This window comes from Paracoccus sp. J56 (genome assembly GCF_019633685.1).
GTDB classification, from domain to species: domain Bacteria; phylum Pseudomonadota; class Alphaproteobacteria; order Rhodobacterales; family Rhodobacteraceae; genus Paracoccus; species Paracoccus kondratievae.
On record NZ_JAFL01000005.1, the window covers coordinates 1 to 56,700 of the forward strand.

Genomic DNA, 56,700 nt, shown 5'->3' on the forward strand with positions numbered 1-56,700 from the left:
TCCAGGCTCAGCGATCGAAGGCTTTGGCCAAAAAATCGCGCTCGACGACGAGCTGGCCGATCTTGGCGTGCAGCTTCGTGACCTCGGCCTCCCGGCCGACCTGTGCGTCGGAAGCCTTGTCGTCGAACGCCTTGGCCAGGTTCTCGATGGCCTGCCGCTTCCACTGCGTGATCTGGTTGGGATGAAGCTGGTGTTTCGTGGCTAACTCCGAAATCGTCCGCTCGCCGCGGATCGCCTCAAGCGCGACCTTGGCCTTGAACTCGGCCGTAAACCGTCTGCGTGTCTTCATGCTGGATCGTCCTTTTCATCGGTCGATCCACCTTATGCCCCTGTCTCAGAAACCGGCACCACCTCACCAAGCTGCATCATCATTGGAACAAAGACCGGCGCAAAGACCAGATAACGCGCCGAACCGCTGATGATAAACATGTCCGCAACCGCTTCCAGCAGAAAGAACAGTATTAGGACAGCCACAACCGGCACCGCCAGCTGGGTCAGTGCCTGCCCGCCCCGAATGGCCAGTACCGCGCCCAGGTTCGATTCATTGAAAAGATACAGGAACTGGCTGACCACGATGGCGATGACAATAAAGGGAGAGACCGTCTTGACCGCCTCGGTCATCAGCCGCGCAAGATCGCTTAGGTTGCCGATCTTGCCGGTGCCAACCCCGAACACCGTCCCGGCCAGGAAAAAGACCATCAGCAGCAACGGAAAGATCAGTCGCATCAGCGGTGCATCGACCACCAGCGAACCCGAGGGCGAACGCAGAAAGCTGTTTTGCGGAATCGCTGCGACGATGACGGCCAAAAGGAACAACCCAACCGCCAGATAGCTGCGCCGCAGCGCCCGGCGCTCGACATCCGTGACCACGATATCCGGCGTCCCCGCCAGTTCGCCTTCGTATTTTCCAAAGCGCGGCTCGACAAAGACCACCGTCACGAAGGTGGCGATGGCAGCAACGACGATGGTGCTGGTCGCGAGCAGGTAATAGCCGTTCAGAATGTTCATGTCGAAGCTCTCATCATAAAGATGCGCCGACTGAACGCTGATCGGGGTCAGGATCACATCGAAACCGCCCGGGATAACGCTGACGCCAAAGGCGCCTCCGACCACGGCATAGCCAAGAAACAGGCCGACCAGCGGGTGCCGGCCCATGCCCAGAAAGACGCTAGCCGAAAGGGCCGGAATGATGGCAAAGGACACATCCCCCGCCACATTGCCGATGGCAGCGATGCAGGCGATGGCAAAGACAACATAAATGCCGCGGACATTGCGCAGAGATTGCTTAATCGCGACGGTAAAGAAGCCGACCTGTTCGGCAATACCGGTTACGGCGGCCATCACGATGACCACTGCCAACACCGGAAAGTTTTGCAGGTTCGCCGTCAGCCTGCTCATCCAGGTCAGAATACTGTCGATTGTCAGCATGCTGCGGACAGCGATCACCTCTCCTGACTGGGGGTGGGTGGCGGTGACACCCGCCCATGACAAAAGCGCCGAAAGCAGCAGTACCAGCGCGATAATGCCCAGAAATATCGCCAGAGGATGGGGGATCTTGTTGCCGATACGCTCGACCGCACTCAGAAACCCGCGCTTTTCGATGATGACCGCATCACTCATTAATTAACCCTTTACCGCCCGAGAGGCATTCGATCGCGTATTGCGCATGCAGCGCCGCACCCAGAACCAGTGAGTTTTCGTCGATATTGAAATTCGGATGATGATGCGGAAAGTCCGAGCCCAAAGAGGGATCTCGGATGCCGATAAAAGCAAAAACCCCGGGATAGCTGTCGAGGTAATCGGCAAAATTTTCAGACGCCATCAGCGTGTTGAACTTGGTCATTGACGAGGACAGGCCCAGATTGCGGACCGCCTGTTCGGCAATGCGGCTGAAGGTGGGATGGTTCTCAACAATCCCGCAACCCAAACCCCATTCAACCGTCGCCGTCGCCCGAAAGGTCTCGGCCGCGGTAATGGCCATACGCTCGACCGCCTGCACCATCTCAGCCTGAATCCGGGGCGAGGTGGTGCGCAAGGTCCCCTCGATCATCACTTCTTCGGGGATGATATTCGCGCTTTCGCCACCGGCGATTTTGCCAAAGCTTAGCGAAACCGGGGCAAGCGGGTCGATCTCACGGCTGGTGATGGTGGCGCAGTTCATCACGATCGCAGCCGCGGCGATGATCGGATCAACGCCGCGATTGGGATAGGCGCCATGGGTGCCGCGCCCCTTGACCCTGATCGACAGCTTTTTCCCGGACGCCATCCTTGGTCCCGCCTCGACCGAGATCTTGCCGGTCTCAAGCTCTGACCAAAGGTGAATCCCAAAGATGGACTGAATGGGGAATCGGGCCAGCTCGGCCTTGATTTCGGCGGTGCCCATTCCGACCTCTTCGGCCTGCTGGAAGCAAAGCTTTACCGAACCCTGCAGCGCATCGCGATTGGCCCAAAGGATGCGCGCCGCAGCCAGCAGCATGGCGACATGTCCATCATGGCCACAGGCGTGCATGACGCCAGGCACGGTCGAGATATAATCCAGATGGCTATTCGCCTCATGGATCGGCAGCGCGTCCATATCAGCACGCAGGGCGACCATCGGCTCGGCCCGCGCGCCGCTGATCGTCGCAACCAGCCCGTAATCCCCGACCCGGACATAGGGGATGCCGATCCCCTCCAGCTCTGTGGCGATCAGCTGCGAGGTCTTTTCCTCTTGCAAGGATAGTTCGGGGTTGGCGTGCAGACGTCGCCGGATAGCAATCATGTAGTCATGCTGAGCCCGAGCCCCTGCAAGAATATTCATCCGCTTCTCCTCCTGCGCGATCAGCGCGATTGCCTACCGCAGCAGGAACAGAATTCTGGCAGACCTCTTACAAAGCCGGACCACAGCAAAGACGCCCGTCAGAGGTGACCAGGCGTAATGCTAACCATCTGGTTTCATACCCAGAAATACCTTATAAAGATCGCATCCATGCTGAACGGATATGGCAATGAAGCTAAGACAGTTGCGATATTTCCTGTCAGTCGTGGAATGCGGCAGCATCACCGCCGCCGCGCAGTCGATCCGCGTCGCTCAACCCGCCCTGACCCGGCAGATCCAGGAGCTGGAGACGGATCTTGGCACTCAGCTGTTCACCCGCACGGCCCGGGGAGTGACGCTGACGGATGCCGGGCTGCAACTTCAGCGCGACGCTGTGCGCCTGCTCAGCGATTTTGAACAGGCACGCCAGAATGCGATCCGCGCCGGACGGGGCGAGCTTGGGACCCTGTCGCTGGCCCTGCCCGTCATGCAGATCATCCCGGCCCAAATCAGCGAGCTGTTGCGTTCGCTGCGTGACGCACTGCCCGATGTATCGATGACCTTCAGCCACCTGCTGTCCGAAGCGCAGTTGCCTTTGCTGCGAAAAGGTCGCCTGGATGCCGGCCTGACGCTGTTTCGTCCGCCAAACGACCCCGAACTGGCCGGCATACCCATTTATTCCGCAGGGCTTGGCATCGGCTATCCCAGCGACTGGCGCTGGCCCGAAGGCCAGCCGAAACGACTAAAGGACCTCATAGGTCGCGATTTCGTCTGGCTGCCGCGCCATGTTGCGCCATTATGGCACGATTGGGTTATCCATGCCTTTCACGAGGCAGGCTTTGTGCCACAACCCGCTACACTGGCCGCCAATGGCTCAATGATGCTGTCGCTTGTGGCGGCGGGTATGGGTTGCGCCATCATGCCGATGGATGTGCATGTCCCGCCCAATGTCTCGCTGACGCGGCTTGAAGACCTGACTCTGACGCAGGATTGGGAGCTGGTCTGGCGCACAGACAACCCCTCGTCTGTTCTGCACCACGTGATAACGGTCGTCCGCACAGCCTATGAAATCAAGCTCGGAAACGTGACATAACCTTCCCGACACCCCCCCATTGCATTCACCTGCGCAGAGGCGCAGTTATCGGGAGATTTTGTGGCCGGGAGTGTGGAATCAATGCAATGGTCTGATGTGTTTGCGACGCGGAACGCCCGGATGAAGGCGTCCGAAATCCGCGAATTGCTCAAGCTGCTGGACCAGCCCGACATCATTTCCTTTGCCGGCGGCATTCCCGACCCCGAGCTTTTCCCCGCCGAGGCGTTTTCCAAGGCCTTTGCCACCGCCATGCAGCCCGGACAGGCCAAGGTCGCATTGCAATATTCGGTGTCCGAAGGGTATCGCCCCTTGCGCGAATGGATCGCCGGGCGCATGGCCGATCTGGGCGTCTCTTGCGATGCGGACAATATCCTTATCACCTCGGGTTCGCAGCAGGCACTTGATTACCTAGGAAAGCTTATGCTGTCGCCGGATGATACGGCGCTGGTCACATGGCCCAGCTATCTGGGTGCGCTTGGTGCGTTCAATGCCTATGAGCCGCGCTATGCCCGCCTTGATCCGTTCAGCAACGAGTCCCCCGAACTGCTGAAGGCGCAGGCCGGGGCCGCAGGCGGCGCAATCAAATTCGCCTATCTTTCGCCTGATTTCGCCAACCCCACCGGGGAAACCCTGTCCCTGGCCGGGCGTGAGGCGCTTCTTGATCAGGCCGAGGCTCTTGGCATCGCGATCATCGAGGACGCGGCCTATCAGTCCCTGCGGTTTGACGGCGATTCAATTCCTCCGATCCTTGCTCTCGATGTCGCCCGCAATGGCGGGATCGAAAAGACCCGCACCATCTATTGCGGCACCTTCTCAAAAACCCTGTCGCCCGGCCTGCGCGTCGGCTGGGTTTGCGCAGCCAAGGACGTGATCGGGCGGCTGGTGCTGATGAAACAGGCTGCCGACCTGCATTCGCCCACACTGAACCAGATCGCGACGAATGACGTGGCCCGTGCGCTGTTTGACGAACATGTCAACCGCCTCCGCACGGTCTATTCCGCCCGCCGTGACCGGATGATCGCGGCGCTTGCGCGCGAAATGCCCGCAAATGTTCACTTTACCCGGCCCGAAGGCGGGATGTTCATCTGGGTAACGCTGGACCCGTCGATTGACGCGGCAGAGCTGCTTGCCCGTGCCGTCCGTGACGCCCGGGTGGCCTTCGTGCCGGGGGGCGCGTTCTTTGCCGATGGGTCGGGGCGCAACACGCTGCGACTAAGCTTCTCTTGCGCCAGCGACCAGCAAATCGACGAAGGCATCCGCCGGCTTGGCGAAATGCTGAAGGCGCCGGCAGCAAGGTAAAGCTGCCGGGGTGGGCACCATTTAGCCTCTACCTCAGCCCAGCCGCACGGCGACAGCAGCGTCATCCATCGATTCGGCTGCCCGAACCTGCGGCTGGGGCATCGCGGGTATGAGCGGACAGAACCGGATCACCGACAAGACCAGATCAGAAACTGGCGCGATCAGTTCGCCATCATACTGCGCGACAATGCGGCTCTCTGTATCCGAACCGCTCCGGTCCCCGGGGTATCCTTTGGGCCAAACCCTGTTGCACTGATTGATCAGCCCCTGATGCATGCACGGCACGTACTTTCGCGGCCAGTGGCTTAAGTCGCGATAACGGCCCCAGTGTCCGCCTGCATCCTGTTTCGGACCGGTCTTGCCAACCGCCGCACCGTGCCTGGGTCCTTCGGTGTCCGACGAGGGGCAAGGAAGACAGCACTGAACCGGGGCGTTTCTGCAATGGCTTCTCCCTGATCGCGATGTGGTCGCCGCCCCCGCCGCCAGCATCAGCAAACCGGCAAGCAGACCCTGCCCCCTTTCGGGGCTAAGCCGGGCTTGTCATCCGACCACCTCTGCCGGGTTGCTTTCCGGGCCAAGCGCCCCCGTCATCAGCCCGACCACATCGGGCATACTGCAATTCTTTGGCCTGACGGTGCAAAGCCGCTTTCCCAGCCGGTGTATGTGGATGCGGTCCGCGATCTCGAACACATGCGGCATATTGTGCGAGATCAGGACAATCGACAGCCCCCTGGCCTTCAGCTCGGCAATCAGGTCCAGAACGCGCTGTGACTCCTTGACCCCCAGCGCAGCGGTCGGTTCGTCAAGGATGATGACCCGGGACCCGAAGGCCGCAGCCCTTGCCACGGCGATGCCCTGTCGCTGACCGCCGGACAGGGTCTCGACCGGCTGATTGATGTTCTGGATGGTCATCAAGCCCAGCTCATTCAGCTTTTCACGAGCGAATGCGCGCATCCGCCCCCAGTCGAGCATCCGCAATACCGATCCGGCGAAACCCGGTCTGCGCAACTCGCGCCCCATGAACATATTGTCGGTGATCGACAGGGCCGGAGACATGGCAAGCGTTTGATAAACCGTTTCGATCCCCGCCCGCTGCGCCTCTTTGGTCGAGTTGAACTGAACCGGTTGGCCCTGAAACCGGATTTCGCCCGCGTCGGGCCGAACCGCGCCAGACAAGGCCTTGATGAGCGAGGATTTTCCGGCACCGTTATCGCCGATCACGGCAAGAATCTCGCCAGGATACAGGTCGAAATCAGCACCATCCATCGCGACGACATGGCCGTAACACTTGACCAGCCCACGGGCCTGCAGAATTGGTTGGGTCATGATGTTACCTTTCTGATCCACTGATCGACCCCGACCGCCACGATGATCAGCACGCCAATCATCAGATAGGTCCATTGCGCGTCAGCCCCGAGCAGGCGCAGGCCAAGGGTAAAGACCCCGACGATCAGGCCGCCGAACAGGGTGCCCATGATCGAGCCACGCCCCCCGAAAAGCGAAATCCCCCCGATGACGACAGCGGTAATGCTTTCGATGTTCGTCAGCTGACCAACATTGGGTGAGACAGACCCGATCCGCCCGATCATCACCCACCCGGCAAGAGCGCAGATCAGCCCCGCCACTGCATAGACCGAGATCAGCGTGCCCCGCACATTCACCCCGGAAAGCTCGGCCGCGCCCGGATCGTCGCCCACGGCATAGACATGCCGTCCCCAGGCCGTATGGCGCAGCACAAAGGCCAGAAACAGCACCAGCGCCAGCATGAAGATGGTGCCAAGGGTGAAATCGGTCCCGGCGATGTTCTGTTTCGCGGCAAAGAGATGCAGCAGCGGTGCTTCTGCCGCGATATCCTGCGCCCGGATCGTTTCATTGCGGGAATACAGGAAATTCGCCGCCATCAGGATCTGCCACATGCCCAGTGTCACGATAAACGGCGGCAGCCGCATGATCGACACGAGCAGCCCGTTGATCGCACCAAACAGCGCACCCGCCGAAAGCCCGCACAGGATCGACAGACCAGGCGGCAGGCCATAGCGGAACGTGAACTGCCCCATGATAACCGAGCTTAGCACCATGATCGCCCCAACACTCAGGTCGATTCCCGCGGTGATGATGACAAGGCTTTGCGCCGCGCCGACGATCCCGACAATGGCGACCTGTTGCAGGATCAGCGTCAGCGCGAGCGGGGAAAAGAACCTCGGCCCGATCAGGATGCCAAAGACCAGGACCGAAACGACAAGGACCAGCAGCGGCACCAGCGAAGGGTTGGTATGCAGCGCATGCTGAACGCGATCCAGCATCGAGCGCCCGCCCCCGTGCCGGAAGCTGTCGGCCGAGACCGACTTTTCTGTAGATGTCATGAATAGTCTCCCAGGTGCTTCTGAAAGGCAAAGAGGCAGCAGCGGCCTCTTTGCCCGATGAGCTTAGCCCCAGCAGAGCTTGGCGCCTTCGGCAGAGTCGATCGACTCCAGCCCCTCGACCGGCTTGTCGGTAATCAGGGTCGTACCGGTGTCAAAAAAGTCTTTCCCGGGCTCCAGTTCAGGCTTTTTCCCGGTTTCGGCATATTCCTTGATCGCATCGATACCCATTTGCGCCATGCGCATCGGATATTGCTGCGCTGTCGCGCCGATAATGCCTTCGGCAATGTTCTTGACGCCCGGACAGCCCCCGTCCACCGAAACCAGCAGCACATCTTTTTCACGACCAGCCGCAACCAAAGCCTCATAGGCGCCCGCCGCAGCCGGTTCGTTGATCGTATGGACAACGTTCACGTCCGGATTGATTTGCAGGATGGTTTCCATCGCCTTGCGGCCACCCTCTTCGGCACCGTCGGTATAGGCATGGCCGATGATACGACTGTCATCCTCATCCCCGATCACCCTGGGATCCTTGACGTCGATACCAAAGCCGGACATGAACCCCTGATCGCGCTGGTAATCCACTGCGACCTGACTTGCGTTCAGATCCAGAAAACCGATCCGTGCCTCGGCAGCCTTGTCGCCCAGTTGGGCTGCCGCCCATTTGCCGATCAGTTCGCCCGCCTTGAAGTTATCGGTCCCAAAGGTCGCATCCGCCGCATCAACAGGATCAAGCGGTGAATCCAGCGTGATGAAAAGGATCCCCGCATTCCTTGCCTGTTCGACCAGAGGGACGATGGCCGCACTGTCGTTGGGCGACATCAGGATTCCCTTTACACCTTCGAACATGCAGGTTTCGATTGCCGCGACCTGCGCCTCATGATCGCCGTCATATTTGCCGGCAAAGGTTTTCAGCTCGATCCCGACTTCTTTGGCGCGTGCGACCGCCCCTTCACGCATCTTTGCGAAAAAGGGGTTGCTGTCGGTCTTGGTGATCAGGCAGGCACTGATCTCGGCGGCACCTGCGGAGGCAGCAAAAGCGGCGCAAAGGCCAAGAAAAGCCACGGTTGAAAGGATGGGTTTCATTATTCATCTCCACTGTTGGACAGGCGTGCGAAGGCAGCGGGCAAAATGCGCAACCGCACCCTTGCCCGTACCGGTTTGCTTCAGAGGCGGGACAAATCAGCCGGTGTGGTAACCACCGTCGACGGGCAGAACCGCCCCGGTAACAAAACCAGCCGCGTCAGAGGCCAGAAACAGCGTGGGGCCAACCAGATCCTCGACAGTGCCCCACCGCTTGGCCGCCGCGCGCTGCGCGATGCGGTCTGCGGCCTCGGATTCGGACCACAGCGGCTTGGTCATCTCGGTCTTGTGGTACCCGGGCGCAATGGCGTTGACGCGGATGCCGTCGGCACCCCATTGATGGGCAAGCGCACGGGTCAACCCGACGATCCCCGTCTTGGAGGCGGTATAGGACGGGACCGTCGGATCCGCGAGATAGGACAACATTGACGCAACATTGATGATATTGCCGCGCCGGGCCTTCAGGCCGGGATAGGCCGCCCGCGCAAGCCGCATCGCGCTGTTCAGGTTGATGTCCATGACTGCGAGAAAAGTTTCCTCGTCCCATTCATCGCCGGGACGCGCGACACCCTGACAGTTGACCAGAACATCCAGCTCGCCCAGCTTTTCAAACCGCGCCCGAACCGCGTCATGGTCCCGGACATCCAGCCGCTCAAAGGACAGGTTCGGCCTTGCCTGGGCTTGCGCCCCGGCTAGCCGCTTTTCCGAGCCCCCGGTCGCAATCACCGTTGCACCGCAATCGGCAAACCCCTTGGCCAGGGCAAGGCCGATACCACCAGTGCCGCCGGACAGCAAAACGGTCTTGCCGGCAAAGGTAGTGCCGAAGACCTCCTGATAACCCATAACGTCACTCCTCCTCTGAGTTTTCACCATCTACACCGAGGCGCGGCCTTAAAGGCCGGGATCGGTTCGTCATTCCTGCGGCAGCAGACCCAGCCGTCCGAACAGGCCCGCAAGTTTGCCAGGGCTGGCGATCAACGCCCCCGCAGGCGGCTTTAACGTGGGAATCTGCGGACAAAAAATCGTCGTCATTCCGGCTGCCAGACCGGCGGCAGCACCCGTGGGACTGTCCTCAACGACGACGCAGTCGGCTGGCGGAACCCCAAGGCGCTCTGCGGCCAGCAGATAGCCTTCGGGATCGGGTTTGCCGCGGCGAACATCGTCACGGCTGACCGTCACCGGAAAATAGCGGGCAAGGCCGGCGACCGACAGATTATGTTCAACCTCGGCACGCGTCGAATTCGAGACAAGGGCCATGTCCCGACCGGCATTGGCCAGCGGTGCCAACAGATCCGCCTGCGACAGCCTCGTGATCCGGTCCGCCGTCTCGCGGTAATGCCGCCATTTCACCGCGCGCCAGCCTGCACGATCCAGCGTGATGGCGGTTTGAGCCACCAAAGCTTCATGCACGCGGTCCTCGCTCGCACCCAAAAGCCGGTCGTGAAACTCTGCCGGTACCGACAGGCCCAGCTCGGCAATCGCCGCATAAAAGGCCAGTTCGTGAGCAGGCTCACTATCGACCAGCGTCCCGTCGAGATCCCACAGAACCGCCCTCATATCAGCGCATCCAGTTCAGCGTAAAACGGCTGCGCAGCGGCGTATAGCTTTTCATAGATCGGCATCATCCTGTCATAGCAATCCGCCCATTCCGGTTCGGGCAGGATTTCACGATCAAAGACCACCATACGCCGGACTGCCTCGGCCAGATCCGGCGCATCGCCGACAGCGACCGCCATCATCGCAGCAGCCCCGATGACGCCGCATTCCAGCTCGCGCGGGACCAGATAGGGGACGCGATACATGCTGGCCTTGATCCGCAGCCAAAGGTCGGATTTTGCACCGCCGCTGGCCGCAACGAACCGCTCAGGGCGCCGGCCCTGCGCCTGAAGCGCCCCAAGCCTGAGGCGCACGGAAAAGGCCACGCCCTCCAGCACGGCCCGATGCAATTCGGGCAGTCCATGCGCGGCGGTCAATCCAAAGAATTGCGCGCGCGAATTGCGGTATTCGCCAAAGCGTTCCCCCGACAGATAGGGCAAAAAGAACAGCTTGTCAGAACCCGGCAAAGCGTGCCGTGCAGCATCGGCAATCTCGGCATAGCTACGGCGATTTTCGTGAAAAGCGCGCCGTGCCCATCTCATCGCATCACCACCCGCATCAAGCAGGGTCAGGCTGCCCCAATTTCCCTCGACCGTCGCGACATTCGAGACCTCGGGGTCGATGACCGGGGCGTCGTGCAACAGCGTCACAATCGTCGAGGTCCCCGTGACATCCGAAGCCATGCCGGGCGCCATGACGCCCGACCCAAGCAGGGCAACGGGATAATCACCGCCTCCGACCAGAACTGGCAGCCCTTCGGCAAGGCCCAGCCGCGCGGCGGCCTGCGGCGTCAACCCGCCCAGCACCTCGACCGGATCACGAAGCGGCGGCAGCAGATCGCGCGAAATCCCGGCCAGAGCCAGCAGTTCGCCGGACCAGTCGCGGGTCGCAGCGTCCATCAGAAAGCTCATCGACCCTTCGGTGCGGTCCTGTGCGCGAACGCCGGTCAGCTTGAAGTTGATCCAGTCCTTGGGCATCAGAACGGTCCGGGTGGCCGCCATGGCCGCCGGGTCATGGGCCGCAAGCCAGCGCAGTTTGAAAGCAGGCCAGGCCGGGCTTGGCGGGTTGGCCGTCCGCGCAAGGTATTCCCCCGGGGCGTGGCGGGCAGCAAAATCCCCGACGTCAGCCAGCGTGCGCTTGTCGTTCCACAGCGGCACCGTCTCACGCGTAAGCTGACCGTCCGCGTCGATCAGAACCGTCCCGTGCATCTGTCCGCAGGCACAGATCGCCGAGACACGGGCCGGCGCGTTCTCGACCCGGGTCAGCACGTCACGGATCGCCTCGACCGTGCCTGCCCACCAATCCGCCGGGCGCTGCTCGGACCAGCCGAACTGCGGCACAATCTGTTCATGCTCGCGGCTGCTCATGGCAAGGATCGTACCGCGACGCTCGACCAGCGCCGCCCGCAGGCTGCCGGTGCCGACGTCAATGGCAAGATACAGGTCACGCATGGCAGGTTCCCTCAGGTATGAACGCCTTGGACGTCATCTCAGCCGTGCCAGAGCAGCAACGACCATCGGCGAAGTGACGGGCATCGGCTCGTTGTGAATGATTTCTCCGGGGCGGCAAGCCCGTTCGGCAATACGGAAAAGATCATCATCGCTTGGCGCGACAAGCCCGATATCGCCCAGTCGTACTGGCAGGCGGACCTTGGCGCAAAAATCGCGCACGCGGGCGAATTCAGCCTCATCCCCCTGAATCAACAGGCCCGCCAGAACCCCAATGGCAACCTTTTCGCCATGCAGATGGCCATGGACCGCATCAATTTCTGTCAGCCCATGATGAATGGCATGGGCAGCAGCGACACCGCCGGATTCAAACCCGATCCCGGACAACAGGATATTCGCCTCAACCACCCGCTCGATCGCCGGGCCTGCGGTATCGGCATCACATTCGGCCAAAGCTGCAGCACCATGTTCAAAAATCGTGTCGCGGCAAAAGCGGGCGATTTCATAGGCCAGCGGCAGGCCGGGCATGCCAAGGCAATTCGCCGCCCCGCTGCGCCTGCAAGCCTCGGCTTCATAAAAGGTCGCAAGTGCGTCACCGATGCCCGCCGCCAGAAATCTTGCAGGCGCACGGGCGATCAGCCCCGTGTCGACCAGCACCAGATCAGGGTTACGGGGCAGAAAGCGGTCATAAGCCACCGTTCCATCATCATGATAGACGACCGCAAGGGCGCTGCACGGTGCATCTGACGCCGCGATGGTCGGCACGACGATGACCGGCAAGCCAGCCTCATGCGCCGCAGCCTTGGCAGTATCCAGCGCCTTGCCCCCGCCGATGCCAACCAGCACGCCAGCACCCTTGTCGCGCGCAGCCCCGGCTGCCGCAGCAATGGCGGTTTCGCTGCATTCGCCGCCATGGCGCAGGACCAGCGCGTCGGTCTTGTCCAATGCAGAGGCAAGTTCGCCCGCGATCAGCCCATGCACGCCCCCATCCACAAGAACCAGCGCAGATGACCCCGGCGCCAGGCCCTGAATTTCCGCACCCAGACGTGAAAGCGCACCCGGTCCCTGAAGGTAACGACCGGGAAAGCGCATACCGGCAGGCATGATCTTACCAGCAGACATAACCGCCATCCGCCAAAACGATGGAACCGGTCATCAGACTTGCCGCATCACCCGCAAGAAACAGCACGACCGAGGCAACCTCGTCGGGACGGCCCATCCGGCCCATGGGGGTGCCGCCGATCCAATGCCGATGCATCTCGGGGTCATCATAGACATAGGCGTTCATCTCGGTCTCGATATAGGTGGGCGCGACCGCGTTGACCCGCACCCCCCGCCCGCCCCATTCGGCAGCAAGCGAACGGGTCAGATGGTGGACACCAGCTTTCGAGGCATTGTAGTTCGCCTGCTCTTGCGGGCGATTGACGATAAAGCCCGACATCGAGCCAACGTTGACGATGCTGCCCGTCCCCTGTTCCAGCATTGCGCGGCCAAAGGCACGGCAACACCAGAAAACCCCGTTCAGGTTCACGTCGATGACCTTGGCCCAGACCTCATCCGTCATGTCCTCGGCCGGCTTGTTCGAAATGGCGATACCTGCGTTGTTCACCAGGATATCGACCCTGCCGTGTCGTGCGACCACATCCGCCGCCAGGGCCTCGACCGCCGCGACATCGGTCACGTCCAGTGCGGCAGCCTGGGCCCGGGCGCCGGTTCCGGTGATCTTTGCCGCTGCGACCTCGGCTGCCTTGCCATCCATATCGGTCAGGATCACGGTTGCCCCGGCCTCGGCCAGCGCCTCGCTGATTGCCAATCCGATGCCTCGGGCTGCGCCGGTGACAACGGCAACACGGCCGTCCAGTCGGAAACGTTCAAGATACATGGATGTATTCTCCGAAATCAGCGGCGAAAGAAGGAAGAGCCGTATTGCAGCAGCATCGCCCCGATGATGATGACGCCCATAAAGACCTGCTGGTGATAGCCAGGCACATTGGCAAGGTTCATCAGGTTCGCGATGATGCCAAGGATGAACACGCCAACAAAGGTGTTCAGAGCACTGCCACGCCCGCCCATCAGGCTTGCGCCGCCGATCACCACCGCCGCAATGGCGTCAAGTTCAGCGCCGACCCCGATATTGGCCGAGCCGATCCCGGTGCGGCTGGACGAGATGATCCCCGCAGCAGCAGCCAGAATGCCCGAGATGACATAGACCGCGACCTCATAGCGCGAGACCGAGATCCCGGACAAGCGAACCGCATCACGGTTTGAGCCGATGGCCTTAACCAGCCGGCCGAACCGGGTATAGGTCAGCACCAGCCCAGCAACGACGAAAACCGCCAGCATCAGCAACACGGGATAGGGAACTCCCGCGACAAAACCCGTGCCAAAGGCGGTGATGGTTTGCCCCGCCTCTCCCATCCTGATGGGTTGCCCGGATGAGGCGATGAACGCGGCCCCGCGCGCAATGGTCATCACGGCAAGCGTTGTCACAAACGCCGGCAGGCGCAGAAAGGCCACCAGCAGGCCGGAAACCAGCCCGCAGGCCGCGCCGACGACAAGCGTTGCCCCGATCGCAAGCCCCGGTGCCATCTGCTGGACAAGGACGGCGGAAACCACGCTGCCCAGCGCCGAAACCGAACCGACAGACAGGTCGATGCCCCGGGTCAGGATGACAAACAGCATTCCGACGGCCATCAGCCCGGTCGCCGCCACCTGCCGCAGGACGTTCATCAGGTTGCGCTGGGTCAGGAACACATCCGAAAGCATACTGGCAACCGCAAGCAGCACGATCAGGATCACGAAGGTTCCATAGCGATGCATGAGATCACCGAAATCAAGACGGCGAGTATCGGGTTTGGTCACCGTGGACATGGAATTATCCTCATGCAGCGTTCGCGTTACTGGTCATCGCCAGCTTCAGCAGTTTTTCTTCGGAGTAGTCGGGGGGCATAAGCTGACCGGCAAGCCTGCCCTCACGCATCACAAGAATACGGTCGCACAGGCCGAACAGTTCGTGATGTTCGGACGACACCACAAGCACCGCCTTACCCTCTGCCGCGAACCTGCGAATAAGCGAGTAGATCTCGGTCTTGGCACCAACGTCGACGCCGCGGGTGGGTTCGTCAAAGATCAGTACGCGCCCTTCTGCATGAAACCATTTCGCAAGCACGACCTTTTGCTGGTTGCCACCCGAAAGGCTTGAGACCGGAGCATCCTGACTGGAAGCCTTGATCCGCAGCTGATCCGACAGGGCGTCAACGGCCTGCCGTTCGGCGCGGCGGCGGACGACACCGACAAGGTTCGTCAGCGGGTCAAGGCGCGCCATGGTCGCGTTCACGCGGATCGGCATGTCCAGAACGACGCCCTGATCCTTGCGACTTTCCGGCACAAGACCGATCCCGGCCCGCACCGCGTCCCCGGGACGGCGGATGCGCATCTGTTGCCCTGCAACAAAGATACGGCCGGCGTCATGACGGTCAGCGCCAAAGATCAGCCGCACAAGCTCTGTCCGTCCGGCACCGACAAGGCCGCCCAGACCGACGATCTCTCCGGCCCGCACCGTCAGCGAAACGTCCCGCACCACGTTGCCACGCCCAAGACCTTCGGTACGCAGCAACTCACGCCCTATTTCACGCGGGACATCCTCGCCAAAAAGCGCATCCAGCCGACGTCCGACCATCATGCGGATGACATCATCAATAGTCACCGCGCTTTTCTCGACCATGCCGACGGTCGTCCCGTCTTTCATGACCGTCATACGGTCAGCAATGCGGAACACCTCATCAAGGCGGTGCGAAATATAGACCACCCCGACACCCTGATCCCGCAGGTCGCGGATGATCGTAAGCAGCCGCTCGGCATCCTGCACCGACAGCACCGCAGTCGGCTCGTCAAAGACGATGACGCGCGCATTTCTTGAAAGTGCCTTGGCAATTTCAACCACTTGTTGTTGAGCAACAGACAGATCCCGGACCATGGCCTGCGGCTGAATGTCAAAGCCAAGCCGCTGAATGATGTCACGCGCGCGCCGCTTCACCTCGCGCCAGGAAATCAGCCGGGGCAGTTCAGCAAGAAAGATGTTTTCGGCAACGCTAAGGTCTGGAACCAGCGCCATCTCTTGATGGATGACGACGATTCCGCGCTGCATGGCATCTGCGGGCCGGTGAAAGACGGCCGACAGGCCGTCGATACGGATCTCTCCCTCACTCGGCAAATGCTCTCCGCCCAGAACGCGCATCAGGGTGGACTTGCCCGCGCCGTTTTCACCCAGCAGGGCGTGCACCTCGCCAGAGCGAAGGACGAAGTCCACGCCTTTAAGAGCATGGATGCCGCCAAAGGATTTCCGGATACCGGAAAGCTGCACCACTTCTGTCATGGAAGCTTCTCTGCAAGGGATCGGAGGATAAAAGGCGGCAGAGACCATAGCCGTCCCCGCCGCCGTCGATCAGAACACCGCGTCGGGGCGATAGTACTTGCCGACGTTGTCTTTGGTGATCACTGCGGGCTCGGTATAGGTGATCTTGCCCATACCTTCAGGCAGCTCGCCATCGACTGCCTGTTTGGCCAGATCGACCGCCGTAGTCGCGACGATTGCCGGATCGTTAAGGCCGGTGGCCCCGTATTCGCCGGATCTGATCAGCTCCAACGCCTCTTTCTGACCGTCAGCGGCCGCAACCAGCAGCACGTCCGTCTTGCCTGCCGCCTTGAGCGCATTGCGCGCGCCAAGGACCATCGAGTCATTCTCGCCCAGCACAACATTGACGTCCGGATGGGCGACCAGGATGTCCTCCATCGCGTCGAGGCCGCCTTCATTGTTCCACAGACCCCAGCCCTGGCCGACGATCTCAAACCCTGCGGTACCGCTGGTCTGCAACTGACCCTCAAGCAGCCCCGCAAGCACGCCCAGCCGGCGCTCTTGCCCGACTTCGTTGCCCTGATCGCCCGAGATCAGCGCGATCTTCAGCGGCTTTCCCTTGGTCTGATCGGCGATCCAGCGCCCGACCAAAAGGCCGTTGCGACTGTTGGACGACTGCACCAGCGTCACGAAATCCGCGCTGGAATCCAGCGTCGAGTCGATGACGAAAACCTTGACCCCCTGAGCCGAGGCCGCGTTCACGGCAGGGACCAGTCCCTGACTGTCGCGCGGATTGACCAGCAGCGCCTCGACCCCGCGCGCCACCATATCCTCGATATCAGCGACCTGCTTGTTCAGATCATTGCCCGCGTCGGCTGTCATGATCTCGCAGCCGATCTCGGCGGCACGAGCTTTGGCGGCCACCTCTTGCGCGGCAAAATAGGGGGCATCCAGCGTCTTCATCGACAGGCCGATGGTGCATGCGGACGCCTCAGCCGCACTCATGGCCGTAATCGAAGCAACAGCGACAAGCGCAAGCCTTGCAGTGGTTTTCATTGGCAGTTCCTCCCAGACGGTGGTGAGTCCCGGGACATGCGCCCGCTGCTCATCTTTCGTAGTTTTGCAACTTAATATTTTCCGAGTCAACAATAATATTCGCCGCAATTTAGTGTAACCTTGGCAAATAGGGCATAATAATTGAGTATTGATTTCAATCTAGCTATCTTTTACGTAGCAAAACAACCAAACAGAGAGGCCCTGCATGTCCATCCCTACCCCAGCAAGCTGCCGCGTATCCCCCGAGGCCGGCACGATGTCGAACGGAACCGGACATTACGAAAAGCGCCTCAGCGATCTGGCGGGTCTTTATGCAGATCAAACGGCCTTTGCCGCCCTGCTGGCCGAGGGGGACCGGGTCGTCTATGACGTCACCGAGTTTCGCCCCTCGGAAAAAGCAGGGGATGTGATCTTTGGCGTCACCAGAATGAGCCCCGGCCGCATCGGCGATGAGTTCTTTCTGACCCGTGGCCACATTCACGCGAAATCTGACCGCCCCGAAATCTATTATGGCCAGAAAGGCACCGGGCTGATGCAGCTGGAATCGCCCGATGGCGAAACCCGCATTGTCGAGATCGGGCCGCAGACGATCTGCTACGTGCCCCCCTACTGGATTCACCGCTCGGTCAATATCGGCGACGAAGATCTGGTGATGGTGTTCTGCTACCCCGCCGATTCGGGTCAGGACTATGGCATCATCGAACGCTCTGGCGGCATGCGTCACCGCGTCGTCGCAGTGGATGACGGTTGGACCCTTACCGACAATACCAGCTACGTTCCCCGCCCCCCGGAAGTCGCCGCCGCGCTTGTCAGTAATGCCGTCTGAAGTCGAAGGAAATCACGAATGCCCTACGAAGCCGCACGCAAACCGACCTTTTATTTCATCGGCGTAACCACCGCGAAAAGCTCGATCATGCGGGTCTTTCCCGCCTGGGCGCATCATCTCGGCCTGGGCGATGTCGAGATCCGCGGCATGGATTTTCAGCCACATGCCGAACCCGCGCGCTATCGCGAGGCCGTTGAATTCATCAAGGCCGATCCTCTGTCACTCGGCGCACTTGTCACCACGCACAAGCTCGATCTCTTTGCCGCCTGCCGCGACCTGTTCGACGAAATCGACCCGCACGCCGCACTGATGGCCGAGACAAGCTGCCTGTCAAAACGGAACGGACGGCTGATCTGCCACGCCAAGGACCCGATCTCATCCGGTCTTTCGATCGACAGTTTCCTGCAACCCGGGCATTTCGCCAGCACCGGGGCCGAGTTCTTTTCAATGGGGGCGGGCGGCTCGACCATCGCCATGACATGGCACCTGATGCAAGCCCGACGCGGGGCAGACAGACCTTCGCGGATCGTGGTTTCCAACCGCTCGCAGCCGCGCCTTGACCATATTCGCGACATCCACCGGCAGATCGGCGGCGACGTTCCGGTCGAATATGTCCTGGCCCCGACCGCCGCCGAAAATGACAGGGTGCTGGCAGGAATGAAACCCGGCAGCCTGATCGTGAACGCGACCGGGCTTGGCAAAGACGCGCCGGGATCGCCACTGACAGATGCCTGTCAGTTCCCGGAACGCGCCGTGGTGTGGGAGCTGAACTATCGCGGCGATCTGGTCTTTCTGGATCAGGCACGTGTTCAGGCCTCCGCGCGCAGGCTGCAGGTTGAGGACGGCTGGACCTATTTCATCCACGGCTGGACACAGGTGATCGCAGAGGTCTTCGATGTGGCGATTCCCACCTCGGGTCCGGAATTCGACGCCATCGCCCGGATTGCCGGCGAAGTAACCGGAAGGATCGCTGCATGAAACGCTTTCCGTCCGCTCATCCGGGGCTGTGCCATGCGGCTTAACCCCCGGCCCGGAGCTATCGCAGACGGCCCTGCCATCCATTGGCTGGGGCAGGCCGGTTTCTGGATCGACACCGGGGCGCATCGCCTGCTGATCGACCCTTACCTGTCCGACAGCCTGGCGCGGAAATATGCCGGCAAGCGTTTCGATCATCGTCGCATGATGCCGGTACCGGTGACGCCCGAGGCTCTGCCGCGGCCAGACATCGTGCTGATCACCCATGCCCATACCGACCATATGGACCCCGACACTCTGGGCCCCCTGCATCGCCGTTTTCCCGACCTGCCATTTGTTGTGCCGGCCGCCCGGGTTGAGGCGGCGCGCGAAAGGATCGGCGAGAATGCCTCCCTGATCGCCGTCAACGCCGATGATGAACCGGAGCCCCTGCCCGGCCTGACGCTGCGGGTGCTGCCGGCCGCCCATGAAATGTTTGAGCGGGACGAAAAGGGGCAGCATGTGTTTCTTGGCTATGCCTTTGCCTCGGGCGGAGCCCGCATCGCGCATTCCGGCGACACGATCCCCTACCCCGGGCTGGCCGAGCGGTTTCGTGATTTCGGGACAGACATCCTGCTGCTGCCGGTCAACGGACGAGACGCCGAACGGCGCGATGCCGGGATTCCGGGGAACCTGACGCTGGATGAGGCGATCACAGTCACGACCGCAGCTGCAGCGCGCTACCTCGTGCCGCATCACTTTGGTATGTTTGCCTTCAACACGCTCGATCCGGCGACCATCGACGCGGCCGCGGCAGCAAGCCGCGATCCGATCATCCTGCGTCCCGAAATCGGCATGGCAATGGACCTGCAGAAGGACTGACTGATGGATCTGATGGCAAGCGAAAGCCTTGACGACAACCTGCTTGAGGTAATCCGGCGCGCCCTGCCCGGATTACGCAAGTCCGACCGCCGCGTCGCCGAGACGATTCTTGAGGCCCCGCTTGCCGCCACCGAAATGACCCTTGCCGCACTGGCCGAAGCATCGGGCGTCAGTGAGCCGACCGTTCTGCGTTTCTGCGCTGCGATCGGCTGCGAAGGCTTTCGCGATCTTCGGGTAAAGCTTGCCCGCTCACTGGCCTTTTCACGCTCGACCTCGCATAGCGCAATCTCGGCCGAGGACGATCTGGGCACCATCGTCACCAAGATCTTTGACTTCAACCTCTCGAACCTCGCCTGGGCGCGCAGCAAACTTGATCCCCAGCGGCTGGCCGCCGCAGTCGAGACGCTTTCCTCCTGCGACCGTATCGAATTCTTTGGCTTTGGCGCATCCGGCATCGTCGCACGCGATGCGCAACAGAAATTCCCGCTGTTTGGCGTACCCTGCGGCGCCCCGACCGACGGTCATCAGATGTTCATGACCGCCGCAATGGTCGGGCCACGTGATGTCGTGGTAGCGATCTCGAACACCGGTACCACGCGTGAGGTGATCCAGGCGACCCGCCTTGCAAAAGAACGCGGCGCCCGGACCATTGGCATCACCGGTTCGGAAAGCCCGCTGCTGCGCCACTGTGACATCGGCATCGTGGTCGAAACGCTGGAGAACACCGACGTCTTTACCCCGACGATTTCGCGCGTGGCCGCCATGGTCATCATCGACATTCTCTCAACCGCCGTCAGCCTGGGCCGGGATGAGGCGCATCGCGCACGCGTCGCCGACATGAAACGCCACCTGGCCGAAATGCGTGCCAGCGGAATTTACTGACCCCCTGCGCCTCGCGCAGGCCGCCCGACACAAAGGACAACCGATGACTGCCTCGCCCCGGACCGTGATTGCCGACGCCCTTTTTGCGGGTTTCGATGCCGATCTGTTTGTGACCGACCCGGACATCATCGCGTCTTACACGCGGGACCGGACCAGGGCCTATGTCGGCACCCCTCTTGCCGTCGCTCGCCCCCGCTCGGCGCAAGAGCTTTCGGCGCTTATGATCCGCTGCGCTGAACTCGGCGCCGGTGTCGTACCGCAAGGGGGCCTGACGGGTCTGGTGGGCGCGGCAGTCTCTGACCCTGACCGGCCAGAGGTCGTGGTGCTGCTTGACCGGATGAATGCCATCCGCTCGATTGATACGGTCGGCTTTGCGATGGTGGTCGAGGCCGGCTGCATCCTTGAAACCGCCAAGCTTGCGGCCGAAGAACAGGATTGCCTGCTGCCGATCACCTTTGGCGCTCAGGGGTCGTGCCGGATTGGTGGCAATGTCGCAACGAACGCTGGTGGGTTCAACGTCCTGCGCTATGGCATGACCCGCGATCTTGTTCTGGGGCTTGAGGTGGTCCTGCCCGACGGCAGGATCTGGAACGGCCTGAGAACCCTGCGCAAGGACAACCGCGGCTACGATCTTAAGCAACTGTTCATCGGCGCCGAAGGCACGCTTGGCATTGTCACCGCCGTGGCGCTGAAACTGTTCCCCAGACCAAGCCAGGTCGAGACCGCCCTTATCGGCCTGCACACGGTCGAGGACGCGATGGCGCTTTACGCCATGGCGCGGCGCAGTTGCAGTGACCTGCTTTCAGCCTTTGAGATCATGTTACGACCAGGTCTTGAACGCGGCCTTACCCATCGCCCCGAACTTTCTGACCCGCTGGAAACCCCCTGCCCGGTCTATATCCTTATGGAGTTGGCAGGTGGCGGCAGAGTCGATCTGCGTGCCCTTCTGGAAAGCTGCCTCGCGGATGCGGGTGACCTGCTGATGGACGGGGTGATCGCCATGAACAAAGCCCAGGCAGAGCGGCTATGGGCCTGCCGCGAGGCGATGGTTGAATCGCAAAGCCGCAGCGGGCCTTACCTTCGCACCGATGTTTCGGTGCCGATCGCACAGATCCCGGCCTTTCTTTCGGCCGCGCTTGAAACCCTGGCGCAGTCTTTGCCCGAAGGGCAACCGGTCACCTATGGCCATGTCGGAGACGGCAATATCCACCTCAATATCGTGCCACCCGCCGACTGGCCAGTCGAAGAGCGGAAAGCACTGTTTGCCCGCGCCGAAGAAATCATCTTCGGGACGGTCGATCAGTTCGGCGGCAGCATCAGCGCCGAACACGGGATCGGCAGATCGAAAAAACAGGCGTTCCTGCAACGCGTTGATCCGGTCACGCTGGACCTGTTCCGGCGTATAAAACGTGCAATTGATCCCGAAGCTTTGCTGAGCCGAGGCCGGATATTTGATCTGTAACCAGGTAGCGGCCGGCAATAACCTGCACCGCCGCCTGCCGTCCGTTTCAGGTTCTGATGCAGGATGGCTTTACTGTCATTGCCCAGGCAGACAGTGGCACGGACGTCATCGCGGCCCCGGGATCCGCAGCTTTCGGTCAAGCGACATGTGCGTGGGCACAGTGCTGCAAAAGAGGCCCTTGCGTCACATTGAACGGTCCTGACCAGGAGCCGCCCCTGCAGCTTTCAGGTGGCCTGCCTGCACAATAGTGTCCAACGCTGTCTCAACAGGCTCAAGAATGCCTGTGGGTTTTCATTGCTTACGCTGCGTCACCGGCTCTGCGGCATCTCGCTGACCAGCCCGCCTTGTCTGAGCGGACCTATGCAATATGATGGTTCAGGCATTCCAAACCTGGTTAAGGGGTTCCCCATGTTTTCGTCCGCCCGCTATACCGTTTTTGCTGGAACATGTATCACGGCAGTGATGGCATCAGCTGCGACAGTTCTTCACAGCGGCTGGTGGGCGCCATTGGCGATCAGCGCGACGGGCCTTTCTCTGCTGGGGCTGTGGGACATAAAACAGCGTCGGCATTCCATCCTTCGCAACTATCCGGTGATCGGTCACGTACGTTTCCTGATGGAATCGATCCGGCCTGAAATCCGTCAATACCTGATCGAAAGCGATCGTGACGAAGAGCCGTTCAGCCGTGAAGCCCGTGCGCTCGTCTATCAGCGATCCAAGGGCGTTGAGGACAAGCGGCCTTTCGGCACCACGCAAAACGTCTATGGCTCTGGCTATGCCTGGATCACCCATTCAGCCGTGCCGGTGACGATCAGTGACACCAATTTCCGGGTCAAGATCGGGGGGCCGGACTGTCGTCAGCCCTATGACGCCAGCATCTACAACATTTCCGCCATGAGCTTTGGCTCTCTGTCGGCAAATGCCGTGCTTGCGCTTAACCGGGGTGCGGAAAAGGGCGGTTTCGCACATGACACCGGCGAAGGGGGCATCAGCCGCTACCATCGGGAAGGCGGGGGCGATCTCATTTATCAGGTGGCCTCCGGTTATTTCGGCTGCCGGAATGAGGATGGCAGCTTCTCGCCCGAACGTTTTGCAAAGCAGGCCGCCGATCCTCAGGTAAAGATGATCGAGCTTAAGCTCAGCCAGGGGGCCAAGCCCGGTCATGGGGGCGTGCTTCCCGCCGCTAAGATCACGCCCGAAATTGCCGAAGCTCGTGGCATCCCGATGGGTGTCGATTGCATTTCACCTGCGGCCCACAGCGCATTTTCTACCCCGCTGGGGATGATGAGGTTCATCGGCCAGCTACGCGAGCTTTCAGAAGGCAAACCCGTCGGATTCAAGCTCTGTATCGGCCATCGGCGCGAGTTCATGTGCATGGTCAAGGCGATGCTTGAAACAGGCATCGTTCCCGATTTCATCGTCGTTGACGGGAAAGAGGGCGGCACCGGAGCCGCCCCGCTGGAGTTCACCAACCGGGTCGGCATGCCGATGCTGGAAGGTCTGAGTTTTGTTCACAACACCCTGCGCGGGGCAGGTATCCGTGACAGGGTCAGGATCGGGGCGGCCGGAAAGGTCATCTCGGCCTTCGATATAGCCCGGGCGCTGGCGCTGGGGGCGGACTGGTGCAACTCGGCCCGCGGGTTCATGTTCTCGATCGGCTGCGTTCAGGCACAGTCCTGTCATACGAACAAATGCCCGGTCGGGATTGCCACTCAGGATCCCCGCAGGCAGCGGGCGATTGACGTCGGGGACAAAAGTGATCGGGTTGCACGGTTCCACCGGAACACGCTTCACACCCTCGGCGAGCTGGCGGGCGCAGCCGGTCTGCATAGGCCCAGCGACTTCATGCCATATCACCTGATGTTCCGCCTCAGGGACAATGAGTTCACCGACGGCAACATCGCCAGCCCCTATCTGCCCGAAGGCTTTCTGGTATCGGGCGAGACCTATCCCGACCTTGCCGAATGGCACGACAGGTGGCACAGGGCATCGGCCGAAAGCTTTACTCCGCATGAAATCCCCACCGGAGCCTATCGGAGCGCCTTCCAGGCGGCATAATAAACGGTTGCGGTGCCCTCTTGCCGACGCTCACATCGTTGCAGGCGGGCCCTTTGGGCCTATGCCGGTGACCCCCAAGCCCTGTGCCCTTTGCCGGCAGGGCTGTGATGGGCGGTTCTTCACGCAGTGTTTCCGACACGAATGAAAGCTGGTTTCTTTGACACCCTAAGCCCCGGAAAATAGGCGCGATACCGACTGCTTTCATTGCCGCAACCTTCTGAGATCATCCCGGCGTTACGCGCCTGCGTCATTTTTCCAAAACGCTCCTCGGCAATTTGTGTGACACACACGAATCCACAGGCATGCGCTTCGGCTACTCGCCTTTATCCTGCGGCTATCCTGCAGCACGACCCATCCACCCGGCCGCCGTGGGTCTTCTGCCGGCCCAGAATCAGGGCTCACAACCACTATATGACGTTTGCGGCCAGGGTGCAGGCGGAGAGGGACAGGATCGGGCATCGGTCGTATCGGGTTTCGGCCAGTCCTTGAGGCGTGCGAACATGTTCTCGATCCGGTGGCGCAGGCGGTAGAGTCCGGTGTCATGCGGGATCGAGGTTTTCCGGCCGGTGCGGGGGGGGGATGCACGGCGAAATACCCGTCCCGATCAGCGCGTTGCGGGACCAGCCGGCATCAAGACCCCGGTCTGCAAGCAGCGCCCCGGCCGAAGGGATCGAGGACAGCAGCGCCCGCGTGCCAATGTAGCCGGAGGTCTGGCCTGCCGACAGGAGCATCCGGATCGGACGGCCCTTTGCATCCGCCAGGACGTGCAGTTTCGGGTTCAGACCGCCCCTTGGTCTGCCCGATCAGCCGTCGGCGACCCCTTTTGAACCGCCAGACTCGATGCGGTTCGATGGGCCCGGGCGTGGGTCGCGTCGATCATTACGATCCCGGTCTCCTGCGCTTCGGCAGCCTGTTCGGTCATGATCGTGGCGAACACGCCCATCCGGCTCCACCCGCTTCCAGCGGTTGCAGAGCGTCTTCGGCGGGCCATCGGCCGCAGGCGCGTCCTTTCACATCAACCCATTGCGCTGGATGAAGATTATCCCGCTCAACACCCGCAGGTCATCGGCCCTCGGCCTGCCCGGGACTTCGGAAAGAACGGCCGCAGCCGCTCAATCTGCGCGTCTGTCAGCCAGTAAAGTTCGCTCATGATCCCTCCCCAAGTCGGGAGTTTGAAGCATCCCGCCCGCCGGCATTCAAGAATATAGGTCCCAACTCAAGAAATGAGTATGGCGACGCTTGTGTGATTGCAGCGGCGTTGTTGCAGACGTCCCCGGCAAGCAGGATTTCCATGTAGAATTCATGGGTTTAATAGTCTGTCATGACCCGGCCTGACCCGAGCCACTACCGCACGACGAACTGGAAGTCCTACAACGATGCGCTCAGGCGGCGCGGGTCTTTGCTGATCTGGCTGGACAAGGACATGGCCTGGCGCGCACCGAAGGCCGGGTGCAACGGTCGGCCGCCGGTATTCAACGATGCCCCCATCCAATTCTGCTTGATGGTGAAAGCCCTGTCCGGACTGCCGCTACGACAAACGACCGGGATCGCGGTCGCGGCGATCCGCACACCGATCATCCGTAAGCTGAAACAGGGCACTCCCGGCCAGTTGGGCGCGATCTCGCGCGCATTGGCCGAGGCTGCGGACGGGATTATTCGCCTTGCTGACCGACCTTGCGGATCGGAACAGGCCGCCTGAGGCCGCCGCCATCCGGTATCGGCTCCCAGCCGATCAGGGTGGCCCGATCAAGCTGAGCATGGAAAAGCAGATGCTCAACGATTTTCACCTTGCGCATATCTTCGGGATATCCTTCGCCGCCCATCTGGCGTGAGGGGAAAAAACCGAAGATCTCGCCAGGCTCAAGACGGCCAAGCCGGTTCGAGGCTGAGGTGAACAAGTGATAGTCCGTATACTCTTCGTCCATATCACGGGCGAGATTGTAACCGCGATTCCGCAAGTAATGGGCAACGAAAAAATCTGGCGTCATTGTGCCAAACTGAACATCAGGTAGCGGTTCAGGTCCGTGAACGTCTACTGTTGCGTTATCGAAGGCTGTCAAATCTATTTCACAGGCTTGATTTTTTGCGCTCCAAGCCTGAATTCTTCCATCATAAGCATAAATATAACAGTCAAACTCATCTGCCGAATATTCGGGATCTCCTTCGAACACAGCTTCCAGAACTGGCCGGAGCAGTTCGGGATCACAGAGCCATGCATAGCCTTGCAGCAATGCACCCCGCCCGTTCTTGACCCAAAAATCCAGCAGCCCGTCCGGTAGTCTCCCGCGATAGCGCTCCGCTTCTGATTGGCTGACCGGTTCGACAAAATCCATCGGTCCCAGCACATCAAGAATATCATCGAACGGATGACTGCGGTCTGTTGGTCCGTAATCCTGCAAATTCATGCCACTGAAATCGACGCCGATCTCATCGTTCATAGCGGTTTTCCTTCTGCATCCATGCCGCGACCGGGGCAGACCCGTAGTCACGCATTCATTTTAGGATAGCTATTGGCCTGCAAACGGGTAACATCGCTCATCGAGCAGAGAAGTTGAGAGAGTCGCGGGAAGGTTGTGGGTAACACTATGGCTGCCGTCCGACTTTTCTGCGTGGCACCAGCGTTCCGAAGCCTCCTTGTTCACCCTCGGGCTGGACATAATCGTAGAGCGTCGGCGGTGACAGCGAAGCCAGCATGACCAGATGCTCGATCAGCGGCAGCTTTTGCAGGTTCCTGACGGGGTAATCACCAGAGGCCGAATAGGCGGGAACGAAGCCATAGATTTCGCCAGGAGCCAGTTCGCCAAGATTTTCCAGCGCCCAGGGGAATAGTGGGGTTCCGTCCTCATCATTGTAGTCGAGGCGATGGGCTCCAATGGATATCCCTGAATAGTAGACACCCATGAATTCGGACTGCGGGAACTCGGCCTGCGGACCACGCCATCTGACTGTGTCAAAGGGCAAATTAATAGTCATCGATCTCCCCCCCCCCATGGCGGCATCGATCATACCGAGGGCGTTATATCCGAACGGGATCAGATCATCGACATTGTATTCAGGGTCGCCCGCGAAGACCTCTTCCAGAACTGGACGAAGATAGTCTGGATCGCATACCCAATATTGCCCTTTGCTCAGCGAGCCCCAGCCCTCTTCCGCCCAATAGCGCAGCAGCAGTTCGGGCACACGGGGCCGCCAGTGAGCAAGCTGTTCTTCCGCGGGGAATCGTCGATGGGCGGGAGGGCCAAAGCTTTGCACAAGATCGTTGTAAGCATCCAAATCGGTGAACTCGACCATTACTCTTCTCCTTCAGCGCCCGCGATCTACACATATCTCAAGTACAACCTGCACCGAGGGACAGCCGTTTCTTTGCTGTTCCATGGCGTGGTTTGCCAGCCGCTGCGATCTGCCGCCCCGCCATTGCGATCCCATCGAGCTGTTCTCGTTGAGGCCGCCAATGCGGTCTCGCAGCGGGATCGACGGATCGGCAACCGAGGTATAGAGCCCACCCGCGATCATGTCCGGATTGTGCAAGGCGGCAACGGTTTTCATATGGGCGTCAAGCTCCGCTCTAGCGTGCCCGCCATAGGTGCGAACGAACTCTGGCAGCTTTGCGTTATAATATTCAGCGCGCGTTTCCGCCTGCAACGGCTCGGACAGCTTGCGCATGCCTTCGGGATTGGCGAGATAGGCGCCACGGTTGCCCAACATCTCGCCCGGCGTCATCGCGTTCAGCGCCCGCTCCTGCAACTTCAATTGCCGGCGGAACTCGGTGCGATCCACATCGGGACTGACCGGCATGAAGCAGATCAGCTGAACCTTGCAGCGCGGGCGTTCCGCATCCTCGTCCACGCGGACGTTATCTGGAAACGGGACGGGCTGGGGTCGGGCGGCAGGATCTTCCGCCGGGGCTTGCTTGCGCTCGCGATGATGTTGCAGTTCCTCATGATACCAGTCACGGACGCGATTGTTGTGCGTCGCGTCCCACGGATCAAGAAGGTCGGTTGCCGTATCGTGCAGCTTCTTCTCGAAGTCATCGGCATCCCGGCTTGGAAACGGAATGGTAGGCGAGGACCTCATGTCCATTGTCAGGACGCTGAAGATAGCCCCCTTCCTTCCGAAGCGCCCAAGGCGTTGCCAGAAGCTGTATCCTGCCGTCGGAGATACGGGCGGCGGCCGCTTCCATTGCGGGATGTCCGGCCTGATGACCTGCCCTGGGGGGCGTGGGGAAGGTGTTGACGGGCGAGGCGCGGGGATAGAGGGTCTCGTTGCGGGCTGAGCCCCACCTTGCTGGGCAGGTACGGCACGCACTTGCGCTTGCGCATATTGCGCCCAGTTCCCCGACGCATCCACCAGCCTGATCGACCCCGGCAGCGGATCATCATCCTCTGGGGCCGCAAATGTGCGCGTATCCCTGACGAAGATCGCCTCGCCGACCGTATTGCGGTTGTTCATGTAGAACCGGTCGAGATGGCGGATGACGTGACTGCCCTCGGCGCGGACCTGTGCGGCGTGGGTGATCGGCTCGCTGATGCCGCCGACGGTGCCGGACTTGATGCCCTTGCCCACGCCCGGCTCATCGCCGTGGACGTGGCTGGTGTGTGACCGCATCACCCACCCGACCGGCAGGCCTGCCGTTGATGAACACCGAGCCGGAGACGCCCGACAAGACGCGTGGATGCGCCGGGGCCGGACAGCTCGGGCAGCCATGCGGGCCGTAGGCATCGCCTTGACGCAAAGCCGCAATCCCGTCGATGTTCACATCCGGCGAAGCCTCGATGCCCGGTGTTGGCGGGAAATGGCAGCCATGGCCGGAGCCGATATCGCCAAGACGCATGGAGGGGGGACATTAGGTTTTCTCCGAACTGCCCACGATTATTTCATCAATCATCAATATACTCTACGCCGACAAATAGGAACGATACAGCTTCCATATTTTCGTCTACGGAAACGAAAGCACTTTTTGAAATTGGAAACCAAGTTTCATCCTGCTGCTTCGAAAATGACAAAAGGATGTCAATCTTACCGTCCTGACGAGGAAACGCGGTAGTTTTTATGATATCTACGTTGTAATTTCCTTCACAATAACCGTCCACCAAGGCCAATCTACTTCGATCTACATTTTCGACAACAGGCTTCCGGCTAAATTCATAGGAAATATCAATTTTATTTCTGAAAGCGACGCTTGTTATTTTACCGAAGTCAGTGCATATTATGTCAATGACCTCCCCCAAAGAATCCTGAATTATGATTTTAAAATCATCTCGTAAATTGAAAAGTGTATGGATTTTTTCGCTATGCCAAACATGATTTGCCGTGTAATAAAAACTATAATACCGGTCATATGTACTCTTGGCACACGGCAACGGTTCTTCAGTTAACTCGACCCTCATGTCAATTCACTTATACAAGAAATGCATTATTGCCATATCCCTATCCCGTATGACCACCTCTAGCGTCCTCGTTCTCACCTGTCCCGTAGCAGATGTTACCGTTTTTATTGGAATCTCATAACGGAAAAGGCCGGCGATACCTTTAGGGTCAGGGGTTTTGCGTCCATATCGGAACGCCAAATAAAGGATTTGGGTCGGTACGTATCTACCCGGCTCTCCCATATACCGAAGAGTAGTGGCCGTGAACTTGAATATTTCCCGCGTAGTTAGAACCCTGAAGGACACCTTCAGGGCCGTAACCGCCGATTGGGTGATCAGTCCTGATCCGACACCGATCACTATACTTCTGGCGATTCTGGTACCGCCACCAACAATAACGGATCTACCTCCGCTAAAAATGGCGCGGATACTGGTCCCACCCACGAAAAACAAGATTACGTTTTCGAGTGGATAAACTGTCTGTATAGGCGGGTCGTAAATATCCCACCTAGAGACCTCATTCCCCTCAATATCATATGTTATATAAGGGGCCCATCTCTTGTTTTCTTTTGGAACGCCAGGATCGATCCAATGGAAACCTATAACCGCGTTCTCTTCCTCGTCAAAAACCGGAACAGATCCCGACCTAACGTTAGGTGGAAGATAATAAATTATCTCTTCTTCATCAGCATTGTAGCCGTTGACGTTAGCTTCGACCGCAATCTCTTCCCCTGTGTAATCCATATTAATTAAGGTCGATTCTCTTACCGTTGATAATAACGTGAACTCCATTTATCATGATCGTTCCGTCTGAGGTGAGCTGAATGGAAGACTTTCCGCTTGTGATGCTAATCACGTCTTTCGCGTCCTGCATTATGGCTGATCTCGCCGAAAACATCATCGATCTTGAAGATGTTGTCTTGTCACGGGTTACGATCTCGGTCGCGTTGCCGCCGATTCGGTTCCACGTATCACCCCTCACATTCATCGTGTAAGAACCGTTGCCCTTACTCTCGTTCGCAATGACAGTGAAATCGTGAGCATATTCGGAGAACGCGGAGAACACGCCGCCCTCGATCTCTACAGCTTCCCTCTCGCCGCTTGCCATACCTATCACCACCTTCATGTCCCCACTGATTGTGGTGGTTGCGTTGCCGCCGACGTCCGTGCGCAGATTTTTGTCAACGATTTCCTTCGCGCTCCTTCTGATCTTTGAGACACGGTCCCTTCCCACGAACTCTACTGAATCGCGCCCAATCATGTGAGACGCATCGTTCTCAATCTCGGTATTCATGTCCTTTTGGGCATGCATGAAGATCTCTTCGGCACCCGCCTGATCTTCGAAGCGAAGCTCGTTGAAGCCGCGCCCGGTGCCCTTGCCGTCATGGGTGTTGGTCCTGAATGTGCTGCGCGTCTTGTGCTTGGGCAGCTCATACGGCACGCCGTTCTTCCCGTTGAAGACATTCCCCGTGACGATTGGCTTGTCCGGATCGCCCTCGAGGAATTCGACGACGACCTCCATGCCGATGCGGGGGATGACCATGCCGCCCCAGCCTGCTCCGGCCCAGTTCTGCCACACCCGGCAGCGCATCGAATGCGCGGCATCAAGGTCCCAGTGGAACCGCACCAGGATGCGGCCGTATTCGTCGCAGTCGATCTCGCCCTCGCCCACCACCATCGCCGTCTGCGGGCCATGCACCACCGGAACATGCGTGCGCCGCGGGGGTGCCATCGGAGCCGTGTCGGGCATCAGCACGTAGCTGCCCGTAAAGGCATAGCCGTCACTGCCCTGACCACCCGAGCCATAGGCCTCAGACACGAAGTGGTGCGATGCTGACAGGCACAGGTAGCTCTCGCCCGTGCCGGGGATCCGGTCGCCCGACAGCATCACCCGCCTGCCAGACCGCAGGCTCAGGCAATCGCCCACCGCCCGGTTGCGACGGTCCGCTCCACGTTCCTGCGACGTGCGCAGGCCCGCCACGATCTTGCCCACGTCCTGCGCCGGATAATCGCCGGGCCAGTCGAAGCTCTCGATCTGGCCCTGCGCATGGGCGGCATCGCCCAGCCGGTCGACCTCCATCGCCTGGTCAGGATGCTTGAAGTTATAGTCGGTCAGCCGGATCGCCCCGGTGGTGATGTTGCGCTCGGGCGTCATATATAAGACCGACAGGAGCATCCGGATCGGACGGCCCTTTGCATCCGCCAGGACGTGCAGTTTCGGGTTCAGACCGCCTCTTGGTCTGCCCGATCAGCCGTCGGCGACCCCTTTTGAACCGCCAGACTCGATGCGGTTCGATGGGCCCGGGCGTGGGTCGCGTCGATCATTACGATCCCGGTCTCCTGCGCTTCGGCAGCCTGTTCGGTCATGATCGTGGCGAACACGCCCATCCGGTTCCACCGCTTCCAGCGGTTGCAGAGCGTCTTCGGCGGGCCATCGGCCGCAGGCGCGTCCTTTCACATCAACCCATTGCGCTGGAAGAAGTTATCCCGCTCAACACCCGCAGGTCATCGGCCCTCGGCCTGCCCGGGACTTCGGAAAGAACGGCCGCAGCCGCTCAATCTGCGCGTCTGTCAGCCGGTAAAGTTCGCTCATGATCCCTCCCCAAGTCGGGAGTTTGAAGCATCCCGCCCGCCAGCATTCAAGAATATAGGTCCCAACTCAAGACCCAGCCTCGCGCCTTTTTATCCCAATTCTTTAATACCGAGACCGGCAAACCATCGCGACCTCTGGCGCTGCCCAGTATTAACAGGAGACATAAATGGCAGGGCAGATGGCAAATCGTAACCATCTGCCCTGTTTTAATTCGACAGGCTGACTGTCTTGGAAAGCGGGTATGGCCTAGCCCCAGCTCATCTCGCCTTTAGCGACCTTGGCGCCAATATCCAGCGCCACGGCCATGCCAGCATCGGGATAGCGTTTGGTCATCGCCTCGATAAGCGCCGCGCTGTCAGCCGCTTTGGCAAGCTCTTCTTCAAAGGCCAGCAGATACTCACGCGTATGCTGCAGAGCCTCCTGACCGGTCGCCGCGTCGGGCGCCATATGGCCGGGCACCAGCACCTTGGGCTGACGCGCCTCGATGGTGTCAAGCGCCTTGAGCCATGCCGCGCGGTTCTCGGCGCTCGGCGTGTCGGCCGTCCAGACATGCAGGCCCGAGAACACCAGGACACCGCCAAAGACCGCGCCCAGATCCGGCACCCACAGGTAGCGGCGATTGGCAAGGCCCTCAACATCGACGATCTCGATGGCATGACCTTCCAGATCAAGCGCAGGCTCGTCAAAAGCGACGGGCATCACCACATCGGCCACGGTTTGTGGTCCGTTGTCCTTAAGCTGAGGGCCCCATGCCTCAAGCTTTTTCTCAAGGTTTCCCTTGATTGCCTCGACTGTGGCCGATGCAGCGATAACACGCGCCTCGGGAAACGCCGCCTTGACCGGGGCAAGACTGAAATAATAGTCCGGGTCGCTTTGGCTGACATAGATCGTCGTCAGGGTCTTGCCCGTGGCACGGATCGCCTCGGCCAGCGCCTGCCCGTCCGACAGGCGGAAACCGCCGTCGATCAGGATCGCCTCATGTTCGCCCGAAAGCAGAACCGGGGCGCGGAAGAACCCGCCCTCATCCGTCGGGAAGTGCTGCCATGACAGGGGTGAGCCTGCGGCCCGGCTGGCATAGCCAGAGGCGGTGGCGGCAAGGCCGGCCGCAGCCAGCGTTTTCAGGGTGTCTCTGCGAGTCAGCATGATATGTCCTCTGGGTAAAATTTCAGAAAGTAAGATCGCGTCAGGCCGCCAGCTGGCTGACAAGCGCCTGAGGGTCGGTGTAGATCGCCGGGCTTTGCAGGATCCGGCGTTGGCCAGCCGTCTCGGTGATAAAGTTCGGTACGCCACGCGCGCCGAACTGTTGCATCAAGGCGCGCGCCCGGCCCGAGCGTTCGCGCAGCACATCAAGCAAGGCTGCATCAGGGGCGGCAAGACGCTGGGCCGCGGCATCAAGGCCAGCCGCGCGCAGCACCCCCGCCAGCACCTCAAGCGAGGTCACATCCTGCCCGTCCACATAGCGCGCATGCTGGATGGCCTTAAGCGCCGCCAGTTCCTGCTGAGGACCGGTCAGCGCAACAGCGGTCAGGGCGACAGTGGCAGGGCCGCTGTCAAACAGGCGCTGGCGATCACCCAGCACCTGACGGCGGTAACGCTCGGTAAAGGGCTGACCGGTCAGGCGTTCGATACGCTGGTCGTTTGTCCAGGCATATGCGGCGAAATCATCGTCCATCGGTCGCGCGCCCTCGCCGGCAAACAGAGCCGTCGGCAGCAGCGTGACTGTTACGCCGGTCGTCTGGTGCAGGCACGCCACGGCCGGGGTCGCGCCATAGCACCAGCCGCACAGGGGATCATAAAGGTAATAAAGCGTCGTCATCGGGCTGCCTCCTTGCCGATGCTAATTTAGAGGCGCTCTATTGAAAATTAAACGCATACAAGACAAACATAGTGTATGGAAAAAGCATACAATGACACAGGCGAAACCGGCTTGGGGCTCAGCAATCTGCGCCGGCTTGCCTATTTCGCTGCCGTGGTCGAGACGGGCTCATTCACCGCCGCCGCCGACAGGCTGGGGATCACCAAGGCCGTGGTCAGCCAGCAGGTCGCGCGGCTTGAGCGTGAGTTTCGCACGACCCTGCTGGTGCGCACGACCCGCAAGGTCAGGACGACCGAGGCCGGACAGTCTTTTTATCAACGCTGCGCCCTGATCCTGCGTGAGGCAGCCGATGCCTTTGACGAGCTTGCAGACAATTCGGAAGCGCCGGTGGGCACGCTGCGTCTGACCGCTCCATTCGATTATGGCATCAGCGTGGTGGTTCCCGCGATCACCGCCTTTACTCAGAAATACCCAAGGTGCAAGGTCGATGCGGTGCTTAGCGATCAGGCTCTGGACATCGTTTCCGGGGGCTTTGAGCTGTCGATCCGGGTGGGCTGGCTGGCCGAATCCGGCCTTCAGGCGCGCAGGATCGGCACCTTTCGCCAATTGCTCGTCGCGCCCCCGACCATGCGTGCCGAGGCAGAGGCCCTGACCGAGCCGCGAGAGGTCGAGGATCTGCCCTTTATTGCCAATACCGCCCTGCGCGATCACCTGCGCTGGCGATTTGCCAAGAATGAGATCGAGAGCCAGACGGTCAACCTGCGCGCCTCGATCTTTCTTGATGCGACGCTGGCGGTGCGTGCCGCTGTGCTGGAGGGGACGGGGCTGTCGGTGCTGCCCGACTTTGCCGTGGCCGGGGATGTGGCGGCGGGCCGGCTAATTCACGTTCTGCCGGGGTGGAGCCTGCCCGCAGGCGGCATCCATGCCGTGTTTCCCGCCGCGCGTTTCAGACCCGTCAAGGTCAGAGCGTTCGTCGAGTTGCTAAGCGCACAAGAGCAGCGGCGCAGCAACGCCCGGACATCCAAAGGTTAGGTCGTCACGGGCCACAAAACTCCCGGCCTGCCCGCGGCCCGGTCACCGAGCTATAGCTCGGCGCTGCCCGGCAAAGCCGCAGCAAGTGCGTTGATGGCAAGGCGCGCGCGCAAAGGCAGATGGGGCGTATCGGGCCACAGCGCATAGGTCCGGAACACGAACCGGGGAAGGTCATCAAGCAATGGTACCAGCCGCCCTGCCCGCACCCGGTCACGGATCAGCCAGCACGGCAACCACGCAAGGCCGTGCCCGGCCTCGACCGCATCAGCGATAGCCTCAAGATCGTCAAAGCGCAGGCGGCTTGGCGGCGTCACCTCGCGCAACTGCCCCCCTGGCCCGGTCGGAAACTGCCATGTCCGTATCCGGCCCGTACGGCCATAAAGAACGGCCTGATGCGCCACCAGATCGTCAACGGTTTCAGGGGCTCCATGCATGGAAATATAGTTCGGCGATCCGCAAACGGTCATGCGTTGCAGGCTGATCGTTCGTGTCATCAGCCCCGCACCCGGCCCAATATCGCCATTCCTGATCGCAAGATCGAAACCGTCCTCGACAATATCGACGAGCCGGTCAGTGAAAGACAGGTCCAGCTCCAGCTTGGGATGATCCGCCGCCAATTGCGCAAGGACAGGCGCAACGCACCACCGTCCGAACAGAACCGGCGCGGATACGCGCAGCCGCCCCGACACCTCACGCCGACCAGACTCCAGCGCGGTTTCACCGGCGCGAAGCTCTTCCAGCGCGCGGACGCAGCGTTCGTAATAGACCTGCCCGTCCTCGGTCAGGCTTTGGCTGCGGGTCGTGCGATGAAACAGCCTGACTTCCAGCCTTGCCTCAAGCCGCGCGATGGCCTTGGCAACGGCCGAGCGTGTCAGACGCAACCGGTCCGCAGCGGCCGAGAAGCTGCCGCATTCCACCGCAGCGACGAACACATCCACACCGGACAGCGAAACATTCATGATTGTCATCCAAATGGAAACGATCAAAGGAACCTTTATCACCACTGACAACCATTCTTCAACGATATGCTGCGCTCTCAACTGCAAAGGAGCTTGTGATGTCGCAGAGGATGAAGCGTTGGGAGATGGGCCAGAACGGCCGTGACGCGCTTGAACTGAAAGAGGTCCCGATTCCCGAGCCCCGGGCAGGAGAGGTTCTGGTCAAGGTCGCCGCGGTTTCACTGAACTACCGCGACAAACTGATGATCGAAAGCGGGATGGGTATGCCGCTGGAGTTCCCCTTTACGCCCGGCTCGGATCTGGCAGGCACGGTGGTCGCTGTGGGAGAGGGCGTCACCCGACTTGCCAAAGGTCAACGGGTCATCTCGACCTTCTCACCGGACTGGCTTGACGGGACACCCCCGGGCAATGCGCGCACGCCCTCTTATCGTGCCTTGGGGGGTGCCTATACCGGCGTTCTTGCCGAATATATCGCGCTTTCGCAGGATTGGCTGGTTCGCGCACCGGAAACGCTGTCGGATGCCGAGGCCAGCACACTGCCATGCGCGGGGCTGACCGCCTGGTTCGCCCTGATCGAAAAGGGCAGGCTGCAAGCAGGCCAGACCGTGCTGGTCGAAGGCACGGGCGGTGTGGGGCTGTTCGCCCTGCAAATCGCCAAAGCCCATGGCGCGCGGGTGATCGTCATCTCTGGCAGTGACGACAAGCTTGCAAAGGTCAGCGCCCTTGGGGCCGATCACGGCGTCAACCGCAATGCCGGGGATTGGGTCGAGGCGGTTTATAAGCTGACCTCTGATCATGGCGCGGACCATATCGTCGAACTCGTCGGCGGCCCGCATCTGGCCAAAGCGTTTCAGGCCGTCGCGGTCAACGGAAAGATCTACCAGATCGGCGTGCTCGAAGGCTTTGACATCGCGTCCCCGGCGGGACCGCTGATGCTGAAGAATGCCGAACTGCACGGCATCAGCGTCGGTCACCGTCGCGCACTGGAGGATCTGGTCGCAGCCACGGACAAGGCCGGGATCAAGCCGGTCATCGACAGGCGCTATCCGCTAGCGGAATTGCAAGCCGCCCTGGATCATCTGGACCGCGGCGCCTTCGGCAAGATCGTCATTGATCTGGAGGGCCGGTGACATGACCGCACTTCAGGGCCGGATCGCCATTGTCACCGGCGCGTCGAAAGGGATTGGCGCCGGAATCGCGCAGGCTTTGGCTGATGCCGGGGCCAGTGTTGTGGTGAACTATGCCGGCAACCAGACCGACGCCGGGCGTGTGGTCCATAAAATCACCGACGCCGGCGGACGGGCAGTTGCCATTCAGGCGGATGTGTCAAACCGCAAAGATGTCGAACGCCTTTTCAGCCAAACCATGGCCGTGCTTGGCGCCCCGGATATCATCGTGAACAACGCCGGTGTCTTTTCCTTTCAGCCACTGGAAGAAATCGCCGAGGCCGAGTTTCACCGTCAGTTCGACGTCAATGTCCTTGGCACGATCCTGATTGCGCAAGAGGCGGCCAAGCACTTCCCGGCCTCGGGCGGGTCGATCATCAACATCGGCTCGACCGCCAGTGCCAATCCCGAGGCGAATTCGGCGATCTATTCCGCAAGCAAGGCCGCGGTCGACACGGTTTCCCGCGCACTGGCGCAAGAGCTGGGACCGCGAGGCATCCGCGTCAACACGCTGGCGCCGGGTGGTGTCGAAACAGAAGGCACGCGCGCCAATGGCCTGATCGGCAGCGACGCGGAACGGCAGATCATCGCAGCAACCCCGCTGGGCCGGTTCGGACAACCTGCTGACATTGGCAGGGTCGCGGCTTTTCTCGCCTCTGACGCGGCGGGCTGGATCACTGGTGAACGGATCGTCGTCTCGGGCGGGTTCCGGTGACAGCGCCGATCCGCCGGGCACACCTGAAACGGCAAGCGGCCGCATAACCGGGGCCGCTTGCCATAGCTGGGGCGGCTATGCCCGGTGACGCTCAATCTCGGTCACCGCATGACGGGCCAGCGCCAGCAAGGCGGCCCTGGACGCCCCGTCCTGCGCCTGAACGGACATGCCCTGGATCATCGCGCCGACAAAGCGCGCCAGAGCCTCGGGATCTGTCCCGGGGCTCAGCTGCCCCTCGTCAATCCCGCGCTCGACCCGCGCCCGGATAAGGGCCAGCGTCGCGCCGCGAAGGCCCGAGACATGGCGCGCCACCGGCTCATTCTCGGTCGCGCAAGTCAGCACGGCGGTCGAGATCATGCAGCCATGCGGGCGGCCCTTTTTGGTGAACTCTTCCGCTGCTTCGCTTAGCAGCCGGGTCAGCGCAATCACGGCGTCGCCCTCGGCCAGGGCCGCAACGGTCGAGGCCCCGACGTGATCCTGATACCACTGAAGCGCCTCGCGATAGAGATCGGCCTTAGAGGTAAAGGCAGAATACAGGCTTTGCGGCGTGATCCCCATCACCGCTGTCAGATCGGCGATCGAGGCCCCTTCGTAACCAAGCCGCCAAAATGTCTCTGCCGCCTTGGCCAAAGCCTCGTCGCGGTCAAAGGCACGCGGACGGCCGCGCGGACGTGAGGCGGGTTTTGCATTTTTCGCAATGGTCACTCTGGAAATATCCCTTCGCTGGCGCTATTCAGGAATGATCACTCTTTATATACGAGGTTACCTTGCCATGCGCATCCCCCTTGTCGCCGCCGCGCTGACCTCTGCCACAACTGCCTTTGCCGGACCGACGCTGGAAACCCGCCTTGATCAGGCAATCGACAGCGCGCTTGCCGAAAAGCGAATCGTCGGCGCCGTCGTTCTGGTCGCCAAGGATGGCGAGATCGTCTATCACCGCGCCGCCGGCCATGCCGACCGTGAGGCCGGGGGCGAAATGCACGAAGACGCGATCTTCCGCCTTGCCTCGGTCACCAAGCCTTTTGTGACGGCTGCCGCGATGCGGCTGGTCGAGGAAGGACGCCTTGACCTCAACGCGCCCGTCACGCGCTGGCTGCCGGAGTTTCGCCCCGCCCTGCCGGATGGCTCGACACCGGAAATCACCATTCATCAGTTGCTCACCCATACCTCGGGGCTGGGTTATGCGTTTCTGGAGCAGGCGGACGGCCCTTATCACCGGCTTAACATCTCGGACGGGCTGGACCAGCCGGGGTTGTCGCTGACGGAAAACCTGTCGCGCCTGTCGGCGGCCCCGTTGCATTTCGCCCCCGGCACAGGCTGGCGCTATTCGCTAGGTATCGACGTGCTTGGAGGCGTGCTGGAACAGATCGAGGGCCAAAGCCTGTCCGAAATCGTCCGCGATAAGGTGACCGCGCCGCTGGGGCTGACGGATACCGACTTTACGGTGCGCGACCCCGCACGCCTGGCCAAGCCTTATGCGGACGGAACCCCCGAGCCGGTGCCGATGACGGACGGGATGGCGGTGCCCTTGATGGATGTCGCCGCGGTTTTTGCACCGTCGAGGATTCTCGACAGCAATTCCTATCAGTCGGGCGGCGCGGGCATGGCTGGGACAGCGTCAGATGTTCTGCGCTTTCTTGAGGCAATCCGGACCGGCGGCTCACCCATCCTGAAGCCTGAAACCGTCAAGCTGATGGTCAGCGATCAGGTCGGAACCGACGCCGAAACGCAGGGACCTGGCTGGGGTTTCGGCTATGGCTGGGCAGTGCTGGCGGACCCTGCCCCAAGCGGCACACCACAAGCCGCGGGGACATTGCAATGGGGCGGCGCCTACGGTCATTACTGGTTCGTCGACCGCAAGAACGGCCTGTCAGTAGTCGCTTTGACGAATACCGCGTTCGAGGGCATGAGCGGCAAGTTCATCACCGATATCAGAGACGCGGTTTACGACTAAACGGCCCGCCCCGCCAAAAGAATAGCCCTGGCCCCGCCAAGACCGCCGGCGGGGCCATGACACGATCAGTTCGCCGCGCCGATTGCGCTCAGCCCGGCAGCGGCGCAGGCCGCGTCGATATCACCCGAAGGCGCGCCACCGACGCCAATGCCGCCGACCAGCGCCTCACCAATGCGGATCGGCAGGCCACCGGCCTGAATGACCATACGCGTATCCATATCGCGCAGACCGGCATTTTCAGGGTTCGAGGCGATAAAGCCCGCCAGCCCAGCCGTATCGCGCCCCATAGCAGCCGAGGTGAAGGCCTTGCCGGTCGCGCTGGAGCCCGTATGCGGGCCCGATCCGTCGGACTTAAGCAGAACCTTGGTCGCCCCGTCGCGCGCCACAATGGCAACGCTGACATTATGGCCGTCGGCGACACATGCCTGCACGGCGGCATCAGCGGCCTTGACCGCCAGATCAAGGGGCAGATAGGGCGCGCTTGGCAACTCCTGCGCCTGAACGGCCAGGGGGGTCAGCAGGGCGGCGGCAACAACGGAAAGACGGATCATCGGAATCTCCTGTCATTTGTGATGACAGAGAACTAGTCTCCACGGTCTGGGCTGAGTATTCGTAGAGCTGGCAACGATATCCGTAGAACTACGGAGAGGGTCTGCCCTCTAGCCACAGCCGGGTCATCTCGGCCTGCGAGGTGGTGCCAAGCTTGCCGCCGATGGCTGCGCGGTGGCTTTCTACCGTGCGCGGGGACAGGCCCAGTGCCCCGGCAATCTGCCGGGTGGTGAAACCGGCCGCGATACGTTCCAGAACCTCTGTTTCACGCGCGGTCAGGGTCGATAACAGCGCCAGGGTTTCTGCCAGCTCGGCGCGACGATCCAGCTGGCGGTCAAGCGTCTCTTGCGCTTTCTGGATCGCATCAATCAGGTCCTGTTCATCGACGGGTTTTGACAGAAAATCGACGGCACCATTGCGAAAGGCGCGGCGGCAGGCCTCGATATCGCCATGGCCTGATATCATAATCGTCGGCCAGTCGATCGCCAGATCCGCCAGCCTCTCCTGCAGTTTCAGGCCCGAGATGACCGGCATGCGGATGTCAAAGATCAGGCAGCCCGGATCCAGTTGCGGCAAACGGCCAAGAAATGCCTGCGGGTCGGCAAAGCCGGTCACCGGGATATCGACGGTGGACAACAGCAGCGTCAGTGCCTGACGCACGGCCGCGTCGTCATCGACCAGATAGACAGGATGGGTCATGACCCGCTCTCCAGTGGCAGGGTGATGCGGAAACAAGCGCCCTCGGCGCTGTCCAGCAACACGATTTCGCCCCCGGCGCGTTCGACCAACCGCTGGCTAAGCGCAAGGCCAAGCCCGGTGCCATCGGGCCGGGTGGTGGTGAAAGGGGTGAAAAGCCGTTCGCGCAGATCCGGAGCGATGCCGGGGCCATTGTCGCTGATCGTCAGCTCGGCGTTTCCGTCCCTGGTCCGCAGGGTCGCGCGGATCTGCCCGGCGCTGCCGTCCCCAAGCGCCTCAAGTGCATTGCGCAGCAGGTTGAAGGCGACCTGCTCCATCTCGACCGGATCGGCACGAACAGGGACCGCCGCGGCGGGCAGATCGAAATGCAGGGCCGCACCCCGTGCCGCCGCCTGCCCGGTCAACAGGGAGGCGACGTTGCGCAGAGCGTCGCGCAGATCGAACGCCCGCACGGGCGCTGCTTGCGGGCGCGACCAATTGCGAAACCGCTCAAGAATGGCTGAGGCACGGCGGGCCTGCGTCACCGTATCTTCAAGCACGGAGGCCAGCCGCCTGTGATCATCGCGCGCCAAAAGCCGCCTGCCCGCCTGCGCCTGGGCCAGAATGGCGGTCAGGGGCTGGGTCAGCTCATGCGTCAGACCACTGGCCAGCTCGCCCATCGCATTGACGCGCGCCGCATGGGCCAGCCGCGAGTCGATCGCGCTGAGCCGGGCCTGTTCCAGCGCCAGTCCTGCACGCCGCCGCTGGCGCAGGAGCGCCAGTGCGCCAAGACCCGCCCCGCCCGCCGCAAGCAGGATAAGCGCGCTGCGCAGCGGGGGAAACAACTGGGTCAGAGCGATGCGGCGCGAGGTTTCCAGCCGCAAAGGTTGCGAGGCACTGCCAAGGGCTTTCGCCTCGGCGATCTCGGCCAGCGCGCCACGCCGGTACAACGGGGTACCGTCCGGCAGCGACAGGGCCAATCCGACGCCGGGCTGATCCCAGAACGCCCCCGCCTCATCCAGCAAGCCAGCGGCGTTTATGGACAGGGCCAGACCGTAACGCGCCGCGTCCGAATTGGGGCTGCGCTTGACCATGATGTAATGCTGAGCCCGCCCCGGGTCAGGCAAAAGCGCGATTTCACCCTGCGAAGTCGCCGCCGCGGCGGCGATCTGTTGTGCCAGCGGGGGCTCAACCGGCGCCCCCACCCTTTTTCCCGGCCCCAAGGGCACCAAAGAGATTGCGGTGATCCGCGGATAAAAGCGCGAGATGCTGCCAGCCACCTCAAGAAACAGCCGCTGCCCGGGATCTTTGCTCGCCACCGCAATCGCAGACAGCGCCGTCAGATGCGCGTCATGCTGATCGGCCCGTTGCGAGGCAAGGCGGTGTAGCACAGCGGTCTGTTGCGCCAGTTCGTCCATCAGCGCGCGGCGCTCTGCCATGCCCATCACCGCCAAGACCAGCGCAAGCAGCCCCACCCCAGAAAGGGCAAGCTTTATCGGGTTTTCCAGAAACGAGGTGGCACGTGTCATCTTCGCAATTTTACAGGTTCAAGCGTTAAGGGAAATGCCCGTGATACGATTCCCCTGACGGCGGCACAGCACCGGGTCTGGCGCCTTTATCCATAAGAAAATCTCATGCCAAAAGTGAGATATGATCGTTTGTGGTGATTGGTCATTTTGCCATAACTGGCACTCGGCGGTCATGAACGTGAACGCTACAAGTCGAACCGAGCAGAGACATGAATATTAATTATCAATGCGCGGGCACTGGCCCGTTCGCAACTGGCCGCGGATTGCCTGCAAGGACAGGCAAGCCCACCGCCCCGACCGGTATCGCCAGTGAGATGCGCCGGGACCAGTTTGCAGTCATGAGGAAACCCTGAAAATGAAGATCATCCATATCGCCCTTGCCACCCTGTTGACGCTGGCGGCAGGTCCTGCCGCAGCCGAGGACCCCGTTACCGCCGCTGTCCGGCAGGCTGAAACCGAGCTTAAGGCCCGGGTGGGTTATGCCCAGCTTGACCTGCGTTCGGGCAACGTCACGGGTTATCGCGAAGACGAACGTTTCCCGATGCTGAGCACCTTCAAGGTGCTGGTCTGCGGCGCGGTTCTGGCGCGTGTCGATGCCGGGAAAGAGGACCTCGCGCGGCATATCAACTATCCTGCCACGCAGCTGGTCGATTACTCGCCCGTCACCGAAAAGCACGTGGATGACGGCATGACCCTGTCCGCGCTTTGCGAAGCTGCAATCACGATGAGCGACAACACGGCGGGTAATCTGTTGCTTGAGGCGGTGGGCGGCCCCGAGGGTCTGACCAGTTTCCTGAAGGCCACAGGCGATAATATCGGCCGCCTGGACCGCTGGGAGACCGAACTGAACAGCGCGATCCCCGATGACCCCCGCGACACGACCACGCCAAACGCGATGGCAAAAACCCTGCACCGGCTGCTGTTTGGGGATGTTTTGTCCGATCAGTCCCGCGATCAGCTGCTGAACTGGATGCAGAATGATCGGGTCGCCGATGCTTTGCTGCGCGCGGCGCTGCCGCAGGGCTGGTATATCGCCGACAAGTCCGGGGCGGGCGATCGCGGCGCGCGCGCCATCGTCGCTGCCTTGGGACCAAACGGCGCGCCCGAACGGATCATGGTTATCTATATGACGGAAACCGATGCAGCTTTGGACGAACGGAATGCCCAGATCGCCAAAATCGGCAAGGCGCTGATCGCGAACTGGTAACAGCTCGCGGACAGCCCGGGCAACCGGGCTGGCAACGGCCCCTTTGCGCCAGCGAGTACGATCCGGGGCGGTTACAGCACCGCCCCGATGCGCCACGGCACGAATTCCGCATCGCCATAACCAAAGATCTCGGACTTGCTGCGTTCACCCGAGGCGGTATCGAGGATCTTGTGATAGATCTCGGCGCCCATCTCTTGCAGCGAAACCTGTCCTTCGGCGACCTTGCCGCAGTTGATATCCATATCGTCCTGCATTGCCCGCCACAGCGCCGAATTTGAGGCAAGCTTCAGCGACGGCACAGGATGGGAACCGAAACAGGACCCACGCCCGGTGGTAAAGGCAATGACATTCGCGCCCGCCGCCACCTGTCCTGTCGCCGCCACGGGATCATAGCCGGGACTGTCCATATAGACGAGGCCGGGACCGCGGATCGGATCGGCATAACCATGCACCGCCGACACCGGCGCAAACCCCGCCTTGGCCACCGCGCCCAACGATTTTTCAAGGATCGTGGTGATCCCGCCGCGCTTGTTTCCGGGGCTGGGGTTGTTATCCAGACTGGCGCCATTCCCGCGGGTATACTCTTCCCACCAGCGGATCATCTGTTGCAGACGTTCGCCATCCCCGGCACTGGCCCGGGCGATCAGCAGATGCTCGGCGCCATATATCTCGGGCGTTTCGGACAGGATCGAGGTCCCGCCCGCCGCGACCAGCAGATCCGATGCAACACCAAGCGCCGGATTGGCGGTTATGCCCGAAAACCCGTCCGAGCCGCCACATTGCATCCCAAGCACCAGATCCGATACCGGCAGGCTGCGGCGGCGGTCGATATTGGCGCGCGCCGCAATGGGGCGCAGCCGTTCAAGCGCGCAGCGCACCGCCTCGGCCGAGCCGCCGACCTCTTGGATATTAAAGCTCGAGTGGCGCTGACGCGTCTCATCATCACGGTGATACAGGGTCAGCTGGTTGACCTCGCAACCCAGACCAACCAGCAGCACACCACCGAAATTGGGATGATCGCGATAGCCCTTGAGGACGCGCACCAGCAGAGCAAAGCCCTCACCCGCCGTGGCGATGCCGCAGCCCTGATCGTGGACAATGGGCACGAAGCCGTCGATGTTCGGAAACTCTGGCAACAGCCGGGCATTCGCCTCGCGCGCGATGGCATTACAGACGGTGGATGAGCAATTGACCGAGGCGATGATACCAATGAAATTACGCGTCCCTGCCCGACCATCGCTACGAGGAAAGCCCAGAAAGCTGCGCCTGTCGGGTGGCTCGGGCAGCCGCCCGGACTGACCAGAGGTCCGGCCCGGCGCACTCATCCCTACATTCTGGACATGCACATGCTGACCGGGCGCGATGGCAAAGGTCGCCTCGCCCATGACCTGCCCGTATTTGATGATCGGATCGCCAGCATTATGGGCGCGCAGCGCGAATTTGTGACCGGCAGGGACGGGCTCTGCGATGACGACCCCGAGCCGCGTTTCGCCAGGTTTCAGCGGTTGCAGGGCGATACCGACGCTATCACCGGGGGCAAGCAGCAGGGCGGCGGCGCTGTCAGCCATGGGCGTACCCCGCAGCGGCTGCCCGCGCCCCCTGCTGTATCAGCGCCCTCAATGCTCCGGTCAGATCGGCGGCAAAGCCCGCATCCTTGCGCAGGGCGGACGGAAACAACTCGGTCAGGGACAGAAATTCGCGCACCGTGCAGGCGGGATCGTCGCTCCACATGGCGGCAAGCCGCGCGGCAAGGGGATCGCGGACGTCAATCTCGGCCCCACGCTCGTCCCGACCTGAAACGTAGCGCATCCACGCCGCAACGGCGAGCGTCAGGCGCGGCACGCGGCGCCCTGCAGCGCGCGCCTCGGCAATGGTCGCAAGGACGCGTTGCGGCAGTTTCTGACTGCCATCCATGGCGATCTGCCATGTCCGGTGCCGGATCGCGGGATTGGCAAAGCGCAACGCCAGTGCCTTGGCATAATCACCCAGATCCTGTCCCGCAGGTGGTGTCAGCGTCGGGATGATCTCATCATGCCAAAGGCTGCGGACGAAACCGGTAAAGACCGGATCGGCCATGGTATCGGCAATGGTCTGATGCCCCGCCAGATAGCCCAGATAGGCCAGGCTCGAATGCGCGCCATTCAGCATCCGCAGCTTCATATGCTCGTAGGGCGTAACATCGGCGACCAGTTGCGCGCCCGCCGCCTCAAAGGCCGGGCGAGGGCCGCAGAAACGATCTTCGATCACCCATTGCCGGAATGGCTCGTGCAGGACGGGTGCTTCGTCGCGATAGCCACAGGTGGCCTCAAGCCTGTCCAGATCCGCAGGCGTGATCGCGGGAACGATGCGATCCACCATGGTCGAGGGGAAAGCCCCCTCGGCGGCGATCCAATCCGCCAGCGCAGGGTCGATCAGCCCGGCAAGTTCCAGCACCACACCACGCAGGACCCGGCCGTTCTCGGGCAGATTGTCGCAGCACAGCACGGTAAAGGGCGGCCGCCCGGCCGCCCGTCGCATGGCCAGAGCCCGGACCAGAAAACCCGGCGCGGATTGCGGAAGGGGATGCGCCAGATCATGCACGATGCGCGGGTGGTCGCGGTTCAGACGCCCGGTCGCGGGTTCGTGGCAATAGCCTTTTTCCGTCACCGTCAGGCTGACGATATGGGTGTCGGGTGCAGCCATGGCGTCCAGCACCGCCTGCGGGTTTTCGGGTGCGACCAGCACATCGCAAAGCACCGTCATCACCCGCGGCCTGTCACCTTCGGGGACAAGTTCCAGCGCGGTATAGGCCCAGCCCTGCGGGCGCAGCCGGTCGCGCGTATCCGGCGATTGCAACGAGACACCGATGATCCCCCAGCCCCCGGCCTCGGCCACATAGACCGCACCATGGGCGCGGAAAAACGCGCCAAGCCCCAGATGAACGATACCCGCCGGGGCTGTCGTCGGCGGGCGGCAAAGCCTATCTTGCAAGCCAGCCCCCATCGATGTTCAGCACCGCGCCATTGATGTAGTCCGAGGCAGGCGCAGCAAGGAACACCGCGCTTTGGCCGATATCCTCGGGCCGTCCCCAGCGTCCGGCCGGAATACGGTCAAGGATCGCCGCCGAACGCTTGGGGTCGTCACGCAGAGCCTGAGTGTTGTTCGTCTCGATATAGCCCGGCGCGATGGCGTTGACGTTCAACCCGCGCGAGGCCCATTCATTCGCCATCAGCCGGGTCAGCCCGGCCACACCATGTTTGCTGGCGGTATAAGAGGGCACGCGGATACCGCCCTGAAAGGACAAAAGCGAGGCGATGTTGATGATCTTGCCCCGCCCGCGCGGCAGGGCGGCGCGGGCAAAAGCCTGACAGGTAAAGAACAGTGCCTTCAGGTTCACATCAATTACCGCATCCCAATCGGCCTCGGTGAAATCGACCGCATCAGCGCGGCGGATGATACCCGCGTTGTTGACGAGAATGTCGATACGTTCCCGCGCAAAGACATCACGCGCAGCCATGGGATCACCGAAATCCAGCCGCATCTGCCGGCCACCACCTGTCAGCGCCAGCGTTTCGTCACAGTCGCGTCGGCCTGCGGCAATGACCTCGGCTCCGGCCTGCGCCATGGCAACGGCGATGGCCTGACCGATACCCGTATTCGCGCCCGTCACCAGCGCCACCTGACCTGCAAGGGAAAAGGGGTTCACCGCAGGTCCTCCGGCTGGACAAAGTCCATATCGGTGTAATCGACATTGTCGCCAGCCATCGCCCAGATAAAGGTATAACTGCCGATCCCCGCGCCGGAATGGATCGACCATGGGGGCGATATCACGGCCTCTTCGTTCGCGACAAAGATGTGCCGCGTTTCCTGCGGTTCACCCATCAGGTGCAGGACGCGCGACTGCGGCTCCATCCCGTGGTAGAGATAGGCTTCCATCCGCCGATCATGAACATGCGCGGGCATGGTGTTCCAGACCGAACCATCCTCAAGCGTAGTATAGCCCAGCACCAGTTGGCAGCTTTCCATCACCAGCGGGTGAATGAACTGCCGGATCGTACGCTTGTTCGAGGTCTCGACCGCGCCGGTTTTCATCTCTTTTGCATCGGCGACGGCGATCAAACGGCAAGGCAGCGCGCGATGCGCCGGACACGAGGCGATATAGAACCGACCCTGCCCGCCAAAGGTCACCGAACCCGATCCCATGCCGAGGTAAAGCACATCCCCAGGCTGCATCTGCCAGGTTTCACCGGCAGCCGAGACGGTGCCCGGCTGACCGATATTGACGATGCCCATCTCACGCCGTTCCAGAAAGCTGGCGGTCCGGGTTTCGGCGATCTGGTCCAGCACCAGCCTGGCGCCATCCGGCACCGCGCCGCCGATCACGAACCGGTCGTAATGGGTATAGACCAGCCGGATCTCACCATCCCGAAACAAGCCCTGTGCAAGGAAATGTTGCCGCAGAGTCTCGGTATCCATGGTTTTCGCATGGCTCGGGTGAACCGCCTGGCGGGTTTCAACATGGGTCACGGATCTCTCCTTTCACAGAAAATCGTCGCGGCGGGGGGTGAAGCTGTCGATCAGTTCGCCCGCCTCAAGGCAGATACAGCCATGCACCGCGCCCGAAGGGATGACGAAGGCATCGCCCGGCCCAACCTCGAACTCGCGGCCATCAACGGTAAAGCGATAGCGCCCCGAGCGGACATAGGTCGATTGCACATGCGGGTGACTGTGCAGGGCACCCCGGTCGTCCGCCGCGAAGGTAAACCGGACCACCATCAGCTCAGGCGCATGGGCCAGCACAGTACGGATCGGATCACCCATCACAGCCCCCGAAACAGCGCGGGCAGCCACAGCGACAGCGCCGGCACATAGGTCACCAGCATCAGCACAAGCAGCCCCGCCGCGTAAAAGGGCCAGACGCTGCGCATCGCCTCCCAGATTGAGATGCGGGCAACGGCAGCAGCAACGAATTGCACCGGTCCCAAAGGCGGCGTGTTCAGCCCGATACCAAGGTTCAGGATCATGATGACCCCGAAGTGCACCGGATCGATCCCGAACGCGCTGACCACGGGCAAAAAGATCGGCGTAGTGATGATGATCAGCGGGCTCATGTCCATGAAGGTGCCCAGCACCAGCAGCACGATGTTGATCAGCAGCAGGATGACAAAGGGATTGTCCGACACCGACCGCATCCAGTTCAGCGAGATCTGCGCCACATGCAGATAGGCCATCAGCCAGCCAAAGGCTCCCGCCATGCCGATGATCAGCAGGACCATCGACGTCGTGCGCACCGCCTGCTGCGTGGCGTGAACGAAATCGCGCCAGGACATGCTGCGATAGACGAGCACCGTCACGAGCAAGGCGTAGATCACCGCGATGCAAGAGCTTTCGGTGGCGGTAAATATCCCCGAACGCACTCCGCCAAAGATGATGGCGATAAGCAGCATCCCCGGCAGCGATTCCAGCAAAAAGCGGAACACCTTTGCCAGACCCGGGAAAGGCTCGGTCGGATAGCCCCGGCGTACGGCGACAATCCAGGCGGTGAACGACAGCGCCAGCGCCAGCAGCAGCCCCGGAATGATCCCGGCTGTGAACAGATCAGCAATGGAGATCCGTCCCCCGCCCGAGATTGAGTAGATGATCATATTGTGGCTGGGTGGCAGCATCAGTGCGATCAACGCCGCCATCGAGGTCACATTGACAGCGTAATCTGCGCCGTAACCGCGTTCCTTCATCTGCGGGATCATGATGCCGCCGACTGCGGCCGCCTCGGCCACTGCAGAGCCCGAGATGCCGCCAAACAGCGTCGATGCGGCGATGTTGACCTGCCCCAGCCCGCCCCGGACATGGCCGATCAGCGAGCCGGCAAAGCGCACGATCCGCCCCGCGATCCCACCCCGCACCATCAGGTCGCCGGCAAAGATAAAGAACGGGATCGCCATCAGCGTAAAAACCGAGATCCCCGCCGACAGGCGCTGGAACACCACAAGCGGCGGCAGACCCAGCCAGACCACCGTCGCAAAGCTGGAGATGCCAAGGCAAAACGCAATGGGCGTCCCGATCAGCATCAGCAGGGTAAAGACGCCAAAAAGAATAAGATATTCCATGATATTGCCCCGCCCCTGTCACGCTTCGGTCATCAGGATGTCTTCGGCGTCCTGCTGGGCCTCGGCCCGGCTGCCGCTCAGCCGTTGCAGCAGATGCTCAAGCACGAACAGCGTCATCAGCACCCCGCCGGCGAACAGCGGCATATAGCCAAAACCGCCGGGCAGCCGGATGACCGGCAAGGTCGTGCCCCAGGTCCTGACCATCAATTGCCAGCCATAGACCGCCATGCCGATGGCAAAGCACAGCACCGCCAGATCTGACAGGCCCTTCAGCCAGTTGCCTGCGCTGTCGGGCAGAAAGAACAGCAGCACGTCAAAACCCATGTGAAAGCTTTCGTGCACACCCACCGCCGAACCCAGAAAGATGAACCAGCTCATCAGCAGGATGGCCACCGGCTCGACCCAGAGCAGACTGTCGTTCATCACGTAGCGCATGAAGACCTGGGCAAAAACGATCAGCGTCATAAAGACCAGCCCGGCCCCCGCCAGCCACAGGCTGACCCGGCTGAGAAAGCCGTTCAGGCGCGACAATGCAGCTATGCCTGCCAGCATGGCACCCCCTCCTTGTTTTCTGAACGAAAAGGCCCGCAGCCATAGGGCGCGGGCCTGTATGTCACTGGGTTTCCCGGATACGTTTGACCAGGTCCCTGGCTTCGGGGGTGGTCACGTATTTCTCATAGACCGGGGCCATCGCCTCGATGAAGGCGGTCTTGTCCACGTCCTTGACGACCTCGGCACCGGCAGCGATGACCTTTTCTTCGCTGGCCTTTTCCTGTTCAGCCCAAAGCTTGCGTTGCAGCGTGGCCGAGTTCCGGGCCGCTGTGCGCATGATCTCCTGATCCCCGGGGGACAGCTTTTCCCAGCTGGTTTTTGAAACAGCGACCAGTTCGGGCACCATCAGGTGCTGATCCAGCGTAAAGTATTTCGCCACCTCGGCATGGCCCGAGCTGTCATAGCTGGGGAAATTATTCTCGGCCCCGTCGATGACGCCGGTCTGGATCGAGGAATAAACCTCGCCATAGGGCATCGGCGTGGCATTGGCGCCAAGCGCCGACATCATATCCACAAAGACGTCGTTCTGCATGACGCGGAACTTCATCCCCTTCAGGTCCTCGACCGTGCGGATCGGTTGCTTCGAATTGTAAAAGTTACGCGCACCGCCGTCGTAATAGGCCAGCGGGATCAGGCCGTGTTCCGCAAACTGACCGGCGATCTCTTCTCCGATCGGGCCGTCCAGCACCTTATGCAGATGATCCTCGGAGCGATAGAGATATGGCAGCGAGGTGGTTTGCGTGACCGGCACGATGTCGTTGAACGACCCGAATGAGGCGCGCACCATGTCGATGACCCCGAACTGGGTCTGTTCGATCGTGTCCTTTTCCTCGCCAAGCTGGGACGAAGGAAAGACCTCAATACAAATGCGGCCGCCGGTCTTTTCCTTGACCTCGGCCGCCATTGCCTTGACGCCCTCGACAGTCGGATATCCATCCGGATGCGTGTCGGACGAGCGCAGGGTGGTTTCACATTCTGCGCTGGCTGCCCCGGCCAGCGCAGCCGTGACAAGAAAGGCGGTAAGTACGGTATCAAGCAGTTTCATGTCATCCTCCCCGATGAACATTCAAAGTCGATAGGCCCTCTTGGCGAGGCCATAGGTCAGTTCATGCGCCAGCGGCGGCGCTTCTTCGCTGTCCAGCCGGCCTGTGGCGACCAGCGTGGCCAGAAATGCGCAATCCACCCGCCGCGCCACGTCATGCCGGGCAGGGATTGAGCAAAAGGCGCGGGTGTCGTCGTTGAAACCGACGGTATTGCTGAACCCGGCCGTCTCGGTTGTCATCTCGCGAAAACGACGCATGCCCTCAGGACTGTCGTGAAACCACCACGGCGGGCCAAGGCGCAGGCAGGGATAGGCCCCGGCCAGCGGCGCAAGCTCGCGGGCGTAGCTGCTTTCGTCCAGCGTAAACAGGATCACCGTCAGATCGGGGCACATTCCCACCGCGTTCAAAAGCGGCCGCAAGGCGGTGACGTAATCGGTACGGCCGGGAATATCGAACCCCTTATCCCTGCCGAACATCGCCATCACTGCGTCCGAGTGATTACGCCGTGAACCCGGATGAATTTGCAGCACCAGCCCATCCTCAAGGCTCATGCGTGCCATCTCGGTCAGCATATGGCCGCGAAAGGCGTCGGCCTCGGCCGGGGTGCAGTCGCCGCGCAGCGCCTTTTGAAACAGCGCAGCCGCCTCGGCCTGCGGCAGATCCTCGGTCCGCGCGCTGGGGTGACCGTGATCGGATGAGGTTGCACCGAACTCGCGGAAATAGGCGCGGCGGGCCCGATGCGCAGCCAGATAGCCTGCCCAGGTCGCAGTATCAAAACCGGTCTGCTGACCCAGCAGCGCGACATTATCGGCAAAGCCGGGCATTTCAGGGTCGATCACCCCATCAGGGCGATAGGCCGTCACCACCCTGCCCCGCCAGCCCGACTCGCGGATTGCGCGGTGCCAGCGCAGATCGTCCGTCGCCGCCTCGGTCGTGGCCAGAACCTCGATACCGAAACGCTCATATAGCGCACGCGGCAGGAACTCGGGCCGGGTCAGACAGTCCGAGATATGGTCGTAATACCAATCCGCGGTTTGTGCCGACAGGCGCCGGTCGATGCCAAAGACATGCTGAAAGGAATGGTCCAGCCACAGACGCGACGGTGTGCCGGCAAAGAGGTGATAATTGCTGGCAAAAAGCCGCCAGATCTTGCGCCCATCCGTCTCAGTCGGGCCGCCGTCGACGCGCGGCACGCCCAGATCGGTCAGCGCCACCCCCTGCGAGGCAAGCATACGGAACAGGTAATGATCAGGCGTGACGAATAGCTGCGCCGGATCGGGAAAAGGCTGATTTTCGGCAAACCAGCGCGGATCGGTATGGCCATGCGGGCTGACGATCGGCAGGTCGCGCACATCCTCGTATAGCGCACGCGCCAGATCGCGCAGCGCGGGTTCGGGTGGAAACAACCGATCCTCGTCCAGCAACGGCATTCGCAACCCCCTCCCGAATCGCCTTGCAGTTCCTCTAGTCATCTAATATGCTAGTCTGGCAATGTGGTCAACGTTATGGTTTCGCTGATGCCGACAGATGCCGCCGCCCTGCCCATTCTTGACGACCTGCGCCCGCGCACGGTGACCGATCAGGTTTATGACGCGCTTTATCAACGGGTTATCAACCTGACCCTGCCCCCTGGTGCCCGCCTGTCCGAGGCAGAGGTTGCGGCGCAGATGGGCGTTTCGCGTCAGCCGGTCCGCGATGCATTCTTTCGCCTGTCCCAGCTTGGCTTTATTCAGATCCGCCCGCAGCGTGCGACCATCGTGACGCAAATCTCGGCCGGGGCGATCCGTCAGGCGCATTTCATCCGGCTGGCGCTTGAAACCGCCTGCATGCGCGAGGCGGCCCGTATCCTGACATCGCAGGATCATGACGCGCTTGCCGATCTGATCGACCGGCAAGAGGTCGCCATCCGCGCCGACGACCGCAGCAGCTTTCACGAGCTGGACGACCAGTTTCACCACGACATCTGCGCGGCCTCGGGGCTGGAGTTCGTCTGGACCTTGGTCAAGGACAACAAAGGTCACATGGACCGCGCCCGCTATCTGTCGCTGTCCTATAACGCGCATAACGCGTGGGAAGAGCATAAGATGATCCTTGCCGCCCTGCGCGAACGGGATGAGGAAAAGGCCGTAGCCGCCATTGATCTGCACCTGTCGCGCATTCATGGCACACTGGATCGGCTGCGCGTCGAGCAACCCGAAATGCTGGGGTTGTAAGGTCCGTTGCCAGGGTTGTGACCGCGACGGCAATGGACTTCGCACCCGCCGGCTTCTATCCTGTATCCATGTTTTCGCGCCTTGTTGCCATGCTTGCCATAACCGTGTTCGCCGCCATGTCAGCGGCAACCCCGGCGCATGCGGCGCGGCTTGGTGCCGAGCCGGACCACGCGATTCATGTCAGCGAGATGATGCAGGTGGCGGACTGCAACCAAGTGCCCTGCCACGGTGAAAAGCATCGCAGCCCCATTGATCCCGGCGGTTGCGAGCTGCTTTGCACCGGCCTTTCGGCACTGCTGGCGCCTGTGGCCGAAGGCACGGGCCGCGATGTTTTGCGCAACCGCCATGCCCTGCCTTTGGGCACAACCGTTGCCGGTCAGACGCCTGCGCTGAACGAGCCGCCTCCCAAACCTCGTCTCCTTTGATCGCGCCCGGGCCCTTTGGCCCAGGGCGTTTCGTCAATTCCAGTGAACAGGACCATCCGTCCCGAGGAGACAATCATGAATACGATTTCCCGACGCGGCATCCTTGCCGCCGGCGCTGCCGTGCTGGCCTGTGTCCATCTGCCCCGCACCGCTTCGGCCAAAGAGGCCGCCCCGCTGAACCTGCGCGCCACCAGCCGGGTGCTGGATATCGACGGCCGCGCCGCCTCTGTCTGGGGTCTTGCCGGGCCGAACGGGCAGGGCCTGACGCTTGATCCCGGCACGCGTTTCCGGGTCGATCTGCGCAATGAGCTTGATGCCAGAACGCTGATCCACTGGCACGGCCAGATCCCACCGAACGCCCAGGATGGGGTGCCGGACATGCCGATGCCGATGCTCGCCCCCGGGGAAAGCCGCGCCTATGACTTTGCACCCCTGCCCGGCACCTATTGGATGCACGCCCATGTGCCGCTGCATGAAATGCGCCTGCTGGCCGCGCCGCTGATCATACGCACTGCCGAGGATATCTCCAGCGACCGGCAAGAGGTGGTGATGTTCCTGCACGATTTCTCGTTCAAGACCCCGGAAGAGGTGATGGCCGAGATTCTGGGCGGGCATGGGATGGCCGCAGATCACGGCAGCGGCCATGGGGCCGAGCCGGCCGGCATGGCCGCAATGGACCATGGCGCGATGATGGGTATGGGCGCCATGGGTGACATGAACGGCATGGCGATGGATCTGAACGACTACGACTGGGACGCCTATCTTGCCAATGACCGCACGCTTTCGGACCCGGAAGTGGTGCAGGTCGAACGCGGCGGGCGCATCCGCCTGCGGGTAATCAACGCCGCAGCAGCAACGGTGTTCTGGATCGAGACCGGGCAGGCCCCGGCGCGGCTGGTCGCGGTGGACGGACATGCGGTTCAGCCGCTTGCGGGCAACCGGTTCGGCCTTGCCATGGGGCAGCGGCTGGATCTTGAAATCGACCTGCCGCCCGAGGGCGGTGCCTGGCCAATCCTTGCGCTGCGAGAGGGTGCGCGCGAACGCACTGGTCTGATTCTGGCCACACAAGGGGCCGAGGTCCGGCGCCTTGACACCATGGCAGAGACAGCCGCGCCCGCCTTTGACACCGATCTGGCGCAAGAGACACATCTGACCGCCGCCGATCCCCTGCCGGACCGGCCGGTCGAGCGCCGGCATATGGTAATGCTTGGCGGCTCGATGCAACCCTATGTCTGGACCATTGACGGCGCGGTCTGGGGACGTCACCGCCCGCTGGCCGCGACCAGCAAAGAGCGGGTCGTACTGTCCTTTCACAACATGTCGATGATGGGCCATCCGATGCATTTGCACGGCCATGTGTTCCAGGTCGTCGGACTGAACGGCCGCGCGGTCAGAGGCGCGTTGCGCGATACCGTCTATGTGCCGCCGATGTCGATGGTCGATGTGGCTTTGGATGCGGGTGAGGCCGCGCGATGGATGCTGCATTGTCACCATATGCCGCATCTTGAAACCGGCATGATGACCGAATTCGCGGTCAGTGCATAAGGTCCGCTTTCAGCGCCCGCCGACGCGTTGCAGGTTCAGGCCTGCAACGCAAAGACCCGCCCCATAACGGGTGGCAAAGCTACTGAACGGCCCGTATTGATCGCCATGGGCGGGCACGAACACGCCCGCCCTAATCCTGTCATCAGCCAAGATCGGCAGGCAGCAGTTCCGCGGGAAGGTTCTGATAGCAGACCGGACGCAGGAACCGGCGAATTGCCATGGTGCCGACCGAGGTCGCCCCGAAGTTCGTCGAGGCTGGATAGGGGCCGCCATGGACCATGGCGTCGCAGACCTCGACCCCGGTTGGATAACCGTTGATCAGGATCCGCCCTGCCTTACGCTCCAGCACCGGCATCAGCCGCGCGGCAACCTGCGCGTCACCAGCATCCATATGCAAGGTGGCGGTCAGCTGCCCGGCAAGACCAAGCGCCAGCTCTTGCATCGTCCCGATCGAAGGGACCCGTACGACAAGGCCAAGCGGACCAAAGACCTCTTCTGCCAGAGAGTGATCGGACAGGAAGGCCGAGGCCGGAACTTCGTAAAGGTTCGGCCCGACATCCCGGCCCGTGCTGTTGGTGACATGGACAGGACGCACCGGATTGCCGGCATCAAGCCGCGCCTTGCCAGCCCGATAGGCATCGGCCATGGCAGCGGTCAGCATGGTCTGCGGGGCGACAGCTGCCAGCGCCTCGGCTGTCGCAGCGACAAGCGCATCGCCCGCGGCACCTTCGGGGACGATGGCAATGCCGGGTTTCGTGCAAAGCTGGCCCGCGCTGCCCGTCATGGACACAGCCCAACCCTGCCCGATCTGTGCACCGCGCGCCTTCAGCGCTTCGGGCAGGATGAACATCGGATTGACCGAGCCAAGCTCGCCAAAGAAGGGGATCGGCTCGGGCCGCGCGGCGCAAAGGTCAAACAGCGCCCTGCCCCCGCCGAGGCTGCCGGTAAAGCCCACCCCCCTGATCAGCGGATGCTGGACCAGCGCCGAGCCGACCTTGCGGTCGCCGCCCTGCACCAGCGAAAAGACCCCGGGATGAACGCCGCAGCCCTGAATGGCGGCGTGGATCGCCTCGGCCACGATCTCGCTGGTGCCGGGATGGGCCGAATGGCCCTTGACCACCACCG

Annotated in this window: 53 protein-coding genes and 4 pseudogenes (1 of these 57 only partly in view); 17 read left to right on the forward strand and 40 right to left on the reverse strand. The window is 61.5% G+C overall.

Features of this window, described 5'->3' with window-relative positions; translation table 11 throughout:
• Positions 1-22 precede the first annotated feature (22 nt).
• The 3 genes and pseudogenes from M511_RS04850 to M511_RS04860 form a co-directional block, all read right to left on the reverse strand.
• Positions 23-289: pseudogene (locus M511_RS04850) on the reverse strand (transposase); the annotation flags it as partial.
• A gap of 32 nt (positions 290-321) precedes the next feature.
• A complete protein-coding gene (locus M511_RS04855) occupies positions 322-1,620 on the reverse strand; it encodes an AbgT family transporter (RefSeq protein ID WP_240547537.1) in 1,299 nt (432 codons plus the stop codon).
• Positions 1,613-2,800, reverse strand: a complete 1,188-nt coding sequence (locus tag M511_RS04860; RefSeq protein ID WP_010394280.1) for an amidohydrolase — start codon at positions 2,798-2,800, stop codon at positions 1,613-1,615. The genes M511_RS04855 and M511_RS04860 overlap by 8 nt, the downstream gene beginning before the upstream one ends.
• A gap of 187 nt (positions 2,801-2,987) precedes the next feature.
• Between M511_RS04860 and M511_RS04865 the strand changes: the two genes are divergently transcribed.
• Positions 2,988-3,890 (forward strand): LysR family transcriptional regulator, encoded by a 903-nt coding sequence (locus M511_RS04865; protein WP_010394277.1) that lies wholly within the window; start codon positions 2,988-2,990, stop codon positions 3,888-3,890.
• Positions 3,891-3,971: 81 nt separating this feature from the next.
• Positions 3,972-5,189 carry an aminotransferase-like domain-containing protein gene (locus M511_RS04870; protein ID WP_085501512.1) on the forward strand — a complete coding sequence of 406 codons (1,218 nt, stop codon included), beginning with the start codon at positions 3,972-3,974 and terminating at the stop codon, positions 5,187-5,189.
• Between the two features lie 540 nt (positions 5,190-5,729).
• On the opposite strand, the gene M511_RS04875 is transcribed toward M511_RS04870, so the two are convergent.
• From M511_RS04875 to M511_RS04925, 11 genes are all read right to left on the reverse strand, one after another.
• Positions 5,730-6,515: an ATP-binding cassette domain-containing protein gene (locus M511_RS04875; RefSeq protein WP_085501514.1), complete on the reverse strand. Its 786-nt coding sequence runs from the start codon at positions 6,513-6,515 to the stop codon at positions 5,730-5,732.
• Entirely contained in the window at positions 6,512-7,492 is a 981-nt protein-coding gene (locus tag M511_RS04880; RefSeq protein WP_227493529.1) for an ABC transporter permease, read from the reverse strand. Before M511_RS04880 ends, M511_RS04875 begins: the two co-directional genes overlap by 4 nt.
• A gap of 123 nt (positions 7,493-7,615) precedes the next feature.
• Positions 7,616-8,635, reverse strand: coding sequence for a sugar ABC transporter substrate-binding protein (locus M511_RS04885; RefSeq protein WP_010394264.1), 1,020 nt, complete (start codon positions 8,633-8,635; stop codon positions 7,616-7,618).
• 96 nt (positions 8,636-8,731) lie between these two features.
• The gene (locus M511_RS04890) at positions 8,732-9,475 is read right to left on the reverse strand and encodes an SDR family NAD(P)-dependent oxidoreductase (protein ID WP_010394262.1); all 744 of its coding nucleotides are present in this window, start codon (positions 9,473-9,475) and stop codon (positions 8,732-8,734) included.
• Positions 9,476-9,544: 69 nt separating this feature from the next.
• A complete protein-coding gene (locus M511_RS04895; protein WP_085501515.1) occupies positions 9,545-10,189 on the reverse strand; it encodes an HAD family hydrolase in 645 nt (214 codons plus the stop codon).
• Positions 10,186-11,679, reverse strand: a complete 1,494-nt coding sequence (locus M511_RS04900; RefSeq protein WP_085501516.1) for a xylulokinase — start codon at positions 11,677-11,679, stop codon at positions 10,186-10,188. Before M511_RS04900 ends, M511_RS04895 begins: the two co-directional genes overlap by 4 nt.
• Before the next feature lie 33 nt (positions 11,680-11,712).
• Positions 11,713-12,798, reverse strand: coding sequence for a glycerol dehydrogenase (locus tag M511_RS04905; protein ID WP_085501517.1), 1,086 nt, complete (start codon positions 12,796-12,798; stop codon positions 11,713-11,715).
• Positions 12,785-13,558, reverse strand: a complete 774-nt coding sequence (locus M511_RS04910; protein WP_010394250.1) for an SDR family NAD(P)-dependent oxidoreductase — start codon at positions 13,556-13,558, stop codon at positions 12,785-12,787. Before M511_RS04910 ends, M511_RS04905 begins: the two co-directional genes overlap by 14 nt.
• Before the next feature lie 17 nt (positions 13,559-13,575).
• Positions 13,576-14,547: an ABC transporter permease gene (locus M511_RS04915; RefSeq protein WP_085501518.1), complete on the reverse strand. Its 972-nt coding sequence runs from the start codon at positions 14,545-14,547 to the stop codon at positions 13,576-13,578.
• 10 nt (positions 14,548-14,557) lie between these two features.
• A complete protein-coding gene (locus M511_RS04920) occupies positions 14,558-16,051 on the reverse strand; it encodes a sugar ABC transporter ATP-binding protein (RefSeq protein ID WP_085501519.1) in 1,494 nt (497 codons plus the stop codon).
• Between the two features lie 69 nt (positions 16,052-16,120).
• Entirely contained in the window at positions 16,121-17,086 is a 966-nt protein-coding gene (locus tag M511_RS04925) for a substrate-binding domain-containing protein (protein ID WP_010394244.1), read from the reverse strand.
• A gap of 205 nt (positions 17,087-17,291) precedes the next feature.
• Here M511_RS04925 and M511_RS04930 point away from each other — a divergent pair, with 205 nt between their 5' ends.
• The 6 genes from M511_RS04930 (at position 17,292) to M511_RS04955 (ending at position 24,150) form a co-directional block, all read left to right on the forward strand.
• A complete protein-coding gene (locus M511_RS04930) occupies positions 17,292-17,912 on the forward strand; it encodes a glucose-6-phosphate isomerase (protein WP_240547538.1) in 621 nt (206 codons plus the stop codon).
• Positions 17,913-17,930: 18 nt separating this feature from the next.
• Positions 17,931-18,890, forward strand: a complete 960-nt coding sequence (locus M511_RS04935; protein ID WP_085501521.1) for a shikimate dehydrogenase family protein — start codon at positions 17,931-17,933, stop codon at positions 18,888-18,890.
• Positions 18,891-18,923: 33 nt separating this feature from the next.
• Positions 18,924-19,748, forward strand: a complete 825-nt coding sequence (locus M511_RS04940; protein WP_010394240.1) for an MBL fold metallo-hydrolase — start codon at positions 18,924-18,926, stop codon at positions 19,746-19,748.
• Between the two features lie 3 nt (positions 19,749-19,751).
• Positions 19,752-20,630: a MurR/RpiR family transcriptional regulator gene (locus tag M511_RS04945; RefSeq protein WP_010394238.1), complete on the forward strand. Its 879-nt coding sequence runs from the start codon at positions 19,752-19,754 to the stop codon at positions 20,628-20,630.
• Between the two features lie 43 nt (positions 20,631-20,673).
• The gene (locus M511_RS04950) at positions 20,674-22,092 is read left to right on the forward strand and encodes an FAD-binding oxidoreductase (protein WP_085501522.1); all 1,419 of its coding nucleotides are present in this window, start codon (positions 20,674-20,676) and stop codon (positions 22,090-22,092) included.
• A gap of 408 nt (positions 22,093-22,500) precedes the next feature.
• Positions 22,501-24,150, forward strand: a complete 1,650-nt coding sequence (locus tag M511_RS04955; protein ID WP_040601769.1) for an FMN-binding glutamate synthase family protein — start codon at positions 22,501-22,503, stop codon at positions 24,148-24,150.
• Between the two features lie 407 nt (positions 24,151-24,557).
• Here M511_RS04955 and M511_RS04960 read toward each other — a convergent pair.
• Positions 24,558-25,300 (reverse strand): annotated as a pseudogene (locus M511_RS04960) (IS5 family transposase).
• A 171-nt stretch (positions 25,301-25,471) separates the two neighbouring features.
• On the opposite strand from M511_RS04960, the pseudogene M511_RS04965 reads away from it, so the two are divergent.
• Positions 25,472-25,714, forward strand: a pseudogene (locus M511_RS04965) (transposase); the annotation flags it as partial.
• 88 nt (positions 25,715-25,802) lie between these two features.
• On the opposite strand, the gene M511_RS04970 reads toward M511_RS04965, so the two are convergent.
• The 10 genes and pseudogenes from M511_RS04970 to M511_RS05010 form a co-directional block, all read right to left on the reverse strand.
• Positions 25,803-26,588 carry a GAD-like domain-containing protein gene (locus tag M511_RS04970; protein ID WP_085501523.1) on the reverse strand — a complete coding sequence of 262 codons (786 nt, stop codon included), beginning with the start codon at positions 26,586-26,588 and terminating at the stop codon, positions 25,803-25,805.
• A 145-nt stretch (positions 26,589-26,733) separates the two neighbouring features.
• Positions 26,734-27,441, reverse strand: a complete 708-nt coding sequence (locus M511_RS04975) for a GAD-like domain-containing protein (RefSeq protein ID WP_085501524.1) — start codon at positions 27,439-27,441, stop codon at positions 26,734-26,736.
• 12 nt (positions 27,442-27,453) lie between these two features.
• A complete protein-coding gene (locus M511_RS04980) occupies positions 27,454-28,755 on the reverse strand; it encodes a polymorphic toxin type 15 domain-containing protein (RefSeq protein WP_085501525.1) in 1,302 nt (433 codons plus the stop codon).
• Complete coding sequence (locus tag M511_RS04985) at positions 28,721-28,981, reverse strand: PAAR domain-containing protein (RefSeq protein WP_085501526.1); 261 nt, start codon at positions 28,979-28,981, stop codon at positions 28,721-28,723. The genes M511_RS04980 and M511_RS04985 overlap by 35 nt, the downstream gene beginning before the upstream one ends.
• Before the next feature lie 46 nt (positions 28,982-29,027).
• On the reverse strand, positions 29,028-29,537 hold the full coding sequence (locus tag M511_RS04990; protein ID WP_139824532.1) for a hypothetical protein: 510 nt from the start codon (positions 29,535-29,537) through the stop codon (positions 29,028-29,030).
• A 6-nt stretch (positions 29,538-29,543) separates the two neighbouring features.
• Complete coding sequence (locus M511_RS04995; RefSeq protein WP_139824533.1) at positions 29,544-30,308, reverse strand: hypothetical protein; 765 nt, start codon at positions 30,306-30,308, stop codon at positions 29,544-29,546.
• On the reverse strand, positions 30,262-31,692 hold the full coding sequence (locus tag M511_RS05000) for a type VI secretion system Vgr family protein (RefSeq protein ID WP_336245875.1): 1,431 nt from the start codon (positions 31,690-31,692) through the stop codon (positions 30,262-30,264). Before M511_RS05000 ends, M511_RS04995 begins: the two co-directional genes overlap by 47 nt.
• Positions 31,681-32,109 (reverse strand): annotated as a pseudogene (locus M511_RS19115) (transposase); the annotation flags it as partial. The gene M511_RS05000 and the pseudogene M511_RS19115, both read right to left, overlap by 12 nt.
• A 246-nt stretch (positions 32,110-32,355) precedes the next feature.
• Complete coding sequence (locus tag M511_RS05005; RefSeq protein ID WP_085501528.1) at positions 32,356-33,252, reverse strand: MBL fold metallo-hydrolase; 897 nt, start codon at positions 33,250-33,252, stop codon at positions 32,356-32,358.
• 40 nt (positions 33,253-33,292) lie between these two features.
• Positions 33,293-33,925: a DsbA family protein gene (locus M511_RS05010; RefSeq protein WP_085501529.1), complete on the reverse strand. Its 633-nt coding sequence runs from the start codon at positions 33,923-33,925 to the stop codon at positions 33,293-33,295.
• A gap of 111 nt (positions 33,926-34,036) precedes the next feature.
• Here M511_RS05010 and M511_RS05015 point away from each other — a divergent pair, with 111 nt between their 5' ends.
• Complete coding sequence (locus M511_RS05015) at positions 34,037-34,957, forward strand: LysR family transcriptional regulator (RefSeq protein WP_221397285.1); 921 nt, start codon at positions 34,037-34,039, stop codon at positions 34,955-34,957.
• 50 nt (positions 34,958-35,007) lie between these two features.
• Here M511_RS05015 and M511_RS05020 read toward each other — a convergent pair whose 3' ends face one another.
• Complete coding sequence (locus tag M511_RS05020; protein ID WP_085501531.1) at positions 35,008-35,916, reverse strand: LysR family transcriptional regulator; 909 nt, start codon at positions 35,914-35,916, stop codon at positions 35,008-35,010.
• Positions 35,917-36,014: 98 nt separating this feature from the next.
• Between M511_RS05020 and M511_RS05025 the strand changes: the two genes are divergently transcribed.
• Together M511_RS05025 and M511_RS05030 are read left to right on the forward strand one after the other, a co-directional pair.
• A complete protein-coding gene (locus M511_RS05025) occupies positions 36,015-37,046 on the forward strand; it encodes a zinc-dependent alcohol dehydrogenase family protein (protein ID WP_085501532.1) in 1,032 nt (343 codons plus the stop codon).
• A gap of 1 nt (position 37,047) precedes the next feature.
• Positions 37,048-37,797 carry an SDR family NAD(P)-dependent oxidoreductase gene (locus tag M511_RS05030; protein ID WP_085501533.1) on the forward strand — a complete coding sequence of 250 codons (750 nt, stop codon included), beginning with the start codon at positions 37,048-37,050 and terminating at the stop codon, positions 37,795-37,797.
• A 75-nt stretch (positions 37,798-37,872) separates the two neighbouring features.
• On the opposite strand, the gene M511_RS05035 is transcribed toward M511_RS05030, so the two are convergent.
• Positions 37,873-38,502 (reverse strand): TetR/AcrR family transcriptional regulator, encoded by a 630-nt coding sequence (locus tag M511_RS05035; protein WP_085501534.1) that lies wholly within the window; start codon positions 38,500-38,502, stop codon positions 37,873-37,875.
• Positions 38,503-38,569: 67 nt separating this feature from the next.
• Here M511_RS05035 and M511_RS05040 point away from each other — a divergent pair, with 67 nt between their 5' ends.
• Positions 38,570-39,751: a serine hydrolase domain-containing protein gene (locus tag M511_RS05040; RefSeq protein WP_085501535.1), complete on the forward strand. Its 1,182-nt coding sequence runs from the start codon at positions 38,570-38,572 to the stop codon at positions 39,749-39,751.
• Between the two features lie 65 nt (positions 39,752-39,816).
• On the opposite strand, the gene M511_RS05045 is transcribed toward M511_RS05040, so the two are convergent.
• From M511_RS05045 to M511_RS05055, 3 genes are all read right to left on the reverse strand, one after another.
• On the reverse strand, positions 39,817-40,302 hold the full coding sequence (locus M511_RS05045; RefSeq protein WP_085501536.1) for a GlcG/HbpS family heme-binding protein: 486 nt from the start codon (positions 40,300-40,302) through the stop codon (positions 39,817-39,819).
• Positions 40,303-40,390: 88 nt separating this feature from the next.
• On the reverse strand, positions 40,391-40,999 hold the full coding sequence (locus M511_RS05050) for a response regulator transcription factor (RefSeq protein ID WP_085501537.1): 609 nt from the start codon (positions 40,997-40,999) through the stop codon (positions 40,391-40,393).
• Positions 40,996-42,504, reverse strand: coding sequence for a sensor histidine kinase (locus M511_RS05055; protein WP_240547539.1), 1,509 nt, complete (start codon positions 42,502-42,504; stop codon positions 40,996-40,998). The genes M511_RS05050 and M511_RS05055 overlap by 4 nt, the downstream gene beginning before the upstream one ends.
• Before the next feature lie 355 nt (positions 42,505-42,859).
• On the opposite strand from M511_RS05055, the gene bla reads away from it, so the two are divergent.
• Entirely contained in the window at positions 42,860-43,711 is an 852-nt protein-coding gene (bla, locus tag M511_RS05060) for a class A beta-lactamase (protein WP_085501538.1), read from the forward strand.
• A gap of 71 nt (positions 43,712-43,782) precedes the next feature.
• On the opposite strand, the gene M511_RS05065 is transcribed toward bla, so the two are convergent.
• The 9 genes from M511_RS05065 to uxaC form a co-directional block, all read right to left on the reverse strand.
• Entirely contained in the window at positions 43,783-45,279 is a 1,497-nt protein-coding gene (locus M511_RS05065; RefSeq protein ID WP_085501539.1) for a UxaA family hydrolase, read from the reverse strand.
• On the reverse strand, positions 45,272-46,693 hold the full coding sequence (locus M511_RS05070) for a mannitol dehydrogenase family protein (protein WP_085501540.1): 1,422 nt from the start codon (positions 46,691-46,693) through the stop codon (positions 45,272-45,274). Before M511_RS05070 ends, M511_RS05065 begins: the two co-directional genes overlap by 8 nt.
• The gene (gene kduD, locus M511_RS05075) at positions 46,671-47,396 is read right to left on the reverse strand and encodes a 2-dehydro-3-deoxy-D-gluconate 5-dehydrogenase KduD (RefSeq protein ID WP_139824534.1); all 726 of its coding nucleotides are present in this window, start codon (positions 47,394-47,396) and stop codon (positions 46,671-46,673) included. The genes M511_RS05070 and kduD overlap by 23 nt, the downstream gene beginning before the upstream one ends.
• Positions 47,393-48,217, reverse strand: coding sequence for a 5-dehydro-4-deoxy-D-glucuronate isomerase (gene kduI / locus M511_RS05080; RefSeq protein WP_085501542.1), 825 nt, complete (start codon positions 48,215-48,217; stop codon positions 47,393-47,395). Before kduI ends, kduD begins: the two co-directional genes overlap by 4 nt.
• Positions 48,218-48,229: 12 nt before the next feature.
• Positions 48,230-48,511 (reverse strand): cupin domain-containing protein, encoded by a 282-nt coding sequence (locus tag M511_RS05085; protein WP_085501543.1) that lies wholly within the window; start codon positions 48,509-48,511, stop codon positions 48,230-48,232.
• Positions 48,511-49,797 (reverse strand): TRAP transporter large permease, encoded by a 1,287-nt coding sequence (locus tag M511_RS05090; protein ID WP_085501544.1) that lies wholly within the window; start codon positions 49,795-49,797, stop codon positions 48,511-48,513. The genes M511_RS05085 and M511_RS05090 overlap by 1 nt, the downstream gene beginning before the upstream one ends.
• A gap of 18 nt (positions 49,798-49,815) precedes the next feature.
• Positions 49,816-50,349 carry a TRAP transporter small permease gene (locus M511_RS05095; RefSeq protein ID WP_085501545.1) on the reverse strand — a complete coding sequence of 178 codons (534 nt, stop codon included), beginning with the start codon at positions 50,347-50,349 and terminating at the stop codon, positions 49,816-49,818.
• A 61-nt stretch (positions 50,350-50,410) separates the two neighbouring features.
• Positions 50,411-51,394 (reverse strand): TRAP transporter substrate-binding protein, encoded by a 984-nt coding sequence (locus tag M511_RS05100; protein WP_085501612.1) that lies wholly within the window; start codon positions 51,392-51,394, stop codon positions 50,411-50,413.
• Between the two features lie 21 nt (positions 51,395-51,415).
• Complete coding sequence (gene uxaC, locus M511_RS05105; protein WP_085501546.1) at positions 51,416-52,822, reverse strand: glucuronate isomerase; 1,407 nt, start codon at positions 52,820-52,822, stop codon at positions 51,416-51,418.
• A gap of 87 nt (positions 52,823-52,909) precedes the next feature.
• Between uxaC and M511_RS05110 the strand changes: the two genes are divergently transcribed.
• From M511_RS05110 to M511_RS05120, 3 genes are all read left to right on the forward strand, one after another.
• On the forward strand, positions 52,910-53,605 hold the full coding sequence (locus M511_RS05110; RefSeq protein WP_139824535.1) for a GntR family transcriptional regulator: 696 nt from the start codon (positions 52,910-52,912) through the stop codon (positions 53,603-53,605).
• Between the two features lie 68 nt (positions 53,606-53,673).
• Positions 53,674-54,030 carry a hypothetical protein gene (locus M511_RS05115; RefSeq protein ID WP_139824536.1) on the forward strand — a complete coding sequence of 119 codons (357 nt, stop codon included), beginning with the start codon at positions 53,674-53,676 and terminating at the stop codon, positions 54,028-54,030.
• 75 nt (positions 54,031-54,105) lie between these two features.
• Positions 54,106-55,575, forward strand: a complete 1,470-nt coding sequence (locus M511_RS05120) for a multicopper oxidase family protein (protein ID WP_085501549.1) — start codon at positions 54,106-54,108, stop codon at positions 55,573-55,575.
• Between the two features lie 142 nt (positions 55,576-55,717).
• Here the strand turns inward: M511_RS05120 and M511_RS05125 are convergent, their stop codons facing one another.
• A protein-coding gene (locus M511_RS05125) for an aldehyde dehydrogenase (NADP(+)) (protein ID WP_085501550.1) crosses the window boundary here: on the reverse strand, positions 55,718-56,700 show its 3' portion. It continues 532 nt past the right edge of the window; 983 of the gene's 1,515 nt are visible here — the last part of the coding sequence; its start codon lies off the right edge, out of view; the stop codon is at positions 55,718-55,720.

What these genes read in the sequence shown, in the direction of transcription:
- M511_RS04855 (WP_240547537.1), bottom strand. Translation starts at nt 1,620, where the DNA reads ATGAGTGATGCGGTCATCATCGAAAAGCGCGGGTTTCTGAGTGCGGTC.
- M511_RS04860 (WP_010394280.1), bottom strand. Translation starts at nt 2,800, where the DNA reads ATGAATATTCTTGCAGGGGCTCGGGCTCAGCATGACTACATGATTGCT.
- M511_RS04865 (WP_010394277.1), top strand. Translation starts at nt 2,988, where the DNA reads ATGAAGCTAAGACAGTTGCGATATTTCCTGTCAGTCGTGGAATGCGGC.
- M511_RS04870 (WP_085501512.1), top strand. Translation starts at nt 3,972, where the DNA reads ATGCAATGGTCTGATGTGTTTGCGACGCGGAACGCCCGGATGAAGGCG.
- M511_RS04875 (WP_085501514.1), bottom strand. Translation starts at nt 6,515, where the DNA reads ATGACCCAACCAATTCTGCAGGCCCGTGGGCTGGTCAAGTGTTACGGC.
- M511_RS04880 (WP_227493529.1), bottom strand. Translation starts at nt 7,492, where the DNA reads ATGCTGGATCGCGTTCAGCATGCGCTGCATACCAACCCTTCGCTGGTG.
- M511_RS04885 (WP_010394264.1), bottom strand. Translation starts at nt 8,635, where the DNA reads ATGAAACCCATCCTTTCAACCGTGGCTTTTCTTGGCCTTTGCGCCGCT.
- M511_RS04890 (WP_010394262.1), bottom strand. Translation starts at nt 9,475, where the DNA reads ATGGGTTATCAGGAGGTCTTCGGCACTACCTTTGCCGGCAAGACCGTT.
- M511_RS04895 (WP_085501515.1), bottom strand. Translation starts at nt 10,189, where the DNA reads ATGAGGGCGGTTCTGTGGGATCTCGACGGGACGCTGGTCGATAGTGAG.
- M511_RS04900 (WP_085501516.1), bottom strand. Translation starts at nt 11,679, where the DNA reads ATGCGTGACCTGTATCTTGCCATTGACGTCGGCACCGGCAGCCTGCGG.
- M511_RS04905 (WP_085501517.1), bottom strand. Translation starts at nt 12,798, where the DNA reads ATGTCTGCTGGTAAGATCATGCCTGCCGGTATGCGCTTTCCCGGTCGT.
- M511_RS04910 (WP_010394250.1), bottom strand. Translation starts at nt 13,558, where the DNA reads ATGTATCTTGAACGTTTCCGACTGGACGGCCGTGTTGCCGTTGTCACC.
- M511_RS04915 (WP_085501518.1), bottom strand. Translation starts at nt 14,547, where the DNA reads ATGTCCACGGTGACCAAACCCGATACTCGCCGTCTTGATTTCGGTGAT.
- M511_RS04920 (WP_085501519.1), bottom strand. Translation starts at nt 16,051, where the DNA reads ATGACAGAAGTGGTGCAGCTTTCCGGTATCCGGAAATCCTTTGGCGGC.
- M511_RS04925 (WP_010394244.1), bottom strand. Translation starts at nt 17,086, where the DNA reads ATGAAAACCACTGCAAGGCTTGCGCTTGTCGCTGTTGCTTCGATTACG.
- M511_RS04930 (WP_240547538.1), top strand. Translation starts at nt 17,292, where the DNA reads ATGTCCATCCCTACCCCAGCAAGCTGCCGCGTATCCCCCGAGGCCGGC.
- M511_RS04935 (WP_085501521.1), top strand. Translation starts at nt 17,931, where the DNA reads ATGCCCTACGAAGCCGCACGCAAACCGACCTTTTATTTCATCGGCGTA.
- M511_RS04940 (WP_010394240.1), top strand. Translation starts at nt 18,924, where the DNA reads ATGCGGCTTAACCCCCGGCCCGGAGCTATCGCAGACGGCCCTGCCATC.
- M511_RS04945 (WP_010394238.1), top strand. Translation starts at nt 19,752, where the DNA reads ATGGATCTGATGGCAAGCGAAAGCCTTGACGACAACCTGCTTGAGGTA.
- M511_RS04950 (WP_085501522.1), top strand. Translation starts at nt 20,674, where the DNA reads ATGACTGCCTCGCCCCGGACCGTGATTGCCGACGCCCTTTTTGCGGGT.
- M511_RS04955 (WP_040601769.1), top strand. Translation starts at nt 22,501, where the DNA reads ATGTTTTCGTCCGCCCGCTATACCGTTTTTGCTGGAACATGTATCACG.
- M511_RS04970 (WP_085501523.1), bottom strand. Translation starts at nt 26,588, where the DNA reads ATGAACGATGAGATCGGCGTCGATTTCAGTGGCATGAATTTGCAGGAT.
- M511_RS04975 (WP_085501524.1), bottom strand. Translation starts at nt 27,441, where the DNA reads ATGGTCGAGTTCACCGATTTGGATGCTTACAACGATCTTGTGCAAAGC.
- M511_RS04980 (WP_085501525.1), bottom strand. Translation starts at nt 28,755, where the DNA reads ATGCGGTCACACACCAGCCACGTCCACGGCGATGAGCCGGGCGTGGGC.
- M511_RS04985 (WP_085501526.1), bottom strand. Translation starts at nt 28,981, where the DNA reads ATGCGTCTTGGCGATATCGGCTCCGGCCATGGCTGCCATTTCCCGCCA.
- M511_RS04990 (WP_139824532.1), bottom strand. Translation starts at nt 29,537, where the DNA reads ATGAGGGTCGAGTTAACTGAAGAACCGTTGCCGTGTGCCAAGAGTACA.
- M511_RS04995 (WP_139824533.1), bottom strand. Translation starts at nt 30,308, where the DNA reads ATGGAGTTCACGTTATTATCAACGGTAAGAGAATCGACCTTAATTAAT.
- M511_RS05000 (WP_336245875.1), bottom strand. Translation starts at nt 31,692, where the DNA reads ATGCTCCTGTCGGTCTTATATATGACGCCCGAGCGCAACATCACCACC.
- M511_RS05005 (WP_085501528.1), bottom strand. Translation starts at nt 33,252, where the DNA reads ATGCTGACTCGCAGAGACACCCTGAAAACGCTGGCTGCGGCCGGCCTT.
- M511_RS05010 (WP_085501529.1), bottom strand. Translation starts at nt 33,925, where the DNA reads ATGACGACGCTTTATTACCTTTATGATCCCCTGTGCGGCTGGTGCTAT.
- M511_RS05020 (WP_085501531.1), bottom strand. Translation starts at nt 35,916, where the DNA reads ATGAATGTTTCGCTGTCCGGTGTGGATGTGTTCGTCGCTGCGGTGGAA.
- M511_RS05025 (WP_085501532.1), top strand. Translation starts at nt 36,015, where the DNA reads ATGTCGCAGAGGATGAAGCGTTGGGAGATGGGCCAGAACGGCCGTGAC.
- M511_RS05030 (WP_085501533.1), top strand. Translation starts at nt 37,048, where the DNA reads ATGACCGCACTTCAGGGCCGGATCGCCATTGTCACCGGCGCGTCGAAA.
- M511_RS05040 (WP_085501535.1), top strand. Translation starts at nt 38,570, where the DNA reads ATGCGCATCCCCCTTGTCGCCGCCGCGCTGACCTCTGCCACAACTGCC.
- M511_RS05045 (WP_085501536.1), bottom strand. Translation starts at nt 40,302, where the DNA reads ATGATCCGTCTTTCCGTTGTTGCCGCCGCCCTGCTGACCCCCCTGGCC.
- M511_RS05050 (WP_085501537.1), bottom strand. Translation starts at nt 40,999, where the DNA reads ATGACCCATCCTGTCTATCTGGTCGATGACGACGCGGCCGTGCGTCAG.
- M511_RS05055 (WP_240547539.1), bottom strand. Translation starts at nt 42,504, where the DNA reads ATGACACGTGCCACCTCGTTTCTGGAAAACCCGATAAAGCTTGCCCTT.
- bla (WP_085501538.1), top strand. Translation starts at nt 42,860, where the DNA reads ATGAAGATCATCCATATCGCCCTTGCCACCCTGTTGACGCTGGCGGCA.
- M511_RS05065 (WP_085501539.1), bottom strand. Translation starts at nt 45,279, where the DNA reads ATGGCTGACAGCGCCGCCGCCCTGCTGCTTGCCCCCGGTGATAGCGTC.
- M511_RS05070 (WP_085501540.1), bottom strand. Translation starts at nt 46,693, where the DNA reads ATGGGGGCTGGCTTGCAAGATAGGCTTTGCCGCCCGCCGACGACAGCC.
- M511_RS05085 (WP_085501543.1), bottom strand. Translation starts at nt 48,511, where the DNA reads ATGGGTGATCCGATCCGTACTGTGCTGGCCCATGCGCCTGAGCTGATG.
- M511_RS05090 (WP_085501544.1), bottom strand. Translation starts at nt 49,797, where the DNA reads ATGGAATATCTTATTCTTTTTGGCGTCTTTACCCTGCTGATGCTGATC.
- M511_RS05095 (WP_085501545.1), bottom strand. Translation starts at nt 50,349, where the DNA reads ATGCTGGCAGGCATAGCTGCATTGTCGCGCCTGAACGGCTTTCTCAGC.
- M511_RS05100 (WP_085501612.1), bottom strand. Translation starts at nt 51,394, where the DNA reads ATGAAACTGCTTGATACCGTACTTACCGCCTTTCTTGTCACGGCTGCG.
- uxaC (WP_085501546.1), bottom strand. Translation starts at nt 52,822, where the DNA reads ATGCCGTTGCTGGACGAGGATCGGTTGTTTCCACCCGAACCCGCGCTG.
- M511_RS05110 (WP_139824535.1), top strand. Translation starts at nt 52,910, where the DNA reads ATGCCGACAGATGCCGCCGCCCTGCCCATTCTTGACGACCTGCGCCCG.
- M511_RS05115 (WP_139824536.1), top strand. Translation starts at nt 53,674, where the DNA reads ATGTTTTCGCGCCTTGTTGCCATGCTTGCCATAACCGTGTTCGCCGCC.
- M511_RS05120 (WP_085501549.1), top strand. Translation starts at nt 54,106, where the DNA reads ATGAATACGATTTCCCGACGCGGCATCCTTGCCGCCGGCGCTGCCGTG.